35 protein-coding genes and 1 tRNA gene are annotated in these 54757 nt (G+C 55.2%); 19 read left to right on the forward strand and 17 right to left on the reverse strand.

The annotated features are described in order from the left end of the window. Positions 1-675: 675 nt before the first annotated feature. The 6 genes from FYC48_RS21130 to FYC48_RS21155 all read right to left on the reverse strand — a co-directional run bounded on the left by FYC48_RS21130 (position 676) and on the right by FYC48_RS21155 (position 12902). Entirely contained in the window at positions 676-1572 is an 897-nt protein-coding gene (locus FYC48_RS21130) for an XrtA system polysaccharide deacetylase (RefSeq protein ID WP_149498794.1), read from the reverse strand. A 388-nt stretch (positions 1573-1960) separates the two neighbouring features. After that, the gene (locus FYC48_RS21135; protein WP_149498795.1) at positions 1961-2830 is read right to left on the reverse strand and encodes a sugar transferase; all 870 of its coding nucleotides are present in this window, start codon (positions 2828-2830) and stop codon (positions 1961-1963) included. Between the two features lie 10 nt (positions 2831-2840). Continuing rightward, positions 2841-3476, reverse strand: coding sequence for an exosortase-associated EpsI family protein (locus FYC48_RS21140; RefSeq protein ID WP_149498796.1), 636 nt, complete (start codon positions 3474-3476; stop codon positions 2841-2843). A 131-nt stretch (positions 3477-3607) separates the two neighbouring features. After that, positions 3608-8818: a tetratricopeptide repeat protein gene (locus tag FYC48_RS21145; RefSeq protein ID WP_160149683.1), complete on the reverse strand. Its 5211-nt coding sequence runs from the start codon at positions 8816-8818 to the stop codon at positions 3608-3610. Between the two features lie 254 nt (positions 8819-9072). Then, positions 9073-11472: a polysaccharide biosynthesis tyrosine autokinase gene (locus tag FYC48_RS21150; protein WP_149498798.1), complete on the reverse strand. Its 2400-nt coding sequence runs from the start codon at positions 11470-11472 to the stop codon at positions 9073-9075. A 389-nt stretch (positions 11473-11861) separates the two neighbouring features. Further along, a complete protein-coding gene (locus FYC48_RS21155) occupies positions 11862-12902 on the reverse strand; it encodes an exosortase/archaeosortase family protein (RefSeq protein ID WP_149498799.1) in 1041 nt (346 codons plus the stop codon). A 359-nt stretch (positions 12903-13261) separates the two neighbouring features. Between FYC48_RS21155 and FYC48_RS21160 the strand changes: the two genes are divergently transcribed. From FYC48_RS21160 to FYC48_RS21170, 3 genes are all read left to right on the forward strand, one after another. Beyond that, positions 13262-14260 (forward strand): hypothetical protein, encoded by a 999-nt coding sequence (locus tag FYC48_RS21160; protein ID WP_149498800.1) that lies wholly within the window; start codon positions 13262-13264, stop codon positions 14258-14260. Positions 14261-14390: 130 nt separating this feature from the next. After that, positions 14391-15056 (forward strand): hypothetical protein, encoded by a 666-nt coding sequence (locus FYC48_RS21165; RefSeq protein WP_149498801.1) that lies wholly within the window; start codon positions 14391-14393, stop codon positions 15054-15056. 224 nt (positions 15057-15280) lie between these two features. After that, complete coding sequence (locus tag FYC48_RS21170) at positions 15281-19537, forward strand: SdrD B-like domain-containing protein (RefSeq protein ID WP_149498802.1); 4257 nt, start codon at positions 15281-15283, stop codon at positions 19535-19537. A 92-nt stretch (positions 19538-19629) separates the two neighbouring features. Here the strand turns inward: FYC48_RS21170 and FYC48_RS21175 are convergent, their stop codons facing one another. Then, positions 19630-20313, reverse strand: coding sequence for an N-acyl amino acid synthase FeeM domain-containing protein (locus FYC48_RS21175; RefSeq protein ID WP_149498803.1), 684 nt, complete (start codon positions 20311-20313; stop codon positions 19630-19632). Positions 20314-20891: 578 nt separating this feature from the next. Here FYC48_RS21175 and FYC48_RS21180 point away from each other — a divergent pair. The 5 genes from FYC48_RS21180 to FYC48_RS21200 all read left to right on the forward strand — a co-directional run bounded on the left by FYC48_RS21180 (position 20892) and on the right by FYC48_RS21200 (position 24825). Further along, a complete protein-coding gene (locus FYC48_RS21180; protein ID WP_149498804.1) occupies positions 20892-21785 on the forward strand; it encodes a patatin-like phospholipase family protein in 894 nt (297 codons plus the stop codon). Between the two features lie 262 nt (positions 21786-22047). Then, positions 22048-22650 (forward strand): lamin tail domain-containing protein, encoded by a 603-nt coding sequence (locus tag FYC48_RS21185; RefSeq protein WP_149498805.1) that lies wholly within the window; start codon positions 22048-22050, stop codon positions 22648-22650. A 7-nt stretch (positions 22651-22657) separates the two neighbouring features. Beyond that, positions 22658-23686, forward strand: a complete 1029-nt coding sequence (locus FYC48_RS21190) for a FemAB family XrtA/PEP-CTERM system-associated protein (RefSeq protein WP_235034352.1) — start codon at positions 22658-22660, stop codon at positions 23684-23686. Beyond that, positions 23686-24327 (forward strand): YdcF family protein, encoded by a 642-nt coding sequence (locus FYC48_RS21195; RefSeq protein ID WP_235034353.1) that lies wholly within the window; start codon positions 23686-23688, stop codon positions 24325-24327. The genes FYC48_RS21190 and FYC48_RS21195 overlap by 1 nt, the downstream gene beginning before the upstream one ends. Positions 24328-24393: 66 nt before the next feature. Beyond that, positions 24394-24825, forward strand: coding sequence for a hypothetical protein (locus tag FYC48_RS21200; protein ID WP_149498806.1), 432 nt, complete (start codon positions 24394-24396; stop codon positions 24823-24825). A 125-nt stretch (positions 24826-24950) separates the two neighbouring features. Here the strand turns inward: FYC48_RS21200 and FYC48_RS21205 are convergent, their stop codons facing one another. Together FYC48_RS21205 and FYC48_RS21210 are read right to left on the reverse strand one after the other, a co-directional pair. Then, positions 24951-26267 (reverse strand): Gfo/Idh/MocA family protein, encoded by a 1317-nt coding sequence (locus FYC48_RS21205; RefSeq protein WP_149498807.1) that lies wholly within the window; start codon positions 26265-26267, stop codon positions 24951-24953. A 72-nt stretch (positions 26268-26339) separates the two neighbouring features. Then, positions 26340-27554, reverse strand: a complete 1215-nt coding sequence (locus FYC48_RS21210) for a PQQ-binding-like beta-propeller repeat protein (protein ID WP_149498808.1) — start codon at positions 27552-27554, stop codon at positions 26340-26342. Between the two features lie 299 nt (positions 27555-27853). Between FYC48_RS21210 and FYC48_RS21215 the strand changes: the two genes are divergently transcribed. Then, complete coding sequence (locus FYC48_RS21215; protein ID WP_200836666.1) at positions 27854-28147, forward strand: DUF1294 domain-containing protein; 294 nt, start codon at positions 27854-27856, stop codon at positions 28145-28147. Positions 28148-28220: 73 nt separating this feature from the next. Then, positions 28221-29522, forward strand: a complete 1302-nt coding sequence (locus FYC48_RS21220) for a lipopolysaccharide biosynthesis protein (protein ID WP_149498810.1) — start codon at positions 28221-28223, stop codon at positions 29520-29522. Positions 29523-29535: 13 nt separating this feature from the next. Here the strand turns inward: FYC48_RS21220 and FYC48_RS21225 are convergent, their stop codons facing one another. From FYC48_RS21225 to FYC48_RS21240, 4 genes are all read right to left on the reverse strand, one after another. Then, positions 29536-30462 (reverse strand): PIG-L deacetylase family protein, encoded by a 927-nt coding sequence (locus tag FYC48_RS21225; RefSeq protein WP_149498811.1) that lies wholly within the window; start codon positions 30460-30462, stop codon positions 29536-29538. Positions 30463-30778: 316 nt separating this feature from the next. Then, positions 30779-32146 (reverse strand): DUF1552 domain-containing protein, encoded by a 1368-nt coding sequence (locus FYC48_RS21230; RefSeq protein WP_149498812.1) that lies wholly within the window; start codon positions 32144-32146, stop codon positions 30779-30781. Beyond that, positions 32143-34791 (reverse strand): DUF1592 domain-containing protein, encoded by a 2649-nt coding sequence (locus FYC48_RS21235; protein WP_149498813.1) that lies wholly within the window; start codon positions 34789-34791, stop codon positions 32143-32145. The genes FYC48_RS21230 and FYC48_RS21235 overlap by 4 nt, the downstream gene beginning before the upstream one ends. Positions 34792-35066: 275 nt before the next feature. Further along, positions 35067-36047, reverse strand: a complete 981-nt coding sequence (locus tag FYC48_RS21240; RefSeq protein WP_149498814.1) for a peroxiredoxin-like family protein — start codon at positions 36045-36047, stop codon at positions 35067-35069. A gap of 155 nt (positions 36048-36202) precedes the next feature. Between FYC48_RS21240 and FYC48_RS21245 the strand changes: the two genes are divergently transcribed. Next, entirely contained in the window at positions 36203-36610 is a 408-nt protein-coding gene (locus FYC48_RS21245; RefSeq protein WP_149498815.1) for an acyl-CoA thioesterase, read from the forward strand. Here FYC48_RS21245 and FYC48_RS28185 read toward each other — a convergent pair. The 3 genes from FYC48_RS28185 to FYC48_RS21265 all read right to left on the reverse strand — a co-directional run bounded on the left by FYC48_RS28185 (position 36607) and on the right by FYC48_RS21265 (position 41129). Then, positions 36607-38280 carry an ABC transporter permease subunit gene (locus FYC48_RS28185; RefSeq protein WP_200836667.1) on the reverse strand — a complete coding sequence of 558 codons (1674 nt, stop codon included), beginning with the start codon at positions 38278-38280 and terminating at the stop codon, positions 36607-36609. The two genes, FYC48_RS21245 and FYC48_RS28185, sit on opposite strands and share 4 nt — an antisense overlap. After that, entirely contained in the window at positions 38273-39820 is a 1548-nt protein-coding gene (locus FYC48_RS21260; RefSeq protein ID WP_149498816.1) for a sugar ABC transporter ATP-binding protein, read from the reverse strand. Before FYC48_RS21260 ends, FYC48_RS28185 begins: the two co-directional genes overlap by 8 nt. Positions 39821-40007: 187 nt before the next feature. Next, complete coding sequence (locus FYC48_RS21265; protein WP_200836668.1) at positions 40008-41129, reverse strand: sugar-binding protein; 1122 nt, start codon at positions 41127-41129, stop codon at positions 40008-40010. A gap of 445 nt (positions 41130-41574) precedes the next feature. On the opposite strand from FYC48_RS21265, the gene FYC48_RS21270 reads away from it, so the two are divergent. The 5 genes from FYC48_RS21270 (at position 41575) to FYC48_RS21290 (ending at position 50906) form a co-directional block, all read left to right on the forward strand. Continuing rightward, entirely contained in the window at positions 41575-43089 is a 1515-nt protein-coding gene (locus FYC48_RS21270; protein WP_149498817.1) for a sensor histidine kinase, read from the forward strand. Positions 43090-43210: 121 nt separating this feature from the next. Continuing rightward, positions 43211-44851 (forward strand): arylsulfatase, encoded by a 1641-nt coding sequence (locus FYC48_RS21275; protein ID WP_149498818.1) that lies wholly within the window; start codon positions 43211-43213, stop codon positions 44849-44851. A gap of 398 nt (positions 44852-45249) precedes the next feature. Then, positions 45250-47862 carry a TolC family protein gene (locus FYC48_RS21280; RefSeq protein ID WP_160149684.1) on the forward strand — a complete coding sequence of 871 codons (2613 nt, stop codon included), beginning with the start codon at positions 45250-45252 and terminating at the stop codon, positions 47860-47862. Positions 47863-48105: 243 nt separating this feature from the next. After that, the gene (locus FYC48_RS21285) at positions 48106-49620 is read left to right on the forward strand and encodes an efflux RND transporter periplasmic adaptor subunit (protein WP_149498820.1); all 1515 of its coding nucleotides are present in this window, start codon (positions 48106-48108) and stop codon (positions 49618-49620) included. 59 nt (positions 49621-49679) lie between these two features. Further along, positions 49680-50906, forward strand: coding sequence for an ABC transporter permease (locus tag FYC48_RS21290; protein WP_200836669.1), 1227 nt, complete (start codon positions 49680-49682; stop codon positions 50904-50906). A gap of 440 nt (positions 50907-51346) precedes the next feature. On the opposite strand, the gene FYC48_RS21295 is transcribed toward FYC48_RS21290, so the two are convergent. Continuing rightward, positions 51347-51420, reverse strand: a tRNA-His gene (locus FYC48_RS21295). Positions 51421-51729: 309 nt separating this feature from the next. On the opposite strand from FYC48_RS21295, the gene FYC48_RS21300 reads away from it, so the two are divergent. From FYC48_RS21300 to FYC48_RS21310, 3 genes are all read left to right on the forward strand, one after another. Then, positions 51730-52482 (forward strand): hypothetical protein, encoded by a 753-nt coding sequence (locus FYC48_RS21300; protein ID WP_149498822.1) that lies wholly within the window; start codon positions 51730-51732, stop codon positions 52480-52482. Beyond that, positions 52479-53423, forward strand: a complete 945-nt coding sequence (locus tag FYC48_RS21305; protein WP_149498823.1) for a hypothetical protein — start codon at positions 52479-52481, stop codon at positions 53421-53423. The genes FYC48_RS21300 and FYC48_RS21305 overlap by 4 nt, the downstream gene beginning before the upstream one ends. A gap of 405 nt (positions 53424-53828) precedes the next feature. After that, a complete protein-coding gene (locus FYC48_RS21310; protein WP_149498824.1) occupies positions 53829-54563 on the forward strand; it encodes an SDR family oxidoreductase in 735 nt (244 codons plus the stop codon). The last annotated feature ends 194 nt before the right edge of the window (positions 54564-54757 follow it).

Below are 54757 nucleotides of genomic sequence, written 5' to 3' on the forward strand. Positions count from 1 at the left end.
CTCTCCCACGGGAGAGTGAAGGTTGGCTGAATGAGTCAAACATCGGCCGCGAGTCGTTTCGCTTGACGTCGAACGCACTCGATGTCGCTAGGGGGGTAGCGGAACGCGCCGAGCGTTTCGGTCGGCACAGGGGATATGCCGAAAGCCTCGCCGGCTTCCGCTACTAGTGGTAGCTGATGGGATGAGTGGAAACTGTTCGCGTTTTATTCTTCACCTTCCCGCTTGCGGGAGGGTCGGACGGTTGAACGGCCGGGGAGGGCCCTCACCGGGCCGGAGGCCCGACTCTCCCTCGGGAGAGTGAAGGGTTGGCTGAGTGAATCGTTGAACAAGGGAAAACTCACTCAAGAACACGCCATGTCCTAACGGCGCGGACTTCGTCCGCTTGGGTGACAACGACAATCTTGTCGTCAACCATGCGGAGGTTCTGCTAGTGGGTGCTTCCGTACTCATGAATTCTGGACACCTGCTTCATGCGGGTGTGCATTGGTTTAGCTCTATGGACAACCGAACATCATCAAAGCTTTTGGATGAAAGGCAATGACGAATCTTGGTGATTTGAAAAACGATTTCTTGTGACAGAAAATGTGATGAAAGATCTCAAAAGTTCATCTGGTGCTTTGGTTTGAGCGACCAAACTTTCGTCGACTTCGTACGCGGTTGTGTGGGGACCGTACGCTATCGCGTGGCGGCTGATGAATTGGTGGATGTGGGATCGCCGGGAGCGTTCGATTGGTAGGACTCGATCGCATCGGTCATGGTGGTGAATGAAAAATGTTGCAATAGCTTCTCTAACTTGTGCTCTGTTTTCTTAAGCCCGACGTAGTGCCGGAATCGAGTTGCTCGGTTCAGGCCGCCCATCTTGGGTTGCTGTGGGTCAATTTCCCATGGATGGATATAGAACATCGCGGGATGACCTTTGCGGGCAATCGATCGGATGGCGGCCGATGTCAGATTGAGCGTAAACAACCGAAAGTAACCGCCTCCAATTGGCAACGTTGCTTTACCGAATCTGCCGGGCGCCGGCGGGAATTCGCGGATGGTGCCCGATTCGGTTTCGATCTGGTGGATAACCTTCTCCGCACGGGCCACCCCATACCGATTGTGGCCGCGAATCGGGAACACACTGCTGTCGTCGGAGAAACCTTGCTCGACAAGAATCTGCAGTGCCCACCAGCTTTTGTCGGTAATCGAGAAACTTGGGGCTCGGTAGGCGGTGGGACGGATTCCGCAGGCCGTCGTGATTGCATCGACGCTGTCGGCAATATCTTGCGAAAATTCATCCGGCGTCTGCGTATAGATCAACCGATGCCAAAAACCGTGCGAGGCAATCTCGTGTCCGCACGAGGCAATGCGTTTGACCAAATCGGGAAATCGATGGGCGACCCAGCCGAGGATGTAGAACGTGCCACGGGTTTGATGGCGATCGAGCAACCGAAGCATCCGCTCGGTACTGCCGACGACTCGGCTATCGAGGCGATCCCAATCGGAGCGATTGACACGATGCTCCATTGCCGAGACCTGGTAATAGTCCTCGACATCTACCGTGAAGGCATGCTTGATTGGGGCAGTCATTGGGGCGTTGTTGACGTGGAGAACTCGTGCACGCGAGCCGATGAGAACGCTGCGGCGGCGAGGTCATGATCGTTGGTGAAGCACCGAAAACGGTGGTAAACCAAGGCAGCCTGATTAGCGGTTATTTTGGGTCGTTGTCGGTTTCCCGCAACTGACGTGCAAGAAATTTTGCCGGAATGTTCGAATGGTTGATGGAATAACCGGAGCCAAACGCGCTAGCGCCGGGCAGTGCTGATCCCAGCGGAAAGCGAGGCCCGCGGCTAGCGCCCCGATAGTCACCATTCACTCCGTGAAATCTGCGTACGCCATCGCTACTTTTGCGGAGCAGAAGGCGACTATGCGACGCTTGAGTAGGACCGAGAGCCTTGGCGGCTTCCGCTACGTGCGGTCACCGGGGGGCTTTGGGGGATTCGGCGGAGTCGCCGGGAACCTGAATCGCAAACAGTCGGCAATCATCGCCCGCGCGAGACTGGATATTCTCATTGACCATTTGTAAGCGACAAAGACCGAGCATCTTCATCGCGACGCCGCCACGGATCCCAACCACTCGCAGCAAGGTTGCCAAAAGCATTTTGGCATCGAGTGCGAAAGAGGCGTTTTCGATGTAGTTCAGGTCGAGGAACTGTTTGCGGCGGACGTCGCCAACGGTTTGATCGGGCTCCAAATTAATCTGGGCTAAACCGGTCACACCGGGGCGAACCGCGTTGCGGCTGTAATAATCGTCGATCAGGACGGCCAGCTTTTCACAGATTTCAGGACGTTCGGGACGCGGACCGGTCAGGGACATGTCGCCTCGAATCACGTTCCAAAGCTGAGGAAGTTCGTCCAGGTGTGTCTTTCGCAAGAATGCGCCGACCGGGGTGATTCGCGAATCGTTTTTCGTACACCAGACGGGCTTTCCGTTCGCTTCGGCATCGATTCTCATCGAACGCAACTTATAAACGTTAAATTCCTGGCCGTGCAGACCGAGGCGTTTTTGGCTGTAGATCCCGGGCCCTTTCGATGTCAGGCGGACCAAGGCGATCAGTGCTGCGATAAGTGGACCGGACAGCACGAACAGCGTCGTCGCAATCACGCGGTCGCACACATATTTTCGGCGGAAGTACCGTGCGCGGGCGCGAGCGAGCTTATTCGATGAACCTGCGCGTCGGGTCGCCAGCTGCCCGACTTCGGATTGGCCGCGGGTAACCGTCGACACGGTGGAATCCTCGTCGCTTTGGTATCGATCATCGTCGTTTGGGGGGACGTAATCAAGCACGACAAATCCTTTATTGAATGAGTTTCTCTAGGTGGGGCAAAAACGCTTTCAGAAACGCTTCACTAGGCTTCGTTGCCGAACCAGTAATTGGCCCTGCGACTTGCAATTTGTAAAGGTCGTCAGTGAGCCAAAACCGGGGGTTGTCCGCTGCGGAAAAATCACCACCACTGGACCACCCGTACAGAACATTCAGCGACGGAGAACGTTCTCCGCCCTGTTTAAAATCGATCGACCAAAGGCGATGCTTGCCCTGGTTGGTGTTAAACGATCGCACCGAGCGAGGCGCATCCGCCTTGGTGCCTTGCGAGGTGTAGCAAACATCGGGCGTATGAACCGCGATCGGTCCACGAGGCCCGAAGAGGACAGCGACCGTCACGTTGTCCCCGGTGTCGACGTTTTGATAGACCCGGGTTGATGAGCCGTAGCAACGCAGCAATCGCTGTGCGGCGCCCTCAAGCGGCTTTTCGCTCATCAATCGCCAATCACCGACTTCGGCAGGGATTTGCGTTAGCAAGTCCACCTGCTCGGCTCGGACATCACGGCTGGCCCAACGACCATCGAGATACCCATGGACGACCCCGGAAAATACGGTGATCGCCAATAAGGCTGCGATGATGATCTGTCGAGACTGGAAGGACGGGGGCATGCGATCCAGGTTGGTAAACGTCGTGGTGTGGTCTTGCGGTTTCGCTGGGTTACTGTCGCATTGGCAGCCAATCAACACTGTTGCTGGCGGCGAGGCGACAACCTAGTTCACAAACTACATCTTGCGAACTACTAATTGGTCGAAATGTACTCGACCCTCTCGGTGTAACGATCAAAATCGATACTCGTACTCGCCCCTTCGTCCGGGGCATCAGGTTTTGTCCCAAATTGGCGGTGTAAATCCCGCATCGATTCGCGTTCTGACGGCGTCAAAGCTTTGATGTCGATCTTCAAAAAACTGATTTCTTTCCAAATCGATTCCGCTCGCTTCAGCTCGTTCAACGCGACAAGTGATTCGACGAGGTGGAATTTGTAGCGTGGCTCATCGGATTGCTCGATCGCTTGACTAAACACCTCGACGGCCTGTTCGACCTTGCCGCTTCGCAGCAGAACGGTTCCTTTGGTATCCAGCAATTCCGGTTTTTCACCGGCAATTTTGATCGCTTGGTTGATTGGTTTGAGGCCTTCGGATTCGCGCCCGGGGACCTCGGCAAAGATCATCGCCAAGTTATTGAGTGCCCGCAGACGGACCGGGTCCTGTTCGAGGACCTTGAGATACATGGCGATCGCACGTTCAAACTTTCGTTTTTGCATCGCCCAAGTGCCGATACTCTCCAGTAAGGACGGATCATTCGCGAATTGCTTTTCGGCATCGTCAATGATCTTTTGGTAGCGTGGTGGCACGGCGACGGGATCCATCGCGAGCAATGCCTCGAGTAACAAGACGGCTTTGATCGAGGTCGCTTCCTTTTCGTATTGATCTGCGGCGATCTCGGCAGCCTTGTCGTATTTTTGGGCGAGTGAAAGGGCGACGATGTAGTTACCGAACGTCTTGGGGTTCTCGTCATACGCTTTTTTAAACCAAGCCAGCCCTTCGCGGATGAATCCCGACCGCATCAGTGCCTCTCCGGCAACGATCTCAACTTGCTCGCCATCGTCGGTGACACTTCCCGCCCAGTCATCGATGATCGCAGGCAACTCGCTACCGCTCTGACTTGCTTGCGAGTGCATGACTTTCAATCGCAAGACTTCGAATGCGGCTGCCGGGTTTTGTTTGAGTCGATCAATCAAGCGGTTCGCTTCGGTCAGGTCATCTTCGTCGCCAGTCCCCATCAAGAAGACCGCATAGTTCCGCTGGTCAGTTAGACCGGCATTCGATCGCTCGGCCAGACGTTTGAGGATTTGACGAGATTCGGTGTTTAGTCGTTCGAGATCAAGCTGCTTGCGATACTCTTCTTTCAGCTCGTCCGCCTTGCGAACCATGTCCAGCATCAATGCAGCTTGCATCCGTGACGCTTCGGTTCCAACGTCGGTGGCGCTGTTGGAAAGCAAACGCAATTGACGAATCGCTTCCTGACGCTGGAAAAAGTCCCCCTTTGCCATCAGCAACATCGCATACACCAATCGGTTTTGCTCGGTCGCACTGCTCTGATCATTGAGCAACTGCGCGATCTCGTCCCAATTGACCTCTTTACCGCTGCTGACAATCGTCGTGGCAAGCTGGGCGCGGACCATGGGATTATCAGGGTTGTTGGCGAGGGCTTGTCGCCACACTTTAACCGACTCGTCATGATTACCACTGGTTCGAAGCAACTGGGCCAACATCCGCTGCACGTTGAAACTTGGCTTGACTTCATTGGCTTGCTGCAATCGGTCGATCGCATCATCGACTCGGTTTAAAGCAACCAGCAACTGAGCTTCCAATTGCAGACGTTCGTGTTTTTCTAAAGGAAGTTTGGCGACACGCTCCACTTCGGCTTCCAACGCGTCTTCACCACCTAGCGCGACGGCCAAGCCAACACGTGACGCTTCGACCGCGTACTTTTGACGTTTGTCGTCGGCATGTTTTGCCGCTTGCTCGATCGCGCCTTGAGCTTTTTCGAGCAGGGTTTCGGGGTTCTGATCTGCGGCAGCTTCGTTCCCTGCCAAGGCTTGCTCGCGGACCGCGAGGACGAACTTTGCAAATGTCAGCCAGGCATAAGGATCTTCCGGGTTGTCCTGGGCGACCTTTTCTGACGATTCGAGAGCTTGGCTGAAGTTCCCTTTCTTGAGGGCGATTTGATTGGATACTTCGTCGTACGGATCGACATCGGTTTGCGTCGCGATGCTGGCCAAGCGGATTTCACGTTCGGCATCGTCGTAATCGCCCTCGGCCATCAACGCTCGCCATAGCATTTGCCGGGTTCGCATGCGTTGGTCGCCGGCGTTGATGCCGGAACGCAGCAAGTTGATGGCGGTTTCGTAGTTGCCTTCGGCAAACGCGAGCCAACCACTAAGCGAAACGGCCTCGCCCCAATTCGGGCGCAACGACTGAAGCCGCGCGACCTTCGCCCTCGCTTTGGCCAGTGCGGGATCTCCCGGTTCGATTTGCTGCTCACGGTCAAGCAACGCATCGATTTCGGCTCGCGAATCAATCAGCAACGAATACGCTGAGGTGGAACTATTCAGCGAGTTTGGGTCGTACCGTTCCGCGATCCGCAAGTCTGACAAGTACTTCTTGGCCTCTTCGGCTTGGCCGGAGAGTGACTTGATTCGGTAGAGCGAGTACAGATTCGATGGGGTCAGACGATCAGATGGAATCTTCAGCAGAGCCTGTTCGGCAAGTTCGAAGTCTCGCCCTCGAAGGGCAAACTCGGCGGCAAACGGCCCGAAGACAGTTGCAGTCAGCGGGCTTTCATCGATTCGTCGCAATAATGCCTTGGCCGCTTCGACGTGCTGGTCCGACTCGGCGAGCACACGTGCCCGCAACAACACTTTTTCGTCATCGGAAAACTCATCGCTGGCGACAATCCGGTCGACGACCTTGGTTGCCCGTTCCGTTTCGCCTGCGGCGGCCAATCGCTCGGCGGCAAACTTTTGAAGCTGACTATTTTCGGGATGGTCGTCGGCGAGCTGGGAGATCCCGTTGGCAAGTTCGACGGACTGCAGAAACTCTTCGGCCAGAACGCCTTCGGGAGGAAGCTGCGTTTTCAACACCTGTGCGGCAACCCGCTCGGCCGACAGATCGGCTGAGAACTGCTTTTCGTATTGATTGATGTAGTCTTCGAACGCGTCGACTTCGGCACGAAGCACCGCCATCTGCCGCTGCTCTGGTAGCAATCGCAACTGGTGCGCGAAACGGGCCTCCAGTGCGGCGAGTCGGACGCTCGGGACGGGCGAAGAATTGATTCGTTGATACTGCTGTGATGCTTGGAAGCGGTTACCGGCACGCATCCAGGCGTTCGCGCTTTGCTGAATCAAGCTTTGCGCGATCGCTGAGTTCGTACTAAAGGTATTCGCCGCATCGGCAAGCAAGGCACCGACGAGATCCCAAGAATGCTCGCGTTGATAGGCAGCGGCGAGCAATTCAACGCCGGCGATTCGAATCTGATTATCGATTTGTGTTTCGCGATCAAGCAGGCTGCCGGAGAGAACTTGGTGCGTATCGTCGGCAGCACCGGTCAACAGTCCGATGATCGCGACATCATTTTCGTGACTTGGTTTCTGAGCCGAACGAAGCGTGGCGCGAGCGACTCGCCGTTTCCACTTTGCATTTCGAATCGTCGCGCGGGCGACCGTCCGACCTGTCGCGCCCAACTCGTCGCTCGTCATCCGTTGGAGTTGCTTTTCCTTCGCAACGATCGCTTCGGAGAACTCGTCGATTGCTTCGGAAGCTGCCGCAAGCTCCGTTTCGAGTTGGTCATCCGAGTCATCATAAAGCTTCGCATCACGCTTCTGCAGGACCTGCGTGGCCAGCCCCCAAGCGACGCTACCGACAAGGTCGAGGTTGTCTTGGTTGACGACCGACAAGCCTTCACGCCATAGTTCGATCGCACGCTCGGTATTCTGATCAAGTTGCTCGAGCTGGCCCGAGACCAAATAGACGCGTTTGACGATTTCTGGCGAGACGGGAACGGTAAAAATCCCCAATGACCGCAATTGCTCCAACCAAGTTCGCGCCGCGATCAGTCGGTCTTGGCGTTGTGCATCCGAAGTGCTCGCGCCAAGACGTTCGGCGGTCAGCGTGGCGGCCTGCAACATGCAAACGTAATCCATTACTTGCGACTGCGATTCCGGAGTCAGCTCGGCGGCACGACTCGCGCGATCCTCGTCGATCGTGGAATCCGGATCGGTTTCCTCTTTCGTATCGATCTCCGACAAACGCAACGACGCGTTCGCCGCACCACGATAAATAACGTTTGTGGCTTCTTCGTTATTCCCCAAGCCCGCGTGATAATTGGCGAGCAGCAATGCCGCACGCGAATTGTCTTGCTGTTCCAAGTCAGATCGAACATTGTCGATCAGTTTCGCAAGATCTTCATCGGTTCGGCGGATCGCGGCGACAGTATTCTTAAAGACGTCTCGGTCTTCGCTGGCGAGCACAACCCCAAACGATTGAGGCGAGATTTCCAGCAGTCCGATCAAATGGGTTGCCAGATCCAGGTCGCCAGGATTCAGCTCGATCGCTCGGCGAAGAATTTCACCTGGCGGTTGCTGCGACAACCAGCGGTAATAATCAACTTGCTCTTCCACCGCCTCGCCCGGTTCGGGCAGACGATAGCGGCCTTCCTGAACCATTCCAGCGATCGCGGTCGCCATCCATCGGTGCGCTTGCGGATCATTTTTGGCGGCATTCAGGGCGATCACTTGATCGCGGGCATCGGCAAGAAAGTAGCTACGGCTTTGGATCAACCGATTGATGTACTTCTCGCGAATCTCCGTGAGCTGATCATCCAGCTCGTCGTTTCCGGTGGTCGGTCCATCGGTTGCCGCCCCCAAACTGGACAAGGCGAGGGCCAAACGTTTCCGGGCCGTATTGAGCGCCCCGGGGAAACTGCGCCGTGTCGCGTTTTCCGCTGCGAGGTCTGCAGCGATTGCCGATCGAACCAAGCGATCGCGATCGTCGGGGTGCAGGAGTAAGTAATTGCGTAGCCAGCGGACTTCTTCGCCGTAACGTTCATCGGCTGCGGCCTGTTCGGCACGGCTGAGGAAGGTCGACGCGGCACGACGAGAGTTGTAGGCGTAGGACACCGACGTTAGCACGACCGCACCAACGAGCGCCGCGGCACCCCAACTGAGTTTGCGATAGTCGACCACCCACTTGTAACGTCGCTCCTTCAGTTTCTCGGCGTGAGAAACCGAAATCACCTCCGGACCTTCGGTTCGATCGGACCGGATCGGTTCACCGGGTTCTTCGGTTGCGACGGAATCGGACGAACGTTCCTCAGACGGGCGTTCCTTACCTGCGTCTAATTCGCGGCTTGCGTCTAATTCATCCGCGTCGGCGACACGTTCGTTATCCATTTCTGAACGGTGGTGGGCCATTTGGGGCGGGGCTTCCAACGTGATTGGTGAGGTGACCCTTCTTTGTCAGCGTCGTCGCCAACAAATCGAATCACCCTCGATATTCGGTTGCATGGCGCCGGAGCTGGCATCAACTCCGGCGTTCTTTTAATTCATCGAGCTCGTGAGCCGGGCCAATCTTCTGATGCCGCCCATCGCAGAATCGTAAGCGAACAGCTTGAATAGGCTTATCAGATAACGGCCAGACACTCTCTCTACTGCTCGATGGTGGCGGTACTGCCTGACGTCACAAGTTCGGTGAAATCGCTGTATCGATAGTCGCCATAGCGGTAGGAATACTGCCGGTGCGTGACGCCGCTGAAGATTGTGCCAACGACATTGGCTCCCGAGGCTTCCAAGCGATGTGTGGTGCGGACAACGCTGTCCATCCGAGTCAGGTCTCGCATCACGCACACCAACGTCGAGTCGACGGCCGATGCGACGGCCAACGTTTCGCCAGCCGAGAGCACCGGTGCGGTATCAACGATCACGTATTCATATTTCTCGAAGGCTTTGTCCAACAACTCACGCATCGAACTGGTCGACAGCAAACGGTGCGGGCTGGCCTTCAAACGTCCAGCAGGCAAAACGTGCACCAAATCGCCGAGTTCCTTGTTGACGGCTTCGTCAAAGTCAACGACCTCGCGGAGCACTTCGTTCAGTCCAGGTTCAAGCGGCAGGCCAAAGACGTCATGCTGATCGGGGCACCGCATGTCAGCGTCGATGATCAACACTGTCTTGCCGCATGCCTTGGCGAGAGAAATCGCGAGCTGTGAGACCGCCGTACTTTTTCCTTCGCCGGACATTGAGCTAACAATCGCGAAAGAGCGTGCGTCGCGGGTGTCCTTGGAGAGCGCCAGGTTGGCTCGCAGGCTATCGACACTCTCCTCGAAGACACGCCGTCCTTTCGAGTTACGCCCTCCGTTGGCACTCGGTGCGCGGGCGAGTTCACCCACAACTGGGGCAAGCATCATGCTGCGCTCAAGCTCATGGCTATCGGTGATCCGTTTGACACGGAATTCCCAGAGCAGCCCGATCAAGAAAGGAACTGCGAACCCCGCACCACCGGCGAGCACCATTTTCTTAAATGGCATGTCCTCCACCGGGCGAGTCGGCGGCGTTGCCTTCGCGACAGAGATCACCGAGCTACCCCGTTGGCTTTCGAGCTGAATCGAATCCAGACGGCTGGTCACACGCTGCAGTGTCTCGCGTGACTGTTCGAGGTCAGTTCTGGCGAATTCCAATTCGACATTGTTGCTGTCGCGTCGACGTAGTCGATCCGCTTCGTCGTCGTACTGCTTTTGAACGACTGACAATTCAAGTGCAAGCTGATCTCGACGTTCCTTGATTTCCTCCTGCTCATGCTCGGTCATCAAGTCCGCACGGTTTTCCAGCTCTTTCTGCTTGATCTCCGCGAGCGCCGCAAACTCTTTTCGGCGACGCTCAATTTCAGCTTCACGCTCTTTCAACTGAGCTTGGTATTCTTCTTCCAATTCAGCATCGAGGATTGCGACAGCAGCGGCTGACGCTTTGTCCCGTGCTTCATCGAGCTTTTCCTTCCACTCGTCACGTTTTTGTTTCTGCTGCTCGAAATAGTCCTGAGCGGTTCGCCAGCCTTCGCTGACCTCCAACTTCAAGACTTCTTGGCGATAGAGTTCAAACCGTTCGTTGGCATATTTAACGTCTTCGTCTTTGCCAATGATTCCCTCAAGTCTGCTATCGTCGATCCGACCTTTCTTAACCGGAATGTAAGGCGGCACGAATTCTGCGTAGCTATCCCTGATTTGGTCGCGAGCCGACGGGTTACGAATACCAACTCCGGCATCGATCATCGAAATTTCGAACTCAAGATCAGAAATTTGATTCCGCAACCGTTCGATTTTTTGGAACGACTCGGCCGACTCAATCTCCGCCACCCTTTCACCGGGCGCGGCACCAGATGCTTCACGAGCATAATTTGCGACGACTTCTTTTTGCTCCTCGACACGACGTTTCAGCTCATCGATTTGCCGACTGAGGTACTGCGTTAGTCGCGACACCCGCAGGTTGTCATACTCATCACGCTTTTGCAGGTACGCCGCGACCACCGCATTACATACGTCGGCGGCAAATTCTTTGTTTGAATCGATGTACGTCACAATCATTGACGACTTCGTCCCACCACCCTTGACGTTAAGCCGTTGCTGTAACACCTGTTCTCGGGTTTCCGGATCGGCCAAAGAGAACTGATGCAATGTTTCGTTGGCCATCACGCTTGAGAGCACAATGGGACTTGTCAAAATCGGCCCTTCCGAACGGGCCAAGTCGTCCGGTGACGGCATGACACCGCGATCGAGCAGCCAATCCCGATTGGATTCCAATCGATAGTTGGCCTGAAACTGCGGCTCAAACGTGCTCAACACGGCGAACGCTGCGATCGACGCGAGCACGAGTCCAGCGGGAACGGCCCAGTGCCAGCATCGACGAAAAGTGACCCAAATCAGCCAAGGGTCAAAGCTACTCGCATCCGACCCCGGTGCCGCGGTGGGGCCACCGATGTAACCTGCCGGTTGTCCGCCGAGATAGCCTCCGGGCTGACCTGTTGGCTGCTGTTGTCGCGGGTATTGTTGTTGCATTCTTCGTTAATCTGCGAAACGCCGGGAAAACGACTTGGCAAGATCGCCAGCCGAGGTGACGGATGATGCGTGTTAGTTCCGATTCAGTTTCAGAGCGAAAGTTCCACCAAGAATTTTCGCATTCACATTCACTTCGATGACCACCCGATTCGGCAGCGCTGGCGGAAACAAGACTCCACCAAACTGCGAACGAACGAGTCGCTCACCAATACACTTGAAATTCGAAATTTCGTTCGCTTTCAAGTCAAGAAATCACACTCGCTGACCGATGCCAACCACCTTTTTAGGTAGCCATATCGCCTGCTCTGTGATCCCTCATTCGGCCCCGCACAGATTTCCGGATATCATACCCATCCTCTGGCGGTATTCCAGGATTTGCTCCCAAAATTTCACGAATGCCCGAGAGAGCCACGTAAGGTCTCTCTTGCGGTCATCACGGGGACCTTTTTGTAAACCTGCCGCCAGTAAACCGAGATCGCACCGAGCAACGCGAACGATGCGGCGATCATCAAATAACCAGAGACATCATGAACCATGTGCTGACCGCTCGGTGATTCGATCCACTGGTAAAGCACACCGATAAGGACGATCCGCATCGCGTTGACGAACAGCGCCAGCGGGACCGCCGCGACGCAGAGAACCATCCTGTCTGACCAGTGCCGATCATTCAGCACGGCCCAGAAATATGCACAGGCAGCCATCCCAACAAAGATCCGTAGCCCGCTACAGGCCTCCTCGACCATTAGTTTTTCGTCTCCGATCCAAACCACATGGCCTTCGGAGACGGCGGGAAGCCCTACCGCGCGAAGCAAGAACGTGCTGAATTCGGTTGCGACGCCCTGAAGTTGCCAGCTCAACCCACTCTCCATCCGATAAGGCAACGGGACGGCGAACAGCAAAAACAGGATCGCCGGAAGGGCCCAGAGCATCGCTCGCAACCCGAGTAGGCACCACACGGCACCCGCGATTAACGGGACGAGTGAGTAGGCGTCAAAAAAGTCGGCATACGCCATTCGGCTCCCGATTCGCATGACGACCGCGAGCAAGACCAATGCAAGCCCACCCCATGCGACGCCCGAAGATGCGCCCGGAAACTTATCGGCCCGCTGGTAGCAAAGGTAAATCGCCAACGGCAACACAAACCATCCATGGCCATAATCTGGCTCGTTTTGCCAACTGTCCACCATCCAAGCGATCGTCGGCCAATAAACATAACCTAGGATCAACGCAGCGATCACAAGGTATCCCCAGACCTTCATCGACCATCTACCGGGGCCAGAAACCCTGTAGAGTGGTTCCGATTCTTTCGCCGGCTTGGGACGCAACGAAGTCGAAACGCCGCTCGCAAGCTTGCGGTTCTGCTCGGCGACCGCTGATCGATCACGACGCCGTTTTACCGCAGCCGGTGGCGACTTTTTACGTTTTGACATGAAGACTCAGGTCTGCGCCTCGGCTGGTGTTGCCGATGCGTCTGCTAATGGGTGGGGGGCAAGATGCGTCTGAGGATATGCGAGCGTTTTGACAAGTCAAGTCAACGCCAGAAACCCGGTGTGAAGCACAGACACCCTAGCCCGCAAAACCGCACCCTCCCCCACTGCGGGACCGGACCAATTCCAGCTCCGCTGTTGGGTTGGCGGTTCGATCGAGTACTATGACGCCCGGCCGACAGTTGAGAACGCGGCTCCCAGTGGCACAGGCCGCATGCCTTCTCAGGCGAGGGGGCCTTGCCCTATGATGTTGGCATCTAAACGGCTCTTCACCGACACCCTACGGAATACTAAACGCCGCAATGCTACTCTGGCCATCCAACCGGTGGGGATTTAGCTGCGGCCGTGGCGCGGACGATTTTCGCGAACTCGACCAACCGTTTGCGCTGGTCGGCACTCATCCTCGCTGCCAAGTTCGACTCGATTACAAACGACTCCCCGAAGTCGTCTACTTTATTGTGATTATTGGCGATCGGGTCCAAGCTTGGCCACTTTGCGGGGTCGCCTATCCGATTTGGGGCAACCTTAAACCTGGTCGGCAACTCTTAATCGGAAAGATCCGAGTCAATATTAGCGCCCAACCCAACGACGCGCCTTGGGATCATGCGACACCTCCGCCTCCCGGTGAGGCAGTCAATGATGTCAGCGAGCTGCCCTCGCCAGAACCGGAAACACCCCGCGGTATCCTATTACTCGACTGGGGCGAAGAAATCCAAACGCGGAAACTCACGCGATCGGTCACGATTCTTGGCGATGCCCACCCCAGTTTGATGCGATTACACGGAGTCGGCTTGCGTGATTGCGAATTGGCAATTGTCAGCGCCGGCGAGAGGATCTGGGCGATCCAATTGAATCCGGGCAGCATCTCAGACAATACGCCATTAATCCGAGAGCTTGTTCCAGGCGGCGAGTCGCTATGGGTTGGCGACCTGCACATCTGGGCAGGTGAAAAGGGGCGGAGATCGACGCGACGGTTTGGTGGCATCCCAACGCCACCAGCCCCACCGGCAATCGAGACGGCGCCTCCAAGAATTTCGGGTGCGTACCCCCAGATTCCCGCCTTGCATCCGCCCGCAGGCTATCAGCCCCCGGAGGAGCACCATCAGCCTACACCCAGCCTTGATCATCTCGCCGGAACCTACACCGACCGATTAATATCCATCACCAGTAAACGCGCCTCCCGCGACCAGATGGTTCGATGGGCGATTTCTGGGGGATTACTTGTGTTCGCCTTAGTCGTTTTCGCGTTTATCACTGTCAGAGGCGTGCTGCCGATCGTTCAAGCCGTTTATTCCGATTGAAGGATTTCGAACGGAAAATTGCTATCGCCGATTGAAAGCCCCTCCAAGCTAGCTAAACTAACGCCCCAACTGGTCTAGGGACTGTACCTTTGTGGAGCCGTCCTTTCTGGATTACCCCGTCAGGCAACCGATGAAACTCTGGTTACAAACGATCGTAGCTCTTACCTTCATTGGGTGTGCCGTCGTCGCTGGTGGCCAAGCGAAGGCTGGTTTGATGCCGGATCTCTATGCGGTCGGACTTTCCGTCAGCTACGACAGCGACGCTTCCACGTTACAAGCGACCCTTCGCGGTGTGCAGTTTCTCGATCAAAATGGAGACACGACTCCGCTTGGTTTGACTACTGTGACTCTTGACGCAACGATCGAATCCGATGGATCAATCTCTGGGGGCTCGCTAGACGTTGAAGAACGCCCACGTGCGTCGCTAGGAGTCTCAACGAGCGGTTCACGAAGTGCGGGTCCGGCTTCCGTCTCACTGCTCAACGGCACTTTCACCGACTTGGTGTTTACGTCGGAGCGTCTTGGAACAACCGGAAACAGCCAGATTTCGCTGACCCTGACCGGGAGAACTAGCGGCGGACACTATGCCAATCAGTATGGCGCCCTGTTCACGGTGAAGCTGCATGGCATTGCCTCAACCCCAGACCCGGGATCGGCAGACCTGTTCTTAAATAGCTTCAACATGCAGCGTGGTTCGATGTCTGCAGACATTACACGGGCTGTACCAGAACCATCGACAAGTATCCTTGCAATTGGCATTCTTAGCCTTCCTGTGCTGCGACGACGCAGTCGTTAAGCAGACCTCTCGGCGACGTTTTCTGCCGGTTTAGCAGAAAAAACAGGTCTTCTGTGGGTGTTGATCGTTCCCCTTTCTGTAGGGTTGACTAACGTATATCACCCGGGTGTGTTGCATATCGCAGACACCCCACCGCTCAAGGTTCAGGAATGTTGCCTTGCAACCGCCGCGCAATTCCATTCGTCGCGGCGTCGAAAGGCTTGCCCCCAACTTAGGCCTGCACAATGCCCGTCTCGCCTCTCTCTCGCTTTGGTCGTCATAACAAGAACACACGTAGAAGAAGCCGACGTCGCTTAAGGACGCGCAAACCACTTGTTCAGCCGCTTGAAGACCGACGAGTCCTTGCACTTCTTGGAATCGTTCCTGAGCTGCCGGTGCTCTACAGCAACCAGACGGGCTCTGTCAGTTACGACTCTGCAACCGATCTATTCCAAGCAGACGCGACACCGCTATGGATTGATGACGGGGTAACGTTCGGATTTGTCGATCAGCCAGCAAGCTTTGATTTGAACTTTTATGTCGACCAGAGTGGGAGCTTTGTGTCCGGAGTCAGCGGTGATGACTTTGTCGTTACCGGCAGTATCGACTTTGATTTTGATTTCGTACCTGACGTAAGCGGAGTCCTTCTTACCGGTGAAGTCACGGCATTTGGTTTTGCCGATGGAGCTCCGACGAGCACCGATTTCTACAACATGCGTTTGACGGCGACCGGCGGGGCACTGACCGCTCCCATCACCACGTCACTTGGAGATTCACTCCCTGCCTACTACGCGGGAAAGGACATCGGCATTTCGATCAACAGCGAGGACTCCTCGTTCACCGGATCTTTCGACGTTGATTTTTCTGGTGGCAATAAAGCCAACACCGGGCCGATTGAACCGGACAACAGCAATCCTCCGACGGCAGAACTGGGGAACTTTGTCTGGGTTGATACGAACTACAACGGTCTGCAAGACGATGGCCCCACCGGCGTTAATGGCGTGACGGTCAACCTCTACCAAGACGTCGACGGGGATGGCATCGCCGAACCGGGCGGCGACGATGGGGGGCCAATCGCAACGACCGTTACCGCGCCGCTGATGGGCGAAGACGGCTATTACCTGTTCGAAGAACTGGAAGCCGGAGATTATTTTGTCGAGTTTGATACCAGCACCATTCCGACCGGCTTCGAACTTACCTTGGACAATCAGGGCGGTGACGATGCCGTCGACAGTGATGCGGACCAAGTCAGCGGCTTGGCCACCGTCACAACCTTAGAGGATGGCGAAAGCGATCTGACATGGGACGCCGGCATTGTTCAGATCGTGCATCCCGATATTGAGATCGTGAAGTGCGTTGAAGATGTGATCGAGTCATCATCGATGACCGTAATCGACTTCGATGACTTAAGCAAAGGCGACATTGTGCAGTCGCAGTATCCTGGCGTGACGATTTCGGCGACGTCACGAAACAAACCGTGGCAAGGAAACGCGGCGATGATTTTCAATTCGTCGTATCCGACCGGTCACGACAATGACTTGGGAACCCCCAACCAAGCCTACGGTGGACCAGGTCAGGGCAGCGGCGGTGCGTCCAATGACACCGCACTCGGCAATGTCTTGATCATTTCCGAAGACGGCGATCAGTCAGACCCCGACGATGACTACAAAGGTGGTGTGATCACATTTAGTTTTGATCAGCCAGTCGACATCAACCACTTGGACGTATTGGATATCGACGTCGACGAGCATGGTGGATCGATCCTGACGGTCACGACCACAACCGGCACCCAGACCATTGCGATTTCAGTAGCGGGCAACAATAGCGTCCAGCGAATCCAAGTCGACGTGTCCAACGTGGTCGAGATGAAGGTTGATTTTGTCAGCAGCGGCGCGATCACCGAACTGAAGTACTCGACCAGTGATTCGGAAGTTATCTGTGACGATGCCAACGACGCCCCCGGAGTCAGTTTCGACTTTGGCGATGATGTCGTGTTCAACTACCACGTCACGAACTCGGGTGACACCGCGCTGTCGCCGGTCACGGTCACCGATGACAATGCGACACCGGGCGACAATGGCGACGACTTCAATCCGACGCCGGTCAATACATCGAACGGATTCAATGTCGGTGACACAAACGAAGACGGCCGATTGGATCCCAATGAAGTCTGGGAATACACGGCCACGATCACCGCCAGTACCGCGGGCCAATTCACGAACATCGCCTTGGTTGCCGGGACGCCGATCAATGACAACGGTGATGTGATCGGCGAAGATGTGACTGACGAGGATCCGGCGAACTACAACGTCGAAGGCATCCCGGGAATCGACATCGAAAAACTCACCAACGGCATCGATGCGGATACCGCAAGTGATGCCGTCGAGATAGCTGCGGGAGACACGGTGACTTGGACCTACAACGTTACCAACACCGGTTCAACAACGTTTGCACAATCTGAAATTTCGGTGATCGATGATGCCGGCACGCCGGGAGACGCCTCGGATGACTTCGCGCCAACGCTAATTGCTTCGTCAGATGCAGGAAGCGATGGACTACTCTCGCCGGGTGAAGTTTGGCAGTACGAAGCTTCATCGACCGCCCAATCAGTGGTGTCATCTGGAGAGTCGGTCACGCTTTACCTGACCGGCAACACGGCACTCGATGGCCCCAACGGCAATGTCAGGACATTCAACGCAAACGGCGTTTCAGTCAGTGCAAGCGCGTTCAGCCGCAGTAGCGGCGGGGAGTGGCGAGACGCTTATCTCGGTGCCTATTCAAGCGGCCTGGGTGTGACCGACCGCTACGAAGGCGACGGGCGCGGCGGCGAGCACCGTGTGGATAACGTCGGCAAGCTAAACTACGTGCTGTTCGAGTTCTCTGAAAAAGTCGTGGTTAACTCGGCGTTTCTCGACAGCGTGATCGGTGACAGCGACCTCTCCATTTGGATTGGCGATCGAAGCGACTTGCCGTCAAGCGGCTTGGCACTATCCGATGCGGCGCTGAGCAACATGGACGTGTACGAAACGTCGATGGCGAACAATGCTTATTCACGGTTCGCCAACTTTAACGGTGCCGGCGCCGTGGGTGATGTGCTGATCCTGGCTGCGTGGGTTGACGACGCTTCCCCCGAAGATTGCTTCAAAATCCGGAAGCTGAAATTCGACACCGTTTCGCAGGGCGTCTACGGCAACATCGGAACCGTGATTGCCGGCGATGTGGATGACAACGATCCCAGCCACTACACCAATCCAGCGCCGGCACCATCGGGTGCGATCGGAGACTTGGTGTGGAAAGACAAAGATCGTGATGGCAAGCAGGATTCGGACGAGCCCGGCTTTGCGGGAGTCACGGTCAAGCTCTACGACGATGGTGGTTCGGTCATCCAGACCACGACGACCGATAATAACGGTCGGTACGAATTCACCGGACTGCCGGGCGGTGACTATCGCGTCGGTTTCGAACTCCCAAACGACTATGTCTTCACTCGCTTGCGAAGTGACATCAGCGACAGTCGTGATAGCGATGCCAATCGCAGCACTGGCTTGTCACCGGTGATCAGTCTCGAAGACCATGAAATTGACCATAGCGTTGACGCAGGCATCTACCGAGCCAAGGTCGACAAAGTCTTCGAAGCCGAGCACCATGATTGGTGCAGCAATCCCTGGCGGTGGAAGTACGACAGTCACGCTTCAGGCGGAAAATACCTAGAAGCAACCAACGGGTCCGGATCGTATTACAACTACGTTCCGCATGGCAACAATGTGAAGTATCACTTTAGCGTTGATTCGGACGGGCAGTACGAGCTGTCGTCGCTGCTAAAGACAACCAATGGCTCGAACAATTCCGTTTGGTTCCGTATCGATGGTGGGTCCTGGAAGGAATGGCACATGCCGGTAACGGGCCATCGCTTCGAGTGGCATGCGGCGACGCACGGCTGGAACCAGAACTCGGTAACCTACAGTCTTGCCGCGGGGAATCACTCGTTGGAACTGAAGGTTCGCGAAGACGGAACTCGATTCGACAAGTTCAAAGTATCGAAACTGGAAACCACGACGATTGTGATCGATGCCAACGCGGCGAATTCGATCACCGGCGACTGGTCAATCGATGTCGACGACGATGGGAACGAGTTCCTTGTCGCGGCCAATGGCACCGGTTCACACTACAACTCGCCGCCCGCTGGTGACGAATTGACATACGAGTTTTCGCTTGAACGGGCGGGTACGTTTGACATGTTCGCGCTTGTGAGCGCCCAAAACGGAAGCGACAATTCGTTCTGGATTCAGATCGACGGTGGCGACTGGATCGAATGGCACCTGAATGTGACCGGCGATTCGTTTGAGTGGCAGGAAGTCACGAGCGGCTGGAATCAAGATGCGGTGCGATTTGATCTGGATGCTGGAAATCACACGCTCAAGATCAAAGTCCGTGAAGACGGAACCGCAATCGACAAGATCGTGATTAGTGACGATCAATTCATCGATCTATCGGAGTATTGATGCGAATCGATGGTCCAGTGATTTGGCCTCGTCAAACAGACAGCAATTGATCGCTTCGCGGTGACTCAACCGGCGATCAGTGGAGGCCCGAATTAACGCATCGCTGCGAGTTCTCCGTCAATCGCCGGTTCGCGGTGATCGACGAACTGGGCGAAGTAGTTGCGGGTCTCTTCGGACCAAGGCTGTGACGAGGTGTCCGACGATTGACTCAACGATCCAAAGAAGCGTTCATAAAGCTCAGACCCATGATGGTCTTCAAACACCAATGCCAACATGACCGCAGGGTTTCCGTTGGCGTACGGGCATGAAACTTCGCAACCGATTTGCTCGAACGGAAGGATCCGTGAATAGAGCCGCGCATGCTTGGGGTGAGTCGCCGCGACAAGCCCATCATAGCCCCGCGCCATTGCGACTTGCGCAAGCAGGCGCCCCATCCCCGCAAAGGTCTCGATAAACCGAACCGGCGATTCACGGCGGTCGGCCAAACTGCCGATCTCTGCCATTTTCAAACCACGTCGGCGGATGATACGGACGTTGTCTGCATAGATCGACTCCAGGGGTAATCCCAAGTCGCCGTCACCGGCAAGAGAAATCGTTGAAACGACCACGTCTTCCAACAAGGTGACAAAGACTTCCGTCGATTTGAGCAGGTGAAATGGGGTCAACCGAATCCCGCTCGGTTTTTCGGCGACAAGGCCCGCGTGACGGTACGATTCGTAGATCAGTGAAAAGGACTGGCGAAGCTCGTCGACTGAATTCGCGATTTTGTAACGCAAACCTGGAACGGAGCGTTTTGGTCGTCGCCGGCTTGGTGCCTCGGGAATCAGAGGACAAGCCGGATTCGTAACGCTAGTCGATGAACCGGGTGAAGATACCGAGCTAGTGATGGTCGGGCGCATGGGTGCGAGCTTCGAGCTGGAGAGTGGCGCACGCAAAAGACGAGCACGTGCGACGAACGTCATCCCCCCGGACGGTTACGATTCAAACCTAGGTCCACTCTTGCTCGGTTGCCCAACGGAGTTGCTGATCCGCGGATTGTCATTCATCAGTTTTCGGAAGAATCACCTGTTGAAGCGATTAAGCCGACTGCGCCCGCCAGTATGGGTGGGACGCGACCGCTGACGTCTCGCCTGCGAACGACCTTGTGGCATACGGTCGTAGCGGAAGCCGTCGGCGGCTTGTCGATTTAGCGATGGCCAAGTTCCGGATGATCCGAATCCGGCCACCACGACAAAACGATGGATTGGGTAAACCCTCGCTGTTCGTTTGTGATCCATGACCTAGGGTTATTCATTGCAAACAATCAGACCAACTGGGGGGCTACGTGAATCTGACGCATTGGCAGGGCCGATTAATGCTTCGCCGACCGCGAAGTGAATGGGCGGACGCGACCGTGATGCTTGGCGGCGGCGGTGCGCGTGGTCTTGCGCATCTGGGAGCCGTCCGGGCGATCGGTCATTCCGGGCTCGGAATTGGGCGGTTGGTTGGCGTCAGCATGGGAGCATTGATGGCGTCGCTAATCGCAGCCGAACGTGATGTCGAACGCGCCGAGTCGATGGCTCGGGACTTCTTAATCTCCGACCGCTATCGAGCGTTGCAAAAGACGGTGCTCGACGCCGCCATTGGGACACACGGCAAAGACGAAACCAACGATCGGTGGCTAAGACGCTGGCGCAGCGTATTCTGGATTCAAAAAGCGATCAGTCGCGCCGCTAGAACAGAATCGCTCCTCCCGGCAACGCTGCTGGAAACGATCACCGACGAGCTGCTGCCGGACATCAACATCGAAGATTTACGTTTGCCGCTACACCTGATCGCCGTTGATCTGAAAACGGGTGAGCGAATTTCACTCAGTGAAGGCCCCTTGCGACAAGCCGTTCGGGCATCGATGTCAATCCCCGGAATTTTCCCGGCCGTTGAAATCGACGGACGCCGCTTGAGCGACGTCGGTGTCTACGATGCGGTTCCCTGCGATATCGCCATCGATCTTATGTCGGGGCAGGGTGAACTGATTGTCGTTGACGTCAGTCCGACAGAGTCGAGCAATGCAGACTGCCGGACGGCGATTCAATCCATTTTAAGATTCCAAGAACTCGCCGAGTCGAGGATCCGACAACAACAGCTCAAACTCGCGGACCTCGTGGTGCGTCCCCAAGTTGGCTCGGTCGCCTGGTTTGATTTCACCAATCCCGATCCGCTGATCGAAGCCGGCTATGACGCGGCCCATGCGGTGCTTCAGCAATCGTAAAAATTGCCGCGACTGATGGGTTTTCTGAGTACCCAAACGGATTGGCGAGACTTTGTCGTCGGCGTCAATCCAGGTGTTGATCGAACGGGAAGTTTGGGGGATATTTGGCCCGAGCCGCAATGACGCGGCAACGATTAACACTCGGGAAATTTAACACGGGGCAAAGGGGACAAAGGTGTTACGAGCTCGATCAATCATCACGTTGCTGATACTTCTATCAGCCGGAACCACAACCAAAGCCGGTTTAGTGATCACGGAGATCATGGCGAACTCCAACACTGACGCCGGTAATTGGATCGAAATCTATAACGACTCGTCGGTCGCAAGTGTTGATCTTGGCGACCTAATGATCGAGGTGTCCGGTGGGTTTGGCTTTCCTTCCTTGCCCGTAGTCCCGGGTGATTTATTGGGTGTTAATCTTGATCCATTGCAGTTTCTGATCGTTGTCGACACGATGGGAGGTTCCCTTAGTCAGTTTCACAACTACTGGGGTCCAGCAGCGAGTAATACCGTCATTTTGGGAGCGAATTTTTTCACGCCCCTGCAGTTTTACGACCCACTGACTATATCGGTTATTCAGGGAAGTACAGTCACTGATCAAATTGATATGGCAACAGCCGATTGGCCCACCATCGAACCCAATCAAAGCATCTACGTTGATCCAACGAAGCTTGACGAAAACCATATCGGATCGAATTGGTCGGTGTCCCAATTCCCTTACCTTCCCTCGGGTGCTTCACCGCCTTCGGAAGCCCAAGCGGGAACCCCAGGATCGTTTGCGGCAATGGTGCCCGAACCGAGTACACTAATCACCTTCTGTTGTCTGTCTTTGACGAGTTGTCTACGGCGCCGTCGCCATCGGTGAAACTACCTTGAGTTCTGTACGCGTTGATTCCTGGCCGGCTGAGTGGCCGAACGATTGTCCTCCCCGTGAACTCAAACTGGCCGGGCACGATGCCCGCTGGCTCAACAGCATCTGCCGCGGACTGTCCCATCGCGGCTACCTGCTCACCCACCGGTCTTCAGAAAACGGCACTGGTCTGCTGCCGCTCGTCTTCGTCAAAGGCCCGCTGTTCGGAAAGTTCCTCGTCAGTTTGCCTTACATCAATACCGGTGGTGTTTGGGCGGGCAACGCAGGGGTCGCAAGCGAACTGATCGATGCGGCGTGCAACTTGGCCGATGAATTGAACGTCAAGTATCTGGAACTGCGGCACGAGCAGGCGGTTGAACACCCGCGTTTGAATTTTGCCCGCACCGATAAAGTTCACATGCGGCTCGCGCTACCGGAAACCGACGAGGAGCTGAACAAGTCGTTTAAATCTAAGTTGCGCAGTCAAATCAAGAAATCGGGAAGCTATGGGGCGACGGTTCATTTTGGCAGACAGGAATTGCTTGCCGAATTCTACAACGTGTTCGCTCACAACATGCGTGACTTGGGAACACCAGTGTTCTCGGTACGTCTGTTTCGCGAGATCTTAAACGCGTTTGAAGACGACGCAGAATTGTGTGTCGTTAGAAACGAGTCACAGGCAGTGGCCGGAGGGTTGCTGATTCACAGCAACGGCGTCAGCGAAGTGCCAAGCGCCAGTAGCTTGCGTGAGTTCAACCGAACCGGGGCGAACATGTGGATGTATCGTCACCTGCTTCGCCGTGCGATCGAACGTGGCAGTCACACATTTGATTTCGGACGCAGCAGCGAAGACAGCGGCACCTATAAATTCAAAGCCCAGTGGGGCGCCGTCCCGTCTCCTGCAACATGGCAATACTATGTTCGCCAAGGTGACCCTAACGACATGCGTCCAGACGCGGACGGAAAGAAACGACTGGTCGAGCTTTGGACGAAGCTGCCGGTAAGTCTCACGCGGATCATCGGACCACCGATCGTTCGCGGGATTCCGTAGTGGACACCAATGACATGACGCTCAGCAATCACGCGAACCGGTGGCGGCGTCGGTTTTGGGCGATGGGTGCGGTGTTCGTTGTCACAATGATTGCTTTGTCATTTGCCAGCGTTCGTGGTCTGGTGATGCAACCGTTGGTGGTTCACCATTCCGATGCTCGTGGAGAGATCGCCTATGTGATGGCAGACGGTCCGGCCTACTGGGAACGATTGTTTGCCGCGTCAGATCTTTACCATTTCGGACGGATCAAATCGATCTACTTGCTCGAAGAACGACAGTCGTCGTCGCATAACTTCGAGCGTGGAACCAACGACACGCGGTTGCAACGTGCGATCGATTACTTGGACATGCGAGGCGTTCCGGCGTCGGCGATCGTTCCCGTGCCGATGGGCGAACCGAGTTGGTTGAGTTCTCGCGATGAAGCAAAGTGGCTCGCTCAGATGAACCAGTCGTTGGAAGGCATCGTGGTGGTGACATCTCCGCCGCACACCCGACGGAGCTTGCTTTGTTTTCGCCGTGTGTTTTCCGATCAGACGCCGATCGCGGTCTATTCGGCGACCTCGCCCGATTCGAGCGTCGAAACCCATTTGCCTCTCTGGATCGAGTATGTGAAGTTAGTGGCCTATTGGATCGCCGCATGATTTCATGTTTTCGACCAGTGAACGTCCACCCGACTACAACCAATCGCTATAGCGCGGGACTCTCCTATGAAAAACTCAGCACCATTTCGATTCATCGCCAGTTTAGCGTTGCTGATCGTGCTAGGAACGGCACTCTGGGCTCAGGTCGATGAGTCGAAGCCTGCACCCGAAGAAACTGTCGAGATCGTTCCGAAGGCAGCATTGTTGACCGAACGTGGAAAACAACTCGTCGAGGAACTACGAATCTTGCGACGCAACCTCGGATCGATGGGACTCAAGCATCCCAATCGGCCAGGCGTGGAAGCAAAAATCGAAGCGATCAACGAACAGTTACAAGCGTGGGAGCCTGCCTATGGGAAACCTAGCAACCCGTTTCGAGCAAGCGAGCAAGCACCGCCACAAATGAACGAGTACGACTTGCGTCAATTGGTCATCAAACTCAACAAGCGTGTCGAGGCCTTAGAAAAGCGTGTCGAAATACTAGAACGACGTCGGTAGTGCCCTGGCTAGCTAGCACGTTCGGGTTCGGCTCATCAGCCGACGCGCGTTAGACCCGGTTATTGCATCGAAACCGTGGCTAACACCATGCGGCTCATCCACATTTCAATTGTTGAAACGAAGCGTTAACCGGGATAGGTCCAATCGCCGCGGTAGTCACGTCGCATCAACGCTTGAGCCTCCGTGTCCCCTGGGATCGTTTGCTTTTCCGAATCCCAGCGAACGCTTCGCCCCAGCTTCATCGACAGCATTCCGAGCAGGCTGAGCGTCGTCGCTTGGTGTCCGACCGAGATGTCAGCGATTGGCCGACGACCAGATTCGATCGCGCCGATGAAGTCAGCCCACAAGAGCCGAATGTTGTGACCATCGGGCTCCTGCAATTGCGCGTCTTCGTGAATCGTCGGCTTCTTTTCGTCAGACGGGTAGAACGTCCATCCGTCTCGCCAGCCGATATGGACGGTTCCCTTCGTCCCTAAAAAATAGCAGCCGACACTTGATTGCTCGGGGCCTTTGCCTGCGAAGCGCCGGTGCTCCCAATGAGCTGAAAAATTTTCGAATTGGTACGTCGCGATTTGATGATCGGGTGCATCCGTCGTTTGCTCACGATCGTTCAACACCGCCTCGCCAGCGATCGGGCGCCCGCCGACCGAGTGCACAGATTTTGGCATCTCCTGGTCGGCCCACCAAAGCACTTGATCGAGCCAATGGACACCCCAATCACCGAGAGTTCCGTTGGCGAAATCAAGAAAGTTCCTGAAGCCACCGGGATGGATACGCCGGCAATACGGTCGCAGTGGCGCCGGCCCGCAATACATCTCCCAATCAAGGTTCTCTGGTGGTTCGTCATTTCGTGTCGGCCTTTCTTCACCACCTTTGGAATGCACGAACATTCGCACCATCCCAATATCTCCCGCACCGCCGTCTTTTAAAAATCTCATCGCGGACACATGATGCGGTCCGATCCGTCGATGCAGTCCGACCTGGACAATACGATCGGATCGCTGCGATACATCCAGCATCGCCTGGCTTTCACCAATCGTGTGCCCGGTGGGCTTTTCAATAAAGACATGTGCCCCGGCGTTGATCGCAGCAATCGTTTGCAAGGCATGCCAGTGGTCGGGTGTCGCAATGATCGCGATGTCGACCGATTCTTTGTCGAACAACTCTCGAAAGTCGCCGTAGACGTTCGGGCTATCACCGGACAAGTCGTTCACTTCTTCGGCGTTGATTTCCAAACGATCTTGATCGACGTCACACAGCGCGACGACCTTGGTGTTCCCCGCCGAGATCGCTTCGCGCAGAATATTCATTCCCCACCATCCCGAACCGATCAACGCCACGCGGTACTGCTTGTCTTTTGATGCGGCATGAATTGCGGGAGCAGCGGTCAGCGCGGCGGCGGCGGTCGTGCCGGTCAAAAAACTTCGACGTTTTAGATGCATGGCAAAAAGAGTTTTCAAGAGGCAGGAACGTTGGTGACGTCGGCTTGGGAAGTCGCAGACACGGTGACCAGTTTACTGGGTGACTTCCACACAAACGACCTCACCCTGAATCGTACGGCAAAAGATCTGACCATTTGAAAAGACGGGCGCGGTCCAGCATTTGCCGTCGAGCACGTGCACCCGTGATGTCGGCGTCCATCCTTGACGAGTCGCCGGCGCTGTTACTAAATCACCGTCTTCGGTCAACAGCAGAATCGCATCATCAACCAGTGTGAATCCTCCCGGACGCAGCTCCTCTTCGGACCAGAGGACTTCACCGGTACCCCAATCCAAACATCGAAAACGTGCCCCCGCCTCCATGTCACCGTCGATCCCAAATAAACTCTCATCGAGCAGGACGGACGCATGAATTTGGTTCTTCATTTCCTTGGACTTCCAAACAACTTTGGGGTCCGTTCCGCCGAGTTGATATAACGCCGCACCACGGTTGTAGCCGGATGAAAGAAACATCTGACCATCGTGGATGATCGGATCCGCGGCGTTGCAGTTGAAACTGGTCAGCCAGCGAATCGACCATAGTTCCTCACCCGACTCCAGCGTTACCGCTTTGTATGACTTGCCCGATGCGATCACCACTGCGTCTTTCTCGTCGGATTTCAGCGGTACCGGTGTCGCATAGCCACTTTCGCGATCTTCAGAACGCCATACGATTCTCCCGTCGTCTTTGTTGAGCGCGACGCCGGATTCACCAATATTAATAATCACCAAGTTGCCGACGACCAATGGTGCACCGGCGCATCCCCAGCCGGGCAACCGCACGTCTGCTTGGTTGGCAACATTGACTTTCCACGACAACTGACCGGTCAAGCGGTCTAAACAAAATAGTTCACCTAGTCGGCTAACGACATAAATGAATGGGCCATCAATCGTCGGTGTCGAAGTTGGGCCGCCTTCGAAATCTCGGTCATCAAGTGGAGCTTCAAACGCAAATTTCCAAGCGACGTCACCACTTTCTCGGCTAAGAGCGTTGACGATCGTTTGCCCGTCGATGTGGCCGCTGGTAAAAACTAGCTCGTCGGTGGCTACAAAAGATGAAAAACCGGTGCCAACCGAGGCTCGCCACTTGATGTTTGCCTGATCTCCCCGAAACCTTCCCGACCAGTTGGCCTGAACCGTCCGGCCGTCTAAATTCGGCCCTCGCCATCGGTACCACTCTTCGCCTTGGCAGATCCCAAGTAGCAGTAAGCACGCTGTAAAAAACAAAACGGATCGAACAGCAACGGTCATGCTGAAAACTGTTGAAAACGGATGAACGAAATTAGGCGAGGCGCCGAGACTATTTTTTGAAACGACACGTCTGGGCGTCTAGTTGACGTTAATCCAAGCGAATCGTGACTCGAGCGAAGACGGAGTCGATTCACACACGACAAACGGAATCAGACGTTCGAGCGACTGAGTTTTCCGCTCACAAAACGGTGATTCTACAATCGCGACTTCAAAAACGGTGTCGCGGACATTCTAATCGCGATCGCTCGATGAAGCGCTTCCCTATCCGCCGAAACCAACTTCGATAGTCAGCAATAATCGTGACGCTCAATCTTGTTCTCGGATACGTGGTGATCGTAGCGATCCTAAGCTCGGTTACGTTTCTTGTGTACTGGGTTGATAAACGTCGCGCTCAATCGGATCGGTGGCGAACGTCGGAAAAGACGCTGCATCTACTCGCGTTATTTGGCGGTTGGCCCGGTGCCTGGATCGCCCAGCAGAAACTGCGTCACAAAACGCGAAAGCGACGCTTTCGAATCGTGTACTACGCCACGGTCGTTGGCCATCTCCTTGCCGTGACTACAATCGCGTACTGCCTGTCGAATTCCCAGTGAATCGGTATTTGCGACAGGTGACTCGTTCGTTTGCGTCTCGCACTCCTATATTCAGTCCGCTGAAATTTCTTTGATGGAACCCTTCGCCGCATCGAACGAGAATCGCTCGCATTTCTCGTCAGTGATCGCGGGGATCCTGATCGGGGCAAACGTCACCGGTGTCATGCTCAGCTATGCGTTGACACTGTTCCTCGCCCGGACATTAGATTCAAACCAGTTCGATAGCTTCGTCGGAGCGATCGCCGTCTTGACGATGCTAGGTGCCGTTTCCGAAGCCGGCGTTGGCAAATACGGCTACAAACGCCTCCCGCTTGCCGACCAAGCATCCGACACGAGCGAACGAAACGCATATTTGCGATTTGCGAAGCGGACCGTGTTTCTTTGTAGTGCGATCTTCGTCGCTTGTGGAATCTTTTTAGAGTCAGCCCTGCCCAACGAAGCCGTCGAGTTCACGTCCATCACCTCGGTACTGTTTATCCCCGCCGTTGCCGGTTGCGGTGTCGCGGTGGATCTTCTAATCGCAAGTCAATCGCCGATTACCGGAACCTTGATCGCCCGGGCTTTAGTGCCCACGATCACGTTGTCCCTCATTGTCGTTGGTTCCCAGACGATTCGCGGCTTTGACGCGACGATGGCCGTGATCTGTTTCGGCATCGGCAGCACACTCGGGCTACTTCTCTGCGCCGCTTTGCTCCAGCGCTTTCGATGGATGGGCAAAACAAATGTCGGTGAAATCCAGTGGCAACACTGGATTTCACGAAGCCTGTCGTACTTTGCCGTCACTTGTGCGATCACATGGCTCTTCAAAGCACCGCTCGTCATGCTGCACCACTTACCGCACTCGGCGGCTGAGCTAGGTTTGCTGGCCCCGGCATTTGAAACGGGATGCTTGGTATTGTTGTTATCCAAATCGGCAGACAAGTATTACCTTCCGATGCTTGCCGTTGCGATCGATCAAGGCGACATCGAAACAGACGAGCGTTTGCGTCGCCGGCGTCAATCATTGATCGGTGGCGCCGCGTGCATTTTCTGGCTCGCCATTGTACTGATCGGCAAACAAATCTTGTCCCTGTTCGGACCACAGTTCGTCGTTTCTTATCCGGCGTTACTTTGGGTCACAACGGGGGCATGTATTTGGACTCTTTTTTCATTGTCGCCATCGGCTTTACTGTTCATGCGGCGTTCGAAACAATTGGGACTGAACCTGATCTTTCATTCGCTGGCGCTGATGGTTCTGATCCCAATTGCGTTTTATCAACACGGAAACACCGGCGTCGCCTTTGTCTTTGCGGTCTGCTTGGCATCGACCGCCGCGATCGCTCGGATCCAAGAGTCCATTGCCTGGAAATCTGAGTCAGAGACGATGGCAACCTAGTCCGAAGCGTTCGTTACTTCTTTGGCAAGAACGGGAACAGTTCGCGAATCTCGTCATCCGATGGCTGCCGACCATATTCGCAGATCTCAAACGCTTCGGCGTAGTCAATTTGCATTGCACGGTCTTCTCCATACCAACGAATCAGTGCGTTGCGATGCTGCTGTGCTTCGGCACTCTGACGTTTTACCCAACGTTCATGCAGCCACTGTCGCCGTGCCTCGGGAGCATTGGCTGGTGGCGCGTTCGCCATTTTTTCGGCACTACCGAGCGCACCGCCTTCGAACGTTTGTGACTCCAGTGCCATCAGTGCGTCAACTTTCTTTTCGAATACCGAACCAACATCAACCGCGACATCGGCGCGAAATGGGTACGGTTTCTGAAATCGATCGCTGGAATACAGGAATACCGGATTTTTCTTCAGAGGTGGTGTATCGGGACAAAAGAAAGGTACCGTCACCATATATGCGGCATCCTGAACGAGTACACCGACATAGCGGTGATCGGGATGGTAATCCCACGGCCGATGAGCAATCACGATATCGGCATTCCACTGGCGGATCGCGCGGGTGATTTTCCGACGGTTTTCCAATGTCGGCATCAACTCGCCATCGTGAATGTCCATCACCAGCGACTCAACCCCCAATCGTTTCGCCACCAAGGCAGACTCTGCTGTGCGACGCTTGGCAAGCGCTCCGCCCGACATTTGCCAATGTCCGATGTCGCCATTGGTCACCGAAACAAGTTTGACGTGGTGCCCTTGTTCGGCCCACAACGCGGCAGTCCCACCGCTCTTGTATTCAGCGTCATCAGGGTGGGCGCCAAAACAAATGATCCTGAGCTTTCCGTCTTGGGCGACCGCGGTTCCGGGATCACCGTACATGAAGCCGACCGAGATCCATAAGAACGAAAACACCAAAACTGTCCGACTATCAATCGCCATCGACCTACCTCTTTGAAGTGCTCACGTGGAAGCCCACTGATTTGCAAGTCGCGACGGCCGGAAAATTGAACGCCGATCCCCCGATGCCGGCACATTCGGCTCACGGTGGTTGGCCGAGGGCCGGAAACGAGTGCTTCGTTAACCTTCGAAATTAGGATTAGCCACATGGCGTCAGCCACGAGTTCGGCGCAATAACCGAGGCTAACGCTCGTCGGTTGATGAGTCGAATCCTAACGTTTGGTCTACACGGAGCGCTAGCACGTCGGGGGCGTGGTTTTCCCAGCGGTGTTCAATGATCAAAGCAAGCGAGACTTGACTAACTCAGTTCCAGTTGACCGTCGGAGTCACCAAACTGAGTTGTGGGGACGCCGATCAAGTTCAACATGCTAACAAAAAGGTTCGACATCGGTTGCTTTTTGGGTTCGTAAAATCGCCCCGTCGTAATTTTCCCGCCTGCGTTTCCGGCAAGAATCACGGGTAAGTTCTCGTGCGTATGGCGATTGCCGTCCGCGATCGCGCCGCCGTAAATGATCATCGAATTGTGAAGCAAGCTATTGCCATCGACATCTTCGGTTTGCCGCATCTTGTTCAAAAACCGGGCGAAGTGTTCAACGTAGAATTGATCGATCTTGGCAACTTTTTTGGCTAACGCCTCATCACGCTGACTGTGGGTTAACCAATGGTGGCCCTCGGGAATGCCTAGCTGCGGAAACGTTCGGTTGCTGCCGTCATAGGCCAAAAGTAGTGTCGCGACTCTCGTCGAATCAGTCTGGAAAGCGAGATGCAGCATGTCATACATCAGCGTCATATAGTCCCCGAAGTCCTTGGGGATCCCAGCCGGTGTGTCACGATCGGTTTTCGGTGGATCTTTGAAGTGCTCCGCCATCTCGATCCGACGTTCCATATCACGGACGACCGAAAAGTACTCGTCAAACTTTCGATTGTCCGCGGTGGCGAGCTGACGCTGGATATCGCGTCCTTCTTCCAAGACAAAATCCAACACACTCTTCTTCGTCGCCAGTCGCGTCTGGTAGTTCTTTGCCCGCTCGGACTTCGATCCCGCACCGAATAGTCGTTCGAACACGAGACGAGGATTGGCTTCGGGCGTGACCGGTGTCGATTCGGAACTCCAAGCCAAATTGTATTGATAAGCACAAGCGTAGCCCGAATCACAACTGCCGGAATTGCGAATGAGGTCGGATGTCAATTCGAGTGACGGAATGCGAGTCACGGAGCCTACGTTTTGTGCGGCGACTTGATCGACCGAGATCCCGCAACGGATGTCGCTGCCGGCCGTCTTTCGTGCTCGTAAACCTGTCAAAAAAGTCGCGTTGGCTCGTGCGTGATCTCCGGCACCGTCAGGGCCAGGGGTTGCATTGATGTGATCGAGATTACTGATAACCTGGAAGTCAGCCTTCAGGTCTTCGAGTGCCATCATTGTTTCGTTTAGTTCGAAACCATTTTTGGGAAACCAATGCTCTTGCTGCACGCCGTTCGGAATCGACATAAATGCCATTCGCAGCGGCGCGCCTGTCTCGGTAACCGCTCTCGGTTCGGCACCCAACGCCTGTTCGCTTGCGCTCGCACGCTTGGGAAGCGACGCCATCGCGGGAATGGCTACGGACAATCCACCGCTTCGCAGGAATCCTCGACGGCTGAGCGCAAGTCGATTTCTTCGATTCATTCTTGATCCCCCTTGGATAGATTGTCTTGCTTCGTCGAAGGTAGCAAGCGTTGTTTTTGAAACGGCGCCGACTCGACGACCGCATGAACGAGCACACTGAATCGCCCGTCACTTTCGCGCAGGCGATCGACAATTTGATCGATCGTTTGTTCGTCAGTGAATTCCACTCCCCGTCCCACGGCGAATACCAACAGCTTTTCGGTGACGCAGCGGTAAAATGCATCGGCATGATTATTTCGCAGTAGTGCCTTTAACTCCCGCACGTCACGGAACGTTTCCCCGGTCACCAGTTCACCTTGAGGTTCGACCGGAGTTCCTCGGTCAGTCTCGCGCCACATTCCGAGCGCATCGAAGTTCTCCAACGCCAATCCCAACGGATCCATGCGGGCATGACAAGACGCACAAAGCGCGTCCTCTCGATGAACCGATAACAACTCGCGAAGTGTCGGTTCGCGATCACCAAAATGGTCTGCCGATTCTTCCAGTTCAGGCACCACGCCGGGAGCCGGGGGAGCAGGCGTGCCCAGAATGTTGTCCAAGATAAATAAGCCGCGTTTGACCGGCGACGTGCGTGTCGGATTCGAAGTCACCATTAACATCGACGCCTGAGTCAACAAGCCGCCGCGCGGACTGTCGCTCGGCAGATCGACTCGCCGCATCTTTTCTCCCTTGACGTGCTCAATCCCATAGTGCTCGGCAAGTTCCGCGTTCAGGAATGTGTAGTCACAGTCCAACAGATCTAGCAGGCTGACATCGTTGCGAATCACATACTCGACAAACTGCTCAGTCTCATCTCGGATCGAACGCTTCAAATCATCATCGATTCGTTCGACTTCGCGTCGGATCTCACGAAAGCGGGCAAACTTCTCACGGTGCTCTTCACTCATGCTGTCTCGGCCTCGGAAAAAGCCGCGCGGAAGACTGCGAAACCAATCGCGAAGTTTCTCTAACTCCTCCGCGTGCCCCATCACAACGCTGGCATCCACGTTGGCGTTGATCACATCTCGCGTCCGCAACCATTGACCAACAAAGTTGGAAATAAATGCGTCGGACCGCCGATCATCCAACATCCGATCAATCTGATCGCTCAAATTGGCCCGCAATTCACCGTTTTCCGCCAGACGCACCAACTCTTCGTCAGGCATCGAGGACCATAGGAAGTACGATAACCGCGACGCTAATGAAATCTCATCGACCGGCGCGTACTTTGCATCGGGAGATGAATTAGCCGCCGATTCAATACGGAACAAGAACCTTGGCGATGAAAGCACGCCGACGATCGCACGCCCGATACCGGTTTCGAACGTTTCTCCCGGCTGCGAATAAACCGTCTCGGCCAGCCCTACCAACCGGTCGATCGTGACTTGATCGACCTCGCCCCGATACGCTCGGGTGGCGAAACGCTCCAGCACTTCTGCCGCATATGATCGGCGTTGATCCGGTTCGGTTGGGGGTGAGTCTCGGGTGAAAAAGCGTTCGTAATTCGGTGGATGAACACGTTGATCGGTCCCTATCGGTCCTTCGATCTCCACCCGGTAAACTTCGAAGTGAACGTGGGTATCACTTTCTTCTTCGATCGATTCCGCCACTTCGCTATCCGACGCTAGCTCGACCGGTCGTATCTCAAAGGCGATACGGTGCTTGCCCGCGTCCCACTGTTCAATTGATTCCACGGTCGTCAGTTTATTTTCGTCCCAACCGAGTTCACTGACAAAAGCAACCTCTTCATCAATACGGCAAGTGACGTGATAGCGAGCTGGGTCAAACTCGAAAGATCCATGTTGTTTGGTACCGATCGAGACGTTGTATCGTCCTGCGGTTTCGATCTCGAATTCACGCGCGACCTTTTCTTGTTTTTTGCCGTCAAGCGATCGCCCATTGCGTTTTGAACGTCGGTCGTCCGAGACAAAATCTCGTCCCCGAAAAACTTGTCGAGGCACGATCTTTGTCACCTTCGGTACGGAACGCTCCACAATAAGCTCAGCCGCTTGTAAATACTTGTCCAACAACAACGGCGACACCATCAAAGCGTCTGCGACGTTGTCGAAGCCATGCCCGGAATCATCTGCCGGAAACAGCAACGTCTCGTCAAACTCAACTCCCATCAGTGCACGAACCGTGTTGCCGTACTCTTGGCGGTTCAAACGCCGGACCGTGATCGGTCCCGGATCGAGATTATCGAAATCGATTGCAAACGGACCACGTTTGATCCAGTCCTTCACGGTCGCCATTTCCATATCGGTCAGCTGATCTGACCCCATTGGCGGCATCACCCCGGCGCGAAGATTCTTCAACACCCGCCACCAGAACTCCGGTACCGCCGTGGCCTCGTCTTCTGACTCGAACGAATCGATAACAAAGTTTCCTTCGCGTTCACCGTAACCGTGGCAATCGTAACAGTACCGCTGCAAAATCGGCACGATGTCATTCTGAAATGACGGACCAGCGTCATCCGTTGCCGGGGTGACCTTCGAATCCTCAGTCTCACGGCCAGGTAATTCTTCGGCGATTGCCAATCCACCAAAGTAAGACGCAATCCCGCAAGTAATGATTCCAGTAGCGACGCAAAAACGCCAGCGATTCAATAGATCCATTAGAACAAAATTCAGCAGTAGGATCTGCGGCCGAAATCGTTGCGGCGACATGAGATCAGGGTTGGCAGGTGATAAGGGCGGGCATTAACGTTCAACCCCCGAGTGAGTCATGGGTAACGCAATTCCTCGCGCGAAAGACACGCGAACGCCATAGCTTAGAGCCCCGCGGTCGCGCAGACAAACTTTTCTGCACTGCCTGTGTGAAAAGATCAGTCATCATAGGCTCGCCGGGCCGTGTCCGCTTCGGCCTGTCTTTAATCGATAGGATTCAATGCGGTGGTTTATCGGCGGTAGCGGCGGAACTGGATGTTATTGGAGATCGTGCGTCAACACGCCAGCGGCTGAACTTGCGAATCGGTGACTTCGCATGCGGCCAATTCTAAGTAGTCGGGGCGGGAGCCAGAGGTGCGGTGCCGATACGCTTTGACGATCGCATTGTCTCGCACAAGGAAGGCACCGGGCATTTGGAACCCATCCCCGATCAGCTTCCCCACCCCATGCCGATTGATAATCGCGGCGCTGAAGCCTCGCCACCAAACAGAAAGGGGAAACAACTGGCCGGGCCCGCCTCGTTGGAGACCGTAGGCTCGATACAGGCGGCAACCGGGGTCGCTGATTCGATGCGTGTCGGCCAGGCCGTACGACTCGAACAGTTCGACATCGAGTTCGTTGTCGCCCATGTGAACTAAAACGATCTCGCCGCCCGCGGCTTCGATACCGGCGCGTTGCTTCTGCAAGTCCCCCAATGCTTCACGACAGAACGTACATCCGGCATGACGCAAAAAGACGACCAACACCGACCGGTCAACCGAAAGCGATGCGATTGAGTCGCCTCGGTGAGTCCGCATCAATTCATTCAGCCGTTCAGCGGGCTGGTCATCGGTACTCACCGCCGGCCGATTCGCGTGATCGAACGCCGCAAACAAGATTGCGGCAAACGGAAACAGCCAGACCAAGTCATTGAACACAGTGATCCAAACCCAAGCGGGCGACAGATCACCTTGCAGAACGTTCCACGCGATCCCGATCGGTCCGAGTGCCTTCCCTAAAAAGCCGACGAGCACCAATGGCCAGTGTCGGAGGGGATTCCGAGCGGCAATCGCATAACCTATCCCATACACCCCTACGATCATGCCGACACACTGCCAGATCGCAGGATACGCCGGCGGGGTGAGATCAAACCAGTCAAAAAAGTCACCGGGGCGCAGCACCACCCATGCTCCCCATACAAGGTTGTAGGTCGCGGCGGCATTCAATATCGTCGCGTACCAGCGTGGCGACGGATGAGGCGTGGTGGTCTGATTCACGTTCGGTACCCTTAAGAACCCCGTCAATTTCGTGACGAATAGGACTGTGCGCCCTCGGTTAACCGCGTTTCATCTTGTCGCAAAACCGCGGATTCCTAAATTGTCGAGACAAGTTTAGATAATTTCCCATCGATCCTCGCCCACAACAAGTCTTCATGCTGGAACACCGAATCCAACATCGCGTCCGATATGACGAATGCGATCCGATGGGCTTTGTCCATCACAGCGTTTACCTGCAGTACTTTGAAATCGGCCGAACCGAATTGCTACGGGCTAGCGGCGGTCGCTATCGAGACATGGAAGACGCTGGGCTGCTGGTCGTTGTTGTGAATGTCAACTGTCGTTATCACCAACCGGCCCGCTACGACGACTTGATCGACATCCAAACCAAGATCGCCAAGATGACCGTCGGCAAGATCACTCACGAGTACACCGTGTTTCGCGAAGGGCAAAAACTGGTCAGCGCAGAAGTCATCCTTGCGGTGATCGATCGCAACGGAAAAGTCCAGCGGGTTCCGCAGAGCCTGCTCGATCAATACGAATCTCAACTGCCAGAGCGTTAGCCGTTCGCCGGTTCAGCCGATGCCAAACGCGCGGACTCCGCCGCAACCAGCGCTCGCTTTGCGATCATTCGTTTGACAACCACATCGACAATCACACCCGCCAAGATCACGATTCCGATAATCGCAAACTCGAGTTTCGTGCTGATCCCGAGAATATTGATGGCGTTGTACAGGACTCGCATGACGGCGGCGCCGATGACGACACCCAAAATATTCCCTTCACCACCACGCAGACTGCATCCGCCAAGCACGGCGGCGGCGATCGCATAAAGTTCGTAAAAATTGCCAAAGCCAGAGGGCTGAACCGAGTTGATATCCAAAGCAAACAAGATTCCCCCCAGACCGGCCGCCATTGAACAGAGCACATAGGACAAGACAACCATACGCTTTGTATTAATGCCACTGTAACGGGCGGCTTCTTCGTTGCTACCGAGCGCAAGTAGATAACGTCCGTAAACCGTACGGTTAAGAAAGATCGACGCGGTGACCGCGAGGCCGATCAACAACAGCATTGGCATCGGCACCATCGTCGCGACAAGGTCGGTCTGACCGAGTAGCGCTAGTACGCCGAAAACCATCATCGGTAAGGAAACCGCTTTGCTAACCACACTTGCCGTTCGCCCGGCTTGATAAAGCCAACCGACCGCGACGATCGCGAACGCGACGATCAAGAATTCGATCAGCATCACTCCGGTTTTCAACGCTCCCCCACTGACCGTCACCGCACCGACGCGCCAAGTATCATCGGGAGTCGCCTCGCGAAACACCGGCACCAGTGCCCAAATGCTTGCCACCAACAACAGCAACGACACCACGACGGCGATGATCGGAAACGCCACCCGTTTCGCGTTCTGTTTGATTGCCGATCCGAGAAACAAACCGAAGGCAGGAATAAACAGCAGTGATGCCGCATAAACCATGACCGTCGACGGCAGCTGTGCGGCTCCTTCTGCGACGCTCACCTCTATTCCGCGTATCTGGTACTCCCCCAACGGCAAAATGACAGGCCCGGGGCCTGTGTCCCAGCCTTTCCAAAATCGAGCACTTCCGACGATTGCGACGAACACCCCCAACACCGGCCAGCCCCACCGAGAAATGTGATCGGCGAACGTGTTGCCGGATGATTCGCGGGGACGCCAAATCGCTTTCCACAGACCACCGACGAAGACCAACACGCCTCCGATCGCCAACATGGTCGCCCAACTCGCGGGCTTTCCGGTCGCCAACAAACGCAACCCATCGTCATACGCTTGCCCGAATCCCAACGTTTGATCGTCGGTCAACCAACGGGAAAACCCGCGGTAGAACAGCAACCCGCAAAGCGTGACCACAAACGGCTGCAGATCCAATCGCGTGATCAGTATTCCGTGCAACAGTCCGATCAGAGCTGAGCATCCCATCACGATCGCGATGGCAGCGATCGGTGAAAAGCCATGCTCAATGACCAACATCGGCAACAAACACGCCACCAGTCCCACGACCGATCCGATCGACAGATCGATCCCGCCGGTAATGATGACGAACGACACGCCAATCGACAAAATCCCAAACAAAGCACTCCAGCGCGTGATGTTGTACAAGTTGCCTTGGCCAACGAAGCTATCGTTCAGGATTGTGGTGAACAGACAAACGAAGATTAGCAATCCAAAGATGCCCAATACCTTATTCATTCATCTCTCCATCGATGATACCCGTTGCCAAATTCATGATGCGTTCTTCGGTAATTTCGTCGCCTGATAATTCGCCAGTCAATCGCCCTTCGTGCATGACCAAGGTGCGGTCACTGAGTGCGATGACTTCTTCCATTTCACTTGAAACGAACAGTACGGCCAGCCCGTCCGCGGCGAGTGACTCCATCAACCGATAAATTTCTTCTTTCGCGCCGATATCGATCCCACGTGTCGGTTCGTCCAACATCAGGACCTTCGGTTTCATCGCCAACCATTTGCCGAGCACAACTTTTTGCTGGTTGCCACCGGAGAGATAACGTACGACCTGCTGGGCCGACGGGGTCTTGATGGAGAGTTTCGAAATCGCGGTGTTCGTATCGGCGTCTTCTGCCGCAAAGTTCACCCACAGGCCGCCACGCGATTTCTCTTTCACGCTGGCCAACGACACGTTCGGCTTGACCGCAAAGTCGATCACCAACCCTTGGGTTTTACGATCTTCGGGGACAAGCCCTAGCCCATGGGCAATCGCTTCGGTCGGCGAAGAGATATCGACAGATTGTCCCCCGATTCGCATCTCGCCACCTAACGCCTCGGTCACTCCGAAGAGACACCTCAACAGCTCGCTGCGTCCGGCACCGACCAGCCCCGCGATTCCGACAATTTCCCCCGGACGAATTTCGAAGCTGACCGTTTGCCGCGGATGCTCGGGCACGACCAGGTCTTTGACGGCCAAAACCGGAGCCGACTCTCGAACGTCGTTTCGTTTCGTTCGGCAATAGAAGCGAGAGACATCGCGGCCGACCATCCGGCTGACCATGGCATCATGGTTGATTTCATGCTTTTGCAAATCGCCGGCGTTTTCGCCGTCACGCATCACCGCCACACGGTCCGCCAGGCGTTCGACTTCGGCTAACCGATGAGAGATATAGATCACGCTGACACCGGAATCACGCAACGATTCAACGACTTCAAATAAGGCTTCGGCTTCTCGCTGCGAAAGACTGCTGGTCGGTTCGTCCATGATCAGCACCCGAGCATCGATCGACAACGCCTTGGCAATTTCAACCAATTGCTGCCGCCCAATCGTCAACTCGCCAAGCAGTGTTAGCGGCGAAACCTCCAAACCGACCGACTGTAAATGTCGTTTTGCCTCGTGATAAATCGTCGAGCGATCGATCAAGCCAAACCGAGTCGGTTCGCGACCTAAAAAGATGTTTGCGCCGATCGACAGGTTTTCTGCCAAATTCAGCTCTTGGTGAATCAGGGCGATCCGATGCTCGATCGCATCAGCTACCCCGGAAAACTGCACCGCCTGGCCGTCGACGAACAGTTCACCGCTGTCAGCCGACTGAACGCCGGCAAGGATTTTCATCAGCGTGCTCTTGCCGGCACCGTTCTCGCCGACGATCGCGAGCACCTCGCCGTGTCCGAGCGTCAAGTCGACTTCGTGCAACGCCCGCACGCCAGGAAACCGTTTGCAAAGCGATCGCACTTCCAATAGCGGTGCGCGATCATGTGAGTCATTCGAAGTTGTTCTCACGTCGCGAATGCCTCGTCAATCTTTGACTTTCGGGTAGGCCTAGTGTCGTCAGTCACGGTTTCCCTTTGGTAACCGAGGCAAACGCCCGACGGCTGTGATGTCGAACCCGGTGATTCATTGCCGGTAACTCGCTAACGGCAGCAGGACGCGCGTGAAAATGGACATTCGTGGAAACAGGCGTTCGGGGCTATTGTTCGGTCGCGTCGGTATCGCCGGTCAGCACTTTAAGTTCATCCCAAAACTCTTTGACGTTGTCCTTGCGAATTGCCCGCGCGGGAATGTCTAAGAATCCACCTTCGGGCAATGCCGACTCGTCACCGGCGGCAAGTTTGGAAAGAATTTCGACAGACTTGTATCCGTACTCGTATGGATTCTGAACAACCGTCCCGTAGCAGTGCCCGTCAATGATTGCCTGCAACGTGCGATCATCCTCGTCAAAACCGACGACCTGAATCTCACCCAACTTCCCGGCACCGCTGATCGCTTCGAGGATGTTGGGCGGGTTGTAGGCAAACAAGCCAACCATACAACCGAGGTTGGGATGTTTGACGATCGCGTCTTCCGCCACGCCCTTTGCTTTGGCAAAATCGAAGTCATCGGTACGCGTATCCAAGATGGTGTATTTGTCACCCTTGAGTACTTCGTCAGCCGGATCAAAATCACGTGTGGGATCGTTCGACCGATCGAGAAGTTCATCGATGATCCCCTGGCGACGTTGATCGGCATTCAGTTGCCCCAGTCGTCCGACGAAGATCATGACTTCACCGCCGTCGGGCAGCGCTTCTTTGACAAGTTTGCCGCACATTCGACCGGCGTCGTAGTTGCTCATCCCAATGTAAGCCAGGCGATTGGAATCCGGTGCGTCAGAATCTTGTGTGATCAAGTTCGTCGCCTCGGCAACATCGTTAAGAATCCCTGTTTGGTTTCCCGGGTCGATGGGGCTGACCGCGACCCCGTCGACACCGAGCGAAATCAGCTCTTCGAGCGTCCGCTTTTGGTCAGCCGCTCCGTCGGGCATCAATACCGAACATTCGACGCCAAGTTCTTCGGCGGCATCGTTGCATCCGGCTTCGGCGATCACCCAAAACGAAGCGATTCCGTTGGTCACATAAGCAACCTTGATGTCCTCGCCTTCGGCGGTCTTGATCGCATTGGGCGAGGCTTTCTCCGCCGCACGCGATTCGGACTCAGGCTCAACCTTTTCGATTTTGCAGCCCACCATCATCACTGCGAGGCAAACGACCACGGTGGCTTGCCAAGCGATGCGGCGGCAACGCGAGAGGGAGAACATGCGGAGGCGATGGTTCATGACGCACGGTGGTTGGTGAGGGAAGGTAAACCGGATTTAGAAGTGACCTAAACCCACGAGCCGTCCGCGTTCGCGTCGGGCCTGCATCGCAAAGACGCGGGGCTCGCGACGATCATCGTCGGCTGGTTAGGCGGCAGACATCGGTTGCCGGATCGGCTCTAAGGCCCGTTTAATGTGACCTGAAGCGACCAAGCAGTGTAAGTCCGGTCTCACTGTGTCGCAAGCGACACCCCCGCGACGGCAGCCCATCTGGCCGAATGATCGTTACATGCTGTAGGGACGGAGAACAGAATCGGCAAACTCGCCGTCGATTTCGCAACCGGGTAATGCGTTCAGGTCTGGCCAGACGATACCGACACCCTAACGAGAGATACCGTCCGCCAGCGAAAGAGGAAGTCGTCGCGCCGGTTCATTCGTCTACGCCGACCAATCGAGAGACCCGACCGTGAGTTCTAACATCCCTATGAGCAGCCATCCGATGGGAAGCCACCCTATCGCTACGGCGACTCAAACGGTCCAACGCCAAGCTCGCCGTCAATCAGAACCGGCCGAACCGACGCACCTTAGCGAACTTGATCAATCCGAAGCATTCGAGACACTCACACGGTTGATCAGCGAGACCGCTCATGACCTTCGTGCACCGTTGACAACGATACGCGAAGCCGTCCGACTGGTCCGCGACGGAGACCTCGGTCGCCTTTCTAAGAGCCAGCAGGAGTGTTTGACTGCGGCAATCGATCAGTGCAACTGTGCCGGCCAAATGGTCGAAGAGATGGTGCAGTCACGACGGTTTGAAACCGGCTTCGGCAACGTTCGCCGGACTTGGGTTTCGATCGACGAGATTCGCGAACAGGTGGAATCAACGCTGCAGCCATGGGCGTTACCTCGCAACATTAACTTGCTGTGGGACGGTCCCTTTGGCGAAGACGTTCTGATCTATGCCGATCCGGCACTGCTGCGACGCTTGCTGGTCAACTTGGCCAATAATGCAATCCGAGTCACGTCGCCGCAACAGGCGGTGATGATTCGTGCCCAGCGTCACTTCAATTCCCAGATGATGAATTGGTCGGTGGTCGATCAAGGTCGCGGGATCACTCCGCATGATTTGGAGTTGATCTCCGCGGGCAAGGCGCCCACGCAAAGTATCGGTGGGCTGGGTCTATTGATCAGTCGGCAACTCGCTGCCGCCCATTTCTCCAAACTCCGAATTGAGTCACGAGTCGGTACGGGCACGGCGACCAGTTTTCATACACCGATGGGAGGCCCCGCCGGAGTCGTCGCCAATTTCGCACTGTGGCGAACACAACTGGCTCAACCCAAATCGGTCAGTGCGGCCGAACCCGATGAAATGGTCTACGAAGTCGCTCCGATTCAGCCTCAGACATCAAACCGCGGATCTAAACGTACGTCACGCCCCGAGTCGATCGCCGCCCCTCGTCGAGTCAGAATCGACGTGCCCTCCCAGGCGGTCGACCTCGGCGTTGCGAATGTTGCACCGATTTTCCCGCACCATCTTTATCTGACGAGCATCGAAGTCGGAGCTGCCGTCGCGAACACAGCGATTAGCGACTTCGATTATCTATTGCAACGGTCGATGCGAGTCACCGAAATGGCGTATCGTACCAGCCAACGAAGTTGGGTGATCGCATTCGATGCCGATTCAACGACCGGCCCATCACGGCGCCATGAAATCGAACGGACGGTTCAGATGGAACTCGAAAGTCTTCGCATTCGCTGGGGCAACGAGAGCGTCATCGGTAGCGTCCTCAGCGAAGAATTTGCGACAAAGTTGTCGTCAATGATGACCGACATGATCGTTCGCCAGTCTCTCTTCCATGCCCAACAATCGTTCTCCGATCCGAACACGGATTTCGATGGCCGCCCTGTTGAGATCGAATCGACGATTCCGGCCAGCCGCCTCGATCGGGAATTATCGAACCTTCGCGGAAGGTGGCAGTAGTCGATTCGATTGGCCACGCCCCTATCGACGTCGTGGTGCTACATCCCGAAGCACCGCACAAGTAGAATGACGGGTCACACCGTTCCTTGCGGCCCCTTGTTTCCCGCCTGACCTACTTGTGATGAAGATTACCACCGCTTTGTTGATGTCACTGTCGGTGATGTCACTGCTGCTGACGGCAGCGCCCGTTTCCGCCGATCGGCGACCGAACATTGTCGTCCTGTTCGCCGACGACATGGGATTTTCAGACATCGGTTGCTACGGCAGCGAAATCGAAACACCGAATATTGATCGGCTCGCCGAAGGCGGTTTGCGATTCACTCATTTCTACAACACCGGGCGTTGCTGTCCGTCGCGAGCTTCGATTCTGACGGGCTTGTACCCGCATCAAGCCGACATCGGCCACATGGCCGGCGACTTGAAAGTTGACGGTTATCGCGATCGACTTAGCTTCAATGCCGTCACCTTGGCAGAAGTTCTTGGGTCTGCCGGTTACCGAACGATCATGACGGGCAAGTGGCACCTTGGCTGGCGAGATGAAGGCTGTCCCACGGCACGTGGCTTTCAACTCTTTTATGGAACACGCGGCTACATCGACAGCTACTACACCATCGTGCCACGTACAGAAGTCTACCTTGGCGAACAGGTCGTCCTTCCCGTTACGGAGAAACCGGTCAACCATCTACATCCCGATCAAGAGTGGTATACGACGGATGTTTTCACCGATTACGCGTTGCATTTCATCGACAATGTCCGCGAACAAGGTGACGCCCCGTTCTTTCTCTACTTGGCCTACAACGCACCGCACTTCCCCTTACATGCGAAGCCGGAAGACATCCAAAAGTATCGCGGCAAGTACCGTGATGGGTGGGAACAATTCCGAAAGTCACGCCATCAGAAACTGATCGAACTAGGTGTCTTGCAATCTGACACCGAGCTTTCGGCGTTAGATGTTCCGGCTTGGCAAACATTGACCGACAAGCAGCGCGATGACATGGACTTTAAGATGGCTCTGTTTGCTGCGATCGTTGATCGTTTGGATCAAAACGTCGGGCGTGTGATCGATCACCTTGAAGCGATCGGTGAACTCAATAACACACTGCTGGTGTTCCTTTCCGACAACGGAGGCACCAAAGAAACGGGCCTGTTTGGAATCAAAGGAAAACGCAACACGGTCGACAACTACTCCGAATGGGCCAAGGTCGGTGGCTGGACCAGCAGCTACGGTCAAGGCTGGGCAAACTTAAGTAACACGCCGTTTCGGCGCTACAAACGTGAAAACCACGAAGGCGGCATCAGCGCCCCTTTCATCGCCCATTGGCCCAACATGATTGACGACCGCGGTGGACTACGTCATCAACCATCCCACTTGATCGATTTGATGCCGACGTTTGTCGAAATTGGCCAGGCCGAATATCCGACGACCTTCAATGGACACGAAATTCAGCCCATGCAAGGGCGTAGCCTCATGCCGGTCTTCGATCTGGCAAACCCCAAAGAATCACGAACGTTGTACTGGGAACACGAAGGCAATCGAGCGATCCGTGAGGGTGATTGGAAGTTAGTCGGCAGCCGCAACGAACCCTGGGAGCTTTACAATATTTCGCAAGATCGAACCGAAAGTGAAAACCTGGTCGAGTCACTCCCAAAGAAAGCGAACGCCCTGAAATCGAAGTGGGATGCTTGGGCGGAGAAAGTCAATGTGCTGACCCCGGAAGCATTCGAACAGCAACGACAATCTGTCCGACAAGGCGGCAAGTAACGCCGTTTGCTGGCTACATTCTGAGAGTGGTTCAGTTGCGTAGCCACGGATATGCCAGAAAAACCGGGGCAAACGCCCGTCGACGGATCGACCACGCCCGAACGGACACGTGGATCATTCCACTGGGATCAGCCGAATGGCGTTAGCCACGGTTGAGTTGCAATCATCTGGTCTAACACGACTTGGCTGATAGCTGACCAGTGATACAGAACCAGTGCCACTCCAACGCCGTGTTCCCAGCCGCCATCGAAACGGCAAACTCCACCTAGCCCGCAAACTCGCCTTCATCTTCCCGCGTGGGGGCGTTTCGATCCTACTGATTGTATGGAACGGATCGGTAGAACCGACGCTTGATGCCGATAGACACCATGAATCAGATGGTATGTCTAGGATCAAAAATGTGTCAGTTCGGGTTCAAACAGTTGCGTCGTGAAAAGAGCGTTGGGCGAGCCGCCGCGGTTCGGCCGTTGATTTTGCTTTTTGCTACCCTGCCGGTGGCCGCTGCGTCGTTGCAGGGTTGCGCGAGATCGACCTACCGAAAAGCGGCGGACCGCGAGGCCTATTGCCTGATCGACAGTCGCAAGTCAGACGCGCGCTGGGACATCCCCAACCGCGCCGTCGAACCGCAACGCCATTCGCGGATGTACTTGGCTGCCGAACAAGATTGTGCTCCCAAGCCACCGGATGATTTCGCCGCCCATCGGTACATGGTCCAACCGGACTGCAAAGAGATTCCCTACTACCAAAAGATCGCAACGCGGCACAGCGTCGAGAACCCGGCGTGGATCGACCGATTGCCGAAAAACGAAACTGGCACGATTGATCTAACGCAACCACTCATGATCGACCTGGCGCTTTTGCACAGTCGTGATTACCAAGGGGAATTCGAACAGGTTTATCTTCGTGCGCTCGACCTTTCGGTCAATCGCTTCGAATTCGACACGCAATGGTTTGGCGGTGCCGGATTAGCGTATGAAGCGAACGGCGAAGATCTTGGCAATGATCGTTTGCTGACCGTGTCGGATCGACTGGGCTTTGGTCGCAACCTAGCCGGCGGCGGCCAGTTTGCCACCAGCGTAGTCAACTCGCTGACCTGGAACTTTCCCGGAAACACCGTCCAGGCCGGCTCGGCGACGATCGTGTCGACCTTTACCCAGCCGCTGCTACGCGGTGCGTTTCGTCATGTCCGACTGGAAAGCCTGACACAGTCCGAACGTAACTTGTTGTACCAAGTTCGTGATTTCGCTCGGTTCCGACGACTCTTTTACGTTGGATTGACCGAGCGCTACCTGGGGTTGCTGACGCAAACCCAATCGATCCGCAACACCGAGAACAACGTCAGTAACTTGCGTCAAAACTTGGTCGAACATGAATTCTACGAACAGCTCGAAACCGTCTCCCAAGTACAAGTTGACCAGGTATTTCAGCAGTACCAAAACGGGCGTCGATCATTACTTTCCGCCGAACAAGATCTGATCGGACAACAAGACAACCTGAAGTTCGCGATCGGCTTGCCCGCCTGGGTCACGTTTGACATCGACGAATCACTGTTGGAACCGTTCGAGTTAGTCGATCCACGAATCGAGGCGTTACAAGACGAAGCCCAAGAGCTATTCATCGAACTGGTGCAATACCTTCCTCCCACACAAGCTCCGATCGATGTCCTGCAGCAGCACTTCGATCGCTATCAAGAATTGCATCGCGAAGCACTCGATCGTCTGCCGGACGTCGAAGCCGAACTGCGCCAGTGGCAAGCGAGACTCGCGACCACCGACCGAACACGTTTTAGTGACGACGATCGCCTGGATTTCGAGCAACAGTCTGAGCTGGCAGAACGCATCGAAACGCTACTCGCTGACTTACGAAGCGACTTTGCGACTCGCGATTCATTCGATGCCCGAGTGCTCGAAAAGCTCCGTAATTACGAAGCCAATCCGCCAAGCGAAGAAGACACCACCGAGCAACCGACGTTCGAAGAAATTTTGAAAGGCGTCGAGTCGCTCGCAGACGTCTCGATCGATGACCTACTTCCCAATGATGACGACAATACCGCGATCATTGCCTGGAAGGCCGTCTCGGAAGCGATTGGGAGTAAGCTGCGGGAAGAGATCGCAGAACTGTATGTCGCTCAGACCCAGATTCGATTGTTTTTGATCGATATCGAACCATTTTCCATCCCTTCCGAAAAAGCGATCAGCTTTGCACTTCAAAATCGCCTGGACTTAATGAACTCGAAAGCCCTGGTAATGGACCAATTCCGGAAGGTCGAAGTCGCCGCTGACGCGTTGGAAAGCGATCTGAACCTCAGCGGACAAGTCGCGATCGGCAGTGATAGCGATTCGAATAGCCCATTCAAACTCGACTCTGCGAATAATCTCTATCAGCTTGGGTTGCAGTTCGACGGACCTCTCAATCGCCGCGTCGAGCGCAATGATTACCGAGCGGAGCAGGTAGCCTATCAAGCAGCCATTCGGACGTTCATCGCCGACAAAGACTCCATTGCCAACGAAGTCCGACAAATCCTCCGTCGCCTCGAGTTTAGCCGTCTAAGTTTTCAGATCGCGCGTCAACAGGTTTTCGCGGCGACTCGCCAGGTGGACCAAGCTCAAATCGATCTTCGACAGAGCCGCGCGATCGATGCCAACCTGACGATTATCTTGCTCCAAGCACTTGACGGAATGCTGGATGCGAAGAACAGCTTGGTTCAAAACTGGATCGACTATCGGGTGCAAAAAATGCGATTATTCGCGGCACTTGAATTGCTGTATCTCGATGAAAACGGGCAGTGGATCAATGAGGAAACGGGATTGGATCAGGTCCTCAATTTTCAGGCGATCGACCCCGAATACTTCCCGCCCCAAATCGTGTTGGCAGAGGAATCCAATTCGATCGATACCGATCTTGCCCCACCCGCGTCAGACCCGGTGCTCGCCGAGGAAGCGATGGGGGAATTGGAACTGATCGAAGCAGAAATCGGCACGCCGGATGATGCTCCCCGAGAAGACAACTGAGCCCCGTCCGTCCAAATCAGCCGAAGAGCGTTAGCTCCGGTTGCCTCATCTTCCAGCCCAAATCAGCCGAAGAGCGTTAGCTCCGGTTGCCTGCCCCCGCAATCCGTTCATCACGTTTGCCGGTCAGAATACAAATTCCAATGCATCGCCGAGAAGCTTCGGCTACACTTAGGGGTCAGAATTTTAGACAAATAGTCTCGTTTCGAGCGTCTGTTATTGTCTACACCGACCTCGACCAATTTTATGAAGAAAATCGCTAGCTACGGCCTGATCGTAACTGTCCTCGCGATCACCGGCATCGCCGTTCTCAAAATGCCCGGTATCCTCAACGGCGCCGACTCTTCCAATGATGCTCAGGCAACGTACGTCGTTCAGCGGCGAACGATTGAAGATCGGGTCGTCGAACGCGGCACGATCGAAAGCCAAAAAACCGTTTACGGTAAATGCGAAATCCCAGGTCGAAACAAAATCACGTTCATCGTCCCCGAAGGCTCACGCGTCAAAAAGGGTGACAAAGTTGCGGAGTTTGAAACGACCGAAATCGACAAAGACATCAAAGAAAAAGAAGTCGAGATCAACGAGGCAAAGGGAAAACACGCCGAAGCCGTTCAGTCACTGTCGATCAAAGAAGATGAAAACGCGACCAACATCGCGGCGGCGAAACTGGCATTCGACATCGCAGAAATCGATCTAAAAAAGTATCGCCTCGGTGATTTTGAATCGGAAAAGGCAGACCTGAATCGAGCGATCAAAGAAGCCGAAGCGGAACTCGAAAAGGTACGTGACGAAAAAAACAACATCAAAATCCTCGTCAAAAAGGGTTACCGCACGCCGCAACAATTGCTTGAGTACCAACTTCGTGAACAAAATTTCCAATTCCAGGTCGAACGTGACAAACAGAAGTACAAAGTTCTCGTCACCTATGACCGGGACAAGAAGCTGATCGAATTTGGCGGCAAAGTCGAAGAAACCAAACTAAAACTCGAGCGTGCCAAGAAGACCGCCAAAGCGGAAACACTCAAAGCTCAAGCGGCGATCGACAACGCCGCGTCGGCGGTCAGCATCCTCGAACAACAACTCGAAGAACTGCAGCGACTGCGAAAAAAATGCACGCTTCTTGCCGAACAGGACGGCACAGTGGCGTACGCCAATGAACGATGGTACGACGCATCGGAACGAATTCGCGAAGGCACCGAAGTTTACTCAGGCCGCAACGTTTACTTTCTGCCGGACATGAGTCGGATGCAAGTCAAGGCGAACGTCCACGAATCGGTCGTCGATAAGATCAAAGTTGACCAGACGGCCGACATTCGACTCGACGCCTTCTCCGACCGAAAACTGGCCGGCCGCGTCACCAAAGTCGCCGGGATGGCGGCGAGCAGCTATTCCAGCGTCCAGAATTACGAAACGATCATCGTGATCGATCAGTTACCCGATGAGTTGGATATTAAGCCGGGGATGACGGCCGAAGTTAACATCCTGGTCGGGACCTACGAAGACGTCATCACCGTCCCAGTTGGTGCCGTCACGGAGCACTTTGAACAGTCCTATGTGTATGTCCGCGATGGTGGTTCGATCAGCCGTCGATCGATCGAAACCGGACGCAGCACACACTCGTTTGTCGAGGTCCTCGAGGGGCTTCGCGAAGGTGAAACGGTCACATTGGACGCCTACCAACGTGGGATCGATGACTTTGCCGATGCCGAACAAGAAGCCGGCGCCGGAGGGGCCGCGCCGTCGGGGGCGCCGCAAGCGTGATGGGATCAAGCTTTCTTCGTTATCAAGCCATCTTTCACACCTCCGTCCGAGGTGTGTTGATGCACAAACTGCGTTCACTACTGACCGTCTTAGGGTTGGTCTTCGGCGTCGCCAGTGTGATCGTCATGCTGGCCGTTGCCGAAGGCGCTAGTCGACAAGCTCAAGCACAAATCGAAGCGTTAGGTGTCAGCAATGTGATCTTACGCAGTAAAGAACCAAGCAGCAGCGAATCGGAAATCAACTTTCGATCGTTCGAGCAAGATTTTGGACTGACGTACGATGATTTGCGGCGGATCGAAGAGACGATCGACTCGGCGACGTCGGTGACACCGCTGCGTGAATTTCGGCAGGAAGCTCGCTACGCCGACCAAACCGTCGACGCGCGGATTGTCGGTGTCTATCCCAGTTATTTCGAAGCGAGCAAGATTGAGATTGTCTTGGGACGACCGATCGAACCGGCCGACCTGAAGCAACGCGCAAACGTCTGTGTTGTCGGGGAAGACATCGCCAGAAATGTATTCCGAGGCAAGTCACCCTTGGGTAAATCCATTCAAGTCGACAACACCCACTTCTTTCGGATCATCGGCGTCCAAGGTTACAAAACACCGTCCGCGGGTATCGGTTCGAGCATGTCGGCCTCGGATTTAAACAGCGACATCGTGATTCCGCTCACGACCGATCGAAGCCGGATCGGCGATGTGATCACCCGGCGCCAACAAGGCAGCTTTTCCAGGCAACGACTCGAACTCAGCCAGATCACCGTCGGCGTTGTCGATCGCCATCAAGTCAAAACGACCGCCGCAGCCTTGGAAGGGTTATTGGCAAAATATCACCCTCGTGAAGACTACGCGATCACGATTCCACTCGACCTGCTCGAACAAGCTCAAGCGACACAGCGGATTTTCAACTTTGTACTCGGTGCAACTGCGGCAATCTCACTTTTGGTCGGTGGGATTGGCATCATGAACATCATGCTCGCCAACGTCAGTGAACGGACCCGTGAAATCGGCATCCGCCGGTCACTCGGTGCCAAACAGCGCGACATCATTTTTCAGTTCGTGATCGAAACCGCATCGCTATCGCTGTTTGGCACTTTGATTGGAGTCATCGTTGGCTTAGCGGCTCCCTCGTTGGTCTCATACCTATCGGGGATGGAAACGATGGTGACACCATGGTCCGTCGCAATTGCATCGCTGGTATCACTTTCGGTCGGCATCGTGTTCGGGATCTACCCCGCCCGGCAAGCGGCACGGATGGATCCCATCGAAGCACTCCGGCGAATGTAGCGCGAGAGTCAATCGATTGGGCATGGTAAACCGAACAATTTTGGTTCCATCGTGATCAATGGCAGGAGCACCAATGCTGGCGCTCGCACACTACCGAACCAGGTCCGGTCTGCTGGTTCCTAACTTCTCGATGTACCGGGTGCAAAGCTGACCCTCATCAGGCGTTGCGTTTCGCAGATGAGATGTTTGTTCAACGGCCCAGCGACTGGACCAATTATTCGGGTTCGGCTCATCAGCCGACGGTAATTAGCCCCGGTGATTGCACCGAAACCGTGGCTAACGCCAATCGGCTAATCCTAACCTTGGGTGCCGAGGAGGCACTAACGTGGATCGCACGCGGTTTTTCGGTACAAATCCGAACTTAAAACGTGGCCGCACTCCAAATAGGCGGGGACGCTCGCGAGCGATCCGGCCGGTAAATTACGGCAAAAGAAAGAAGGGGTGGATGACCGGGTTCGAACCGGCGACATCTGGAACCACAATCCAGTGCTCTAACCAACTGAGCTACACCCACCGTGTTGGCGGCGAAACCAAAAGTGCCTCGCCAGAATCAGAGACTTTATCCGCCAAAATAAGTTCGGTCAACGGTCCGTTTTTCTCGGCCGAAAAGATTCTTTAACGATCCCCCAAAAACGGCCAGGTTAACCCCTGTAATCACGCTAGGTTTTCAAATCCTAGTCGGGTCTACTTCACTGGATTCTCTGATTGCCGCCGAGCGAGTAGGCTATCAGGTTGAGATGGTTTGCCACTGCGAAACTTCTCTCACTTGCACTGCTGGCTCACACACTGCCCGCCCTAACTCTGCCCGCCCAACCACGCGTCGATGGCTCGTCGAAAACCCGCACGAAAACCCACCCCCGATCACGAGACGACTCGTGGTCTCGCCGGCACTCGTGATGAGACTGGCGATGCCACCGTGGACGCCGCATCGACATCGCCGGATGCGACCACGGTTGAACGGTCGCCGGTCGTGACCGTCGCACCGACCGGATGGGTGCCAATTCTGATCAGTCTAGCTGTGATCCTGCATTTGGCTGCCTTGTTTGTTTCCTATTCAGCAATTGTTGAGCCTTCTTCCACACAAGGCCGACTTCTGGAAACACTGACACCTTATTTGCGCGGAACACACTTCGCCGCCGACGGTCGGCGGTTTTACCTCGCCCACGCGACGCCCGACGAACAACCGCATCGTCTTCAAGTTGCCTCGGTCGACGCGAACGGCCAATTTGTTATCGACCGGGAAACGCGGTGGACGACCATCGAACCTTCAGGCCCGTCCGGTTTGGCGGCCTCGGATCGCTATGCCAAATGGATGACCCTGGCTGCGACGCTATCTGAATCCGACCAACGCTCGCTGGCCGCACAGCTATTGTTGCCACTTGTGAAAGCAGACGAATCGATCGCTGCCGTCCGTATCGTACGACTACCGACGCAGCTCACGACCGCCGAACAGGACGCGATGGGACCTGCGTACCTGGCCCGAGTGGTTCGAAACAAAAACGGAGTCAACTTGGTCGCGATCGAATCCCGGCGCCTCACCACCATGCCTCGCGACACGAACGAGGTCACGCCGTGAAAGAAGCCTTCACCTCGAGCTGGAATCGGTTTTGGTTTGCCCCTAGCCCGGCGCGTTCGTTGTCGTTCGTTAGAGTCGGTTTGGGAATCGTCACCGCACTGTATTTCCTTTCGGCACTTCCTGACGTTGCGGTTTGGTTCGCTTCCGGTGCACCGGCGAGCACCACCAACCTTGCCGAGTTCTTTCGCACAGCAGAATTGACGCGTGATGCCCGCTGGATGGTTTCGCCGCTGTTTATCTGGGACGCATTGTTCAACGGTTCGAATTTATCAGAAAGCACGACAATCTACCGAGCATACCTATTGATCGGTGCCGCCCTTTCGATCGTTTTGGCGTTGGCCGATCGAATCGCACCTCGGTGCCCGAGAATACTGCGCTGGTTTGTCCTGCGTGGTGGATTAGCTGCTTTGGTGTGGATCTGGTTTGTCGGGTGGGCGAACCGCGTCGTCTTGCTTGCCGGCGTAGTCGAACCTGTTCTGAGCGTTTCGCTGGCGGCGTTGATGATCTCGCCGATCGCCGCTCAGGATCGCCAGGATCATCAATACAGTTGGCGCACCACGCTTTCGCGACGATTGATCGCCTGCCAATTCACACTGATCGGGATCTTGACCACGGCCACGATGTTGGCCAGCCCGACGTGGTGGAACGGGACCGGAGCGTATGGGCTGCTTGCACCGACAGAAGACCGATTTTTCGACGTGCGCGAATCTTGGTTTGAAACGCCGCTTGTCTACGAAGGTCTCACGCTGGTCCTGGTCTGGCTGCTCCCTCTCGGGTTGCTTTTGGCATGGAAGCGTCCCTCTCGCTCATTCGGCGTCGGGCTGATTTGGGCTTGGGCACTGCTGGTTGGCCTGATGACGACAAATGTTCTCTACGCGGCGACGTTCGGCATCATTGCAACGAGCCTCGGTGACCGAGATACTGACCATGCCTCCGCCTGAGCGAATGGGGCAAAAACGCTCGGCGGCGGAAGCATGGCTATGAAAACGTCACGACCAGTCGCGACAGATGCGGAGATCAACGACGAGAGGGATGATAAGCGAAACGGATTGAATCAGGATTGGCTTTGATTGAATCAATCTCGCCGTTGAAGCTTCGAGGTTTCGCCCCTTCGGCAATCGAGAAGGTCAATCCGAAAGCCTCAATTCAACACTGATTTATCGGGCTGACATTCTCTGACGACCTCCCCACACGGGTGCCGGATTGGTCGCTGATCGATCAAACGACCGTTTGCGTGTATCAATTGCACAACGGCTTCTCGTCGGGTCCGACTGTTTAACGCGAACCGGCATCAAACATCCACACCAAACCAACCATTTTTTGCTCAGAATTCATAGGTAATTTAAGTGAGTGATTTGAAAGGAAAAATTGTCGCAATCACCGGCGGCGGAACCGGAATCGGCGAAGGGATCGCAAGGAAGCTCGCCAGCTTGGGTTGTCGCGTGGCGGTCGGAGGCCGACGCATTGAGAAACTTGAAAGCGTTGCCCAATCGATCAAATCAGAAACACCGGTCTATTGCCACACGCTCGATGTCGCCGACCCGGACAGCGTGAAAGACTTTTTTGCTGCCGTTAAGAGCCACTTCGGCGATCCCGACATCCTGGTCAATAGTGCCGGCATCAACATCCAAAAGCGGACGATGGCAGAGATGTCGCCGGAAGACTGGGATCGTGTGATGCAGATCAACGCGAGCGGCGCCTACCGATGCATCTACGAAGTCTTGCCCGCGATGCGAGAGCGCCGCGACGGATTGGTCGTCAACATTTCGTCGGTCGCCGGCAAACGCGCGATCACTCTTGGCGGCGTCGTCTATTGTGCCAGCAAGTTTGCCATGACTGCTTTGGGAACGGCGATTAGCAACGAAGTTCGCGACGAAAGCGTCCGAATCACCAACGTGTATCCCGGCGAAGTCAATACGCCGATTTTGGAGAACCGCCCCAACCCGGTCTCACAAGAACACAAGGATTCGATCTTGCAACCCGAAGACATCGCCGAAGTCGTGGCGACGATTTGTGCGTTGCCGCCACGCGCCAATGTTCCCGAAGTCGTCGTAAAACCGACGAAACAAGAATGGGTCTAATCAAGCGTTCCTAACCGCCGGTCGATCCAAGATCCATGCATGCAACGCTCGCTGGATCCGGAATTATTTGACCTTAGGTTTCTGTTTAGGCGTAAGGCGTTAAGCAGTTGAACACGAAAGATTCGGCTTAAGTCATTTCACTCTCCCACTGGGCATTGGTATCTACACAAGTGCGAAGGGGAGAGCTTTGGCTT

The sequence above is a fragment of the Roseiconus lacunae genome (assembly GCF_008312935.1).
GTDB classification, from domain to species: domain Bacteria; phylum Planctomycetota; class Planctomycetia; order Pirellulales; family Pirellulaceae; genus Stieleria; species Stieleria lacunae.

What these genes read in the sequence shown, in the direction of transcription:
- FYC48_RS21130 (WP_149498794.1), bottom strand. Translation starts at nt 1,572, where the DNA reads ATGACTGCCCCAATCAAGCATGCCTTCACGGTAGATGTCGAGGACTAT.
- FYC48_RS21140 (WP_149498796.1), bottom strand. Translation starts at nt 3,476, where the DNA reads ATGCCCCCGTCCTTCCAGTCTCGACAGATCATCATCGCAGCCTTATTG.
- FYC48_RS21145 (WP_160149683.1), bottom strand. Translation starts at nt 8,818, where the DNA reads ATGGATAACGAACGTGTCGCCGACGCGGATGAATTAGACGCAAGCCGC.
- FYC48_RS21150 (WP_149498798.1), bottom strand. Translation starts at nt 11,472, where the DNA reads ATGCAACAACAATACCCGCGACAACAGCAGCCAACAGGTCAGCCCGGA.
- FYC48_RS21155 (WP_149498799.1), bottom strand. Translation starts at nt 12,902, where the DNA reads ATGTCAAAACGTAAAAAGTCGCCACCGGCTGCGGTAAAACGGCGTCGT.
- FYC48_RS21160 (WP_149498800.1), top strand. Translation starts at nt 13,262, where the DNA reads ATGCTACTCTGGCCATCCAACCGGTGGGGATTTAGCTGCGGCCGTGGC.
- FYC48_RS21165 (WP_149498801.1), top strand. Translation starts at nt 14,391, where the DNA reads ATGAAACTCTGGTTACAAACGATCGTAGCTCTTACCTTCATTGGGTGT.
- FYC48_RS21170 (WP_149498802.1), top strand. Translation starts at nt 15,281, where the DNA reads ATGCCCGTCTCGCCTCTCTCTCGCTTTGGTCGTCATAACAAGAACACA.
- FYC48_RS21180 (WP_149498804.1), top strand. Translation starts at nt 20,892, where the DNA reads ATGCTTCGCCGACCGCGAAGTGAATGGGCGGACGCGACCGTGATGCTT.
- FYC48_RS21185 (WP_149498805.1), top strand. Translation starts at nt 22,048, where the DNA reads ATGGCGAACTCCAACACTGACGCCGGTAATTGGATCGAAATCTATAAC.
- FYC48_RS21200 (WP_149498806.1), top strand. Translation starts at nt 24,394, where the DNA reads ATGAAAAACTCAGCACCATTTCGATTCATCGCCAGTTTAGCGTTGCTG.
- FYC48_RS21205 (WP_149498807.1), bottom strand. Translation starts at nt 26,267, where the DNA reads ATGCATCTAAAACGTCGAAGTTTTTTGACCGGCACGACCGCCGCCGCC.
- FYC48_RS21210 (WP_149498808.1), bottom strand. Translation starts at nt 27,554, where the DNA reads ATGACCGTTGCTGTTCGATCCGTTTTGTTTTTTACAGCGTGCTTACTG.
- FYC48_RS21220 (WP_149498810.1), top strand. Translation starts at nt 28,221, where the DNA reads ATGGAACCCTTCGCCGCATCGAACGAGAATCGCTCGCATTTCTCGTCA.
- FYC48_RS21225 (WP_149498811.1), bottom strand. Translation starts at nt 30,462, where the DNA reads ATGGCGATTGATAGTCGGACAGTTTTGGTGTTTTCGTTCTTATGGATC.
- FYC48_RS21230 (WP_149498812.1), bottom strand. Translation starts at nt 32,146, where the DNA reads ATGAATCGAAGAAATCGACTTGCGCTCAGCCGTCGAGGATTCCTGCGA.
- FYC48_RS21235 (WP_149498813.1), bottom strand. Translation starts at nt 34,791, where the DNA reads ATGTCGCCGCAACGATTTCGGCCGCAGATCCTACTGCTGAATTTTGTT.
- FYC48_RS21245 (WP_149498815.1), top strand. Translation starts at nt 36,203, where the DNA reads ATGCTGGAACACCGAATCCAACATCGCGTCCGATATGACGAATGCGAT.
- FYC48_RS28185 (WP_200836667.1), bottom strand. Translation starts at nt 38,280, where the DNA reads ATGAATAAGGTATTGGGCATCTTTGGATTGCTAATCTTCGTTTGTCTG.
- FYC48_RS21265 (WP_200836668.1), bottom strand. Translation starts at nt 41,129, where the DNA reads ATGAACCATCGCCTCCGCATGTTCTCCCTCTCGCGTTGCCGCCGCATC.
- FYC48_RS21275 (WP_149498818.1), top strand. Translation starts at nt 43,211, where the DNA reads ATGAAGATTACCACCGCTTTGTTGATGTCACTGTCGGTGATGTCACTG.
- FYC48_RS21280 (WP_160149684.1), top strand. Translation starts at nt 45,250, where the DNA reads ATGTGTCAGTTCGGGTTCAAACAGTTGCGTCGTGAAAAGAGCGTTGGG.
- FYC48_RS21285 (WP_149498820.1), top strand. Translation starts at nt 48,106, where the DNA reads ATGAAGAAAATCGCTAGCTACGGCCTGATCGTAACTGTCCTCGCGATC.
- FYC48_RS21290 (WP_200836669.1), top strand. Translation starts at nt 49,680, where the DNA reads ATGCACAAACTGCGTTCACTACTGACCGTCTTAGGGTTGGTCTTCGGC.
- FYC48_RS21300 (WP_149498822.1), top strand. Translation starts at nt 51,730, where the DNA reads ATGGCTCGTCGAAAACCCGCACGAAAACCCACCCCCGATCACGAGACG.